The 53,666-nt window shown below is 63.3% G+C and carries 66 protein-coding genes and 1 other RNA gene (1 of these 67 only partly in view); 28 read left to right on the top strand and 39 right to left on the bottom strand.

The window, feature by feature from the left end:
- The first annotated feature begins 43 nt into the window (after positions 1–43).
- Positions 44–940, top strand: a complete 897-nt coding sequence (locus ACFE8X_RS14790) for a hypothetical protein (protein ID WP_375452254.1) — start codon at positions 44–46, stop codon at positions 938–940.
- Positions 941–965: 25 nt separating this feature from the next.
- Here the strand turns inward: ACFE8X_RS14790 and tolB are convergent, their stop codons facing one another.
- The 4 genes from tolB to tolQ are packed head-to-tail and all read right to left on the bottom strand — an operon-like array spanning position 966 to position 4,727.
- Positions 966–2,276: a Tol-Pal system beta propeller repeat protein TolB gene (gene tolB, locus ACFE8X_RS14785; protein WP_375452253.1), complete on the bottom strand. Its 1,311-nt coding sequence runs from the start codon at positions 2,274–2,276 to the stop codon at positions 966–968.
- 58 nt (positions 2,277–2,334) lie between these two features.
- On the bottom strand, positions 2,335–3,543 hold the full coding sequence (locus ACFE8X_RS14780) for a cell envelope integrity protein TolA (protein WP_375452252.1): 1,209 nt from the start codon (positions 3,541–3,543) through the stop codon (positions 2,335–2,337).
- 9 nt (positions 3,544–3,552) lie between these two features.
- Positions 3,553–4,020, bottom strand: coding sequence for a protein TolR (gene tolR, locus ACFE8X_RS14775; protein WP_375452263.1), 468 nt, complete (start codon positions 4,018–4,020; stop codon positions 3,553–3,555).
- Positions 4,017–4,727: a protein TolQ gene (tolQ, locus tag ACFE8X_RS14770; RefSeq protein WP_375452251.1), complete on the bottom strand. Its 711-nt coding sequence runs from the start codon at positions 4,725–4,727 to the stop codon at positions 4,017–4,019. Before tolQ ends, tolR begins: the two co-directional genes overlap by 4 nt.
- 270 nt (positions 4,728–4,997) lie before the next feature.
- Between tolQ and ACFE8X_RS14765 the strand changes: the two genes are divergently transcribed.
- Positions 4,998–5,438, top strand: coding sequence for a CHRD domain-containing protein (locus ACFE8X_RS14765; RefSeq protein WP_375452250.1), 441 nt, complete (start codon positions 4,998–5,000; stop codon positions 5,436–5,438).
- 36 nt (positions 5,439–5,474) lie between these two features.
- Here ACFE8X_RS14765 and ACFE8X_RS14760 read toward each other — a convergent pair whose 3' ends face one another.
- The 7 genes from ACFE8X_RS14760 to ACFE8X_RS14730 form a co-directional block, all read right to left on the bottom strand.
- Complete coding sequence (locus tag ACFE8X_RS14760) at positions 5,475–5,876, bottom strand: YbgC/FadM family acyl-CoA thioesterase (protein WP_375452249.1); 402 nt, start codon at positions 5,874–5,876, stop codon at positions 5,475–5,477.
- Positions 5,873–6,913 carry a Holliday junction branch migration DNA helicase RuvB gene (gene ruvB, locus ACFE8X_RS14755; RefSeq protein ID WP_375452248.1) on the bottom strand — a complete coding sequence of 347 codons (1,041 nt, stop codon included), beginning with the start codon at positions 6,911–6,913 and terminating at the stop codon, positions 5,873–5,875. The genes ACFE8X_RS14760 and ruvB overlap by 4 nt, the downstream gene beginning before the upstream one ends.
- Positions 6,910–7,308 carry a PIN domain-containing protein gene (locus tag ACFE8X_RS14750; protein ID WP_375452247.1) on the bottom strand — a complete coding sequence of 133 codons (399 nt, stop codon included), beginning with the start codon at positions 7,306–7,308 and terminating at the stop codon, positions 6,910–6,912. Before ACFE8X_RS14750 ends, ruvB begins: the two co-directional genes overlap by 4 nt.
- Complete coding sequence (locus tag ACFE8X_RS14745; RefSeq protein WP_375452246.1) at positions 7,305–7,592, bottom strand: AbrB/MazE/SpoVT family DNA-binding domain-containing protein; 288 nt, start codon at positions 7,590–7,592, stop codon at positions 7,305–7,307. The genes ACFE8X_RS14750 and ACFE8X_RS14745 overlap by 4 nt, the downstream gene beginning before the upstream one ends.
- A gap of 63 nt (positions 7,593–7,655) precedes the next feature.
- Entirely contained in the window at positions 7,656–8,273 is a 618-nt protein-coding gene (ruvA, locus tag ACFE8X_RS14740; protein ID WP_375452245.1) for a Holliday junction branch migration protein RuvA, read from the bottom strand.
- Positions 8,270–8,776 (bottom strand): crossover junction endodeoxyribonuclease RuvC, encoded by a 507-nt coding sequence (gene ruvC / locus ACFE8X_RS14735; RefSeq protein ID WP_375452244.1) that lies wholly within the window; start codon positions 8,774–8,776, stop codon positions 8,270–8,272. Before ruvC ends, ruvA begins: the two co-directional genes overlap by 4 nt.
- Positions 8,777–9,018: 242 nt before the next feature.
- The gene (locus ACFE8X_RS14730; protein WP_375452243.1) at positions 9,019–9,183 is read right to left on the bottom strand and encodes a hypothetical protein; all 165 of its coding nucleotides are present in this window, start codon (positions 9,181–9,183) and stop codon (positions 9,019–9,021) included.
- Between ACFE8X_RS14730 and ACFE8X_RS14725 the strand changes: the two genes are divergently transcribed.
- Positions 9,182–9,964: a GGDEF domain-containing protein gene (locus tag ACFE8X_RS14725; RefSeq protein WP_375452242.1), complete on the top strand. Its 783-nt coding sequence runs from the start codon at positions 9,182–9,184 to the stop codon at positions 9,962–9,964. The genes ACFE8X_RS14730 and ACFE8X_RS14725 overlap by 2 nt on opposite strands.
- Positions 9,965–9,970: 6 nt before the next feature.
- On the opposite strand, the gene ACFE8X_RS14720 is transcribed toward ACFE8X_RS14725, so the two are convergent.
- The 8 genes from ACFE8X_RS14720 to ACFE8X_RS14685 all read right to left on the bottom strand — a co-directional run bounded on the left by ACFE8X_RS14720 (position 9,971) and on the right by ACFE8X_RS14685 (position 13,767).
- On the bottom strand, positions 9,971–10,717 hold the full coding sequence (locus ACFE8X_RS14720) for a YebC/PmpR family DNA-binding transcriptional regulator (RefSeq protein ID WP_375452241.1): 747 nt from the start codon (positions 10,715–10,717) through the stop codon (positions 9,971–9,973).
- 87 nt (positions 10,718–10,804) lie between these two features.
- Positions 10,805–11,620, bottom strand: a complete 816-nt coding sequence (locus tag ACFE8X_RS14715; RefSeq protein ID WP_375452240.1) for a TIGR00282 family metallophosphoesterase — start codon at positions 11,618–11,620, stop codon at positions 10,805–10,807.
- A complete protein-coding gene (locus ACFE8X_RS14710; RefSeq protein ID WP_375452239.1) occupies positions 11,617–12,204 on the bottom strand; it encodes a 5-formyltetrahydrofolate cyclo-ligase in 588 nt (195 codons plus the stop codon). The genes ACFE8X_RS14715 and ACFE8X_RS14710 overlap by 4 nt, the downstream gene beginning before the upstream one ends.
- Before the next feature lie 28 nt (positions 12,205–12,232).
- Positions 12,233–12,391: non-coding RNA, 6S RNA (gene ssrS / locus ACFE8X_RS14705), on the bottom strand.
- A gap of 36 nt (positions 12,392–12,427) precedes the next feature.
- A complete protein-coding gene (locus ACFE8X_RS14700) occupies positions 12,428–12,703 on the bottom strand; it encodes a type II toxin-antitoxin system RelE/ParE family toxin (RefSeq protein WP_375452238.1) in 276 nt (91 codons plus the stop codon).
- Between the two features lie 14 nt (positions 12,704–12,717).
- Complete coding sequence (locus ACFE8X_RS14695; RefSeq protein ID WP_375452237.1) at positions 12,718–12,981, bottom strand: type II toxin-antitoxin system ParD family antitoxin; 264 nt, start codon at positions 12,979–12,981, stop codon at positions 12,718–12,720.
- A 51-nt stretch (positions 12,982–13,032) separates the two neighbouring features.
- Positions 13,033–13,407 (bottom strand): cell division protein ZapA, encoded by a 375-nt coding sequence (locus ACFE8X_RS14690; RefSeq protein ID WP_375452236.1) that lies wholly within the window; start codon positions 13,405–13,407, stop codon positions 13,033–13,035.
- A 75-nt stretch (positions 13,408–13,482) separates the two neighbouring features.
- On the bottom strand, positions 13,483–13,767 hold the full coding sequence (locus tag ACFE8X_RS14685) for a DUF4164 family protein (RefSeq protein ID WP_375452235.1): 285 nt from the start codon (positions 13,765–13,767) through the stop codon (positions 13,483–13,485).
- 178 nt (positions 13,768–13,945) lie between these two features.
- Here ACFE8X_RS14685 and tkt point away from each other — a divergent pair, with 178 nt between their 5' ends.
- The 12 genes from tkt to ACFE8X_RS14625 all read left to right on the top strand — a co-directional run bounded on the left by tkt (position 13,946) and on the right by ACFE8X_RS14625 (position 24,722).
- Entirely contained in the window at positions 13,946–15,919 is a 1,974-nt protein-coding gene (tkt, locus tag ACFE8X_RS14680; protein ID WP_375452234.1) for a transketolase, read from the top strand.
- Between the two features lie 44 nt (positions 15,920–15,963).
- Positions 15,964–16,971 carry a type I glyceraldehyde-3-phosphate dehydrogenase gene (gap, locus tag ACFE8X_RS14675; protein ID WP_375452233.1) on the top strand — a complete coding sequence of 336 codons (1,008 nt, stop codon included), beginning with the start codon at positions 15,964–15,966 and terminating at the stop codon, positions 16,969–16,971.
- A 338-nt stretch (positions 16,972–17,309) separates the two neighbouring features.
- A complete protein-coding gene (locus ACFE8X_RS14670; protein ID WP_375452232.1) occupies positions 17,310–17,843 on the top strand; it encodes a putative glycolipid-binding domain-containing protein in 534 nt (177 codons plus the stop codon).
- A gap of 71 nt (positions 17,844–17,914) precedes the next feature.
- The gene (locus ACFE8X_RS14665; protein WP_375452231.1) at positions 17,915–18,205 is read left to right on the top strand and encodes a hypothetical protein; all 291 of its coding nucleotides are present in this window, start codon (positions 17,915–17,917) and stop codon (positions 18,203–18,205) included.
- Positions 18,206–18,421: 216 nt separating this feature from the next.
- Positions 18,422–19,624, top strand: a complete 1,203-nt coding sequence (locus ACFE8X_RS14660; RefSeq protein WP_375452230.1) for a phosphoglycerate kinase — start codon at positions 18,422–18,424, stop codon at positions 19,622–19,624.
- Between the two features lie 52 nt (positions 19,625–19,676).
- Positions 19,677–19,979, top strand: coding sequence for a type II toxin-antitoxin system RelB/DinJ family antitoxin (locus tag ACFE8X_RS14655; protein ID WP_375452229.1), 303 nt, complete (start codon positions 19,677–19,679; stop codon positions 19,977–19,979).
- Entirely contained in the window at positions 19,976–20,263 is a 288-nt protein-coding gene (locus tag ACFE8X_RS14650) for a type II toxin-antitoxin system RelE/ParE family toxin (protein WP_375452228.1), read from the top strand. The genes ACFE8X_RS14655 and ACFE8X_RS14650 overlap by 4 nt, the downstream gene beginning before the upstream one ends.
- A 100-nt stretch (positions 20,264–20,363) precedes the next feature.
- Positions 20,364–21,386, top strand: coding sequence for a class I fructose-bisphosphate aldolase (locus ACFE8X_RS14645; protein WP_375452227.1), 1,023 nt, complete (start codon positions 20,364–20,366; stop codon positions 21,384–21,386).
- A gap of 184 nt (positions 21,387–21,570) precedes the next feature.
- Complete coding sequence (locus tag ACFE8X_RS14640) at positions 21,571–22,167, top strand: thiamine phosphate synthase (RefSeq protein WP_375452226.1); 597 nt, start codon at positions 21,571–21,573, stop codon at positions 22,165–22,167.
- Positions 22,167–23,240, top strand: a complete 1,074-nt coding sequence (locus ACFE8X_RS14635) for a tetratricopeptide repeat protein (RefSeq protein WP_375452225.1) — start codon at positions 22,167–22,169, stop codon at positions 23,238–23,240. The genes ACFE8X_RS14640 and ACFE8X_RS14635 overlap by 1 nt, the downstream gene beginning before the upstream one ends.
- 118 nt (positions 23,241–23,358) lie before the next feature.
- The gene (efp, locus tag ACFE8X_RS14630; protein WP_375452224.1) at positions 23,359–23,925 is read left to right on the top strand and encodes an elongation factor P; all 567 of its coding nucleotides are present in this window, start codon (positions 23,359–23,361) and stop codon (positions 23,923–23,925) included.
- Positions 23,926–23,927: 2 nt separating this feature from the next.
- Entirely contained in the window at positions 23,928–24,722 is a 795-nt protein-coding gene (locus ACFE8X_RS14625) for an inositol monophosphatase family protein (RefSeq protein WP_375452223.1), read from the top strand.
- Here the strand turns inward: ACFE8X_RS14625 and ACFE8X_RS14620 are convergent.
- Positions 24,706–25,440: a DUF1868 domain-containing protein gene (locus ACFE8X_RS14620; protein WP_375452222.1), complete on the bottom strand. Its 735-nt coding sequence runs from the start codon at positions 25,438–25,440 to the stop codon at positions 24,706–24,708. The genes ACFE8X_RS14625 and ACFE8X_RS14620 overlap by 17 nt on opposite strands.
- A gap of 326 nt (positions 25,441–25,766) precedes the next feature.
- Between ACFE8X_RS14620 and ACFE8X_RS14615 the strand changes: the two genes are divergently transcribed.
- Both ACFE8X_RS14615 and ACFE8X_RS14610 read left to right on the top strand, forming a co-directional pair.
- A complete protein-coding gene (locus tag ACFE8X_RS14615; protein WP_375452221.1) occupies positions 25,767–26,762 on the top strand; it encodes a flagellar motor protein MotA in 996 nt (331 codons plus the stop codon).
- A 2-nt stretch (positions 26,763–26,764) separates the two neighbouring features.
- Complete coding sequence (locus tag ACFE8X_RS14610) at positions 26,765–27,790, top strand: peptidoglycan -binding protein (RefSeq protein ID WP_375452220.1); 1,026 nt, start codon at positions 26,765–26,767, stop codon at positions 27,788–27,790.
- 205 nt (positions 27,791–27,995) lie between these two features.
- Here ACFE8X_RS14610 and ACFE8X_RS14605 read toward each other — a convergent pair whose 3' ends face one another.
- Complete coding sequence (locus ACFE8X_RS14605) at positions 27,996–29,813, bottom strand: ABC transporter ATP-binding protein (RefSeq protein WP_375452219.1); 1,818 nt, start codon at positions 29,811–29,813, stop codon at positions 27,996–27,998.
- 213 nt (positions 29,814–30,026) lie between these two features.
- Here ACFE8X_RS14605 and rpmE point away from each other — a divergent pair, with 213 nt between their 5' ends.
- Positions 30,027–30,248 (top strand): 50S ribosomal protein L31, encoded by a 222-nt coding sequence (gene rpmE, locus ACFE8X_RS14600; protein ID WP_375452218.1) that lies wholly within the window; start codon positions 30,027–30,029, stop codon positions 30,246–30,248.
- A gap of 230 nt (positions 30,249–30,478) precedes the next feature.
- Here the strand turns inward: rpmE and ACFE8X_RS14595 are convergent, their stop codons facing one another.
- Both ACFE8X_RS14595 and ACFE8X_RS14590 read right to left on the bottom strand, forming a co-directional pair.
- Positions 30,479–30,997 (bottom strand): DUF1465 family protein, encoded by a 519-nt coding sequence (locus ACFE8X_RS14595; protein WP_375452217.1) that lies wholly within the window; start codon positions 30,995–30,997, stop codon positions 30,479–30,481.
- Between the two features lie 299 nt (positions 30,998–31,296).
- On the bottom strand, positions 31,297–31,479 hold the full coding sequence (locus ACFE8X_RS14590) for a DUF1192 domain-containing protein (RefSeq protein WP_375452216.1): 183 nt from the start codon (positions 31,477–31,479) through the stop codon (positions 31,297–31,299).
- A 198-nt stretch (positions 31,480–31,677) separates the two neighbouring features.
- On the opposite strand from ACFE8X_RS14590, the gene ACFE8X_RS14585 reads away from it, so the two are divergent.
- From ACFE8X_RS14585 to ACFE8X_RS14575, 3 genes are all read left to right on the top strand, one after another.
- Positions 31,678–32,406: a DUF1013 domain-containing protein gene (locus ACFE8X_RS14585; RefSeq protein WP_375452215.1), complete on the top strand. Its 729-nt coding sequence runs from the start codon at positions 31,678–31,680 to the stop codon at positions 32,404–32,406.
- 64 nt (positions 32,407–32,470) lie between these two features.
- Positions 32,471–34,300, top strand: coding sequence for a monovalent cation:proton antiporter-2 (CPA2) family protein (locus tag ACFE8X_RS14580; protein ID WP_375452214.1), 1,830 nt, complete (start codon positions 32,471–32,473; stop codon positions 34,298–34,300).
- A gap of 25 nt (positions 34,301–34,325) precedes the next feature.
- Entirely contained in the window at positions 34,326–35,087 is a 762-nt protein-coding gene (locus tag ACFE8X_RS14575; protein WP_375452213.1) for a sulfite exporter TauE/SafE family protein, read from the top strand.
- A gap of 63 nt (positions 35,088–35,150) precedes the next feature.
- Here the strand turns inward: ACFE8X_RS14575 and ACFE8X_RS14570 are convergent, their stop codons facing one another.
- Positions 35,151–35,327: a YdcH family protein gene (locus tag ACFE8X_RS14570; RefSeq protein ID WP_375452212.1), complete on the bottom strand. Its 177-nt coding sequence runs from the start codon at positions 35,325–35,327 to the stop codon at positions 35,151–35,153.
- Positions 35,328–35,479: 152 nt separating this feature from the next.
- Here ACFE8X_RS14570 and ACFE8X_RS14565 point away from each other — a divergent pair, with 152 nt between their 5' ends.
- The 4 genes from ACFE8X_RS14565 to rpsU all read left to right on the top strand — a co-directional run bounded on the left by ACFE8X_RS14565 (position 35,480) and on the right by rpsU (position 37,824).
- Positions 35,480–35,695 (top strand): YdcH family protein, encoded by a 216-nt coding sequence (locus ACFE8X_RS14565; RefSeq protein WP_375452211.1) that lies wholly within the window; start codon positions 35,480–35,482, stop codon positions 35,693–35,695.
- Positions 35,696–35,771: 76 nt separating this feature from the next.
- Positions 35,772–36,266: a 5-(carboxyamino)imidazole ribonucleotide mutase gene (gene purE, locus ACFE8X_RS14560; protein ID WP_375452210.1), complete on the top strand. Its 495-nt coding sequence runs from the start codon at positions 35,772–35,774 to the stop codon at positions 36,264–36,266.
- A 4-nt stretch (positions 36,267–36,270) separates the two neighbouring features.
- Positions 36,271–37,359, top strand: a complete 1,089-nt coding sequence (locus ACFE8X_RS14555) for a 5-(carboxyamino)imidazole ribonucleotide synthase (protein ID WP_375452209.1) — start codon at positions 36,271–36,273, stop codon at positions 37,357–37,359.
- Positions 37,360–37,524: 165 nt separating this feature from the next.
- Positions 37,525–37,824: a 30S ribosomal protein S21 gene (gene rpsU, locus ACFE8X_RS14550; RefSeq protein WP_375452208.1), complete on the top strand. Its 300-nt coding sequence runs from the start codon at positions 37,525–37,527 to the stop codon at positions 37,822–37,824.
- 59 nt (positions 37,825–37,883) lie between these two features.
- On the opposite strand, the gene ACFE8X_RS14545 is transcribed toward rpsU, so the two are convergent.
- From ACFE8X_RS14545 to ACFE8X_RS14530, 4 genes are all read right to left on the bottom strand, one after another.
- A complete protein-coding gene (locus ACFE8X_RS14545; protein WP_375452207.1) occupies positions 37,884–38,255 on the bottom strand; it encodes a hypothetical protein in 372 nt (123 codons plus the stop codon).
- Between the two features lie 9 nt (positions 38,256–38,264).
- Positions 38,265–39,059, bottom strand: coding sequence for an alpha/beta hydrolase (locus ACFE8X_RS14540; RefSeq protein WP_375452206.1), 795 nt, complete (start codon positions 39,057–39,059; stop codon positions 38,265–38,267).
- A 24-nt stretch (positions 39,060–39,083) separates the two neighbouring features.
- The gene (locus ACFE8X_RS14535; protein WP_375452205.1) at positions 39,084–39,722 is read right to left on the bottom strand and encodes a DsbA family protein; all 639 of its coding nucleotides are present in this window, start codon (positions 39,720–39,722) and stop codon (positions 39,084–39,086) included.
- Between the two features lie 100 nt (positions 39,723–39,822).
- Positions 39,823–40,365, bottom strand: a complete 543-nt coding sequence (locus ACFE8X_RS14530) for a hypothetical protein (protein WP_375452204.1) — start codon at positions 40,363–40,365, stop codon at positions 39,823–39,825.
- A gap of 151 nt (positions 40,366–40,516) precedes the next feature.
- Between ACFE8X_RS14530 and ACFE8X_RS14525 the strand changes: the two genes are divergently transcribed.
- Positions 40,517–40,723, top strand: a complete 207-nt coding sequence (locus tag ACFE8X_RS14525; RefSeq protein WP_375452203.1) for a SlyX family protein — start codon at positions 40,517–40,519, stop codon at positions 40,721–40,723.
- 179 nt (positions 40,724–40,902) lie between these two features.
- Here ACFE8X_RS14525 and ACFE8X_RS14520 read toward each other — a convergent pair whose 3' ends face one another.
- The 5 genes from ACFE8X_RS14520 to ACFE8X_RS14500 form a co-directional block, all read right to left on the bottom strand.
- Entirely contained in the window at positions 40,903–42,309 is a 1,407-nt protein-coding gene (locus tag ACFE8X_RS14520) for an NAD(P)(+) transhydrogenase (Re/Si-specific) subunit beta (RefSeq protein ID WP_375452202.1), read from the bottom strand.
- A 5-nt stretch (positions 42,310–42,314) separates the two neighbouring features.
- Entirely contained in the window at positions 42,315–42,617 is a 303-nt protein-coding gene (locus ACFE8X_RS14515) for a proton-translocating transhydrogenase family protein (RefSeq protein WP_375452201.1), read from the bottom strand.
- Complete coding sequence (locus tag ACFE8X_RS14510; protein ID WP_375452200.1) at positions 42,617–44,068, bottom strand: Re/Si-specific NAD(P)(+) transhydrogenase subunit alpha; 1,452 nt, start codon at positions 44,066–44,068, stop codon at positions 42,617–42,619. The genes ACFE8X_RS14515 and ACFE8X_RS14510 overlap by 1 nt, the downstream gene beginning before the upstream one ends.
- A gap of 63 nt (positions 44,069–44,131) precedes the next feature.
- Positions 44,132–44,293, bottom strand: a complete 162-nt coding sequence (locus ACFE8X_RS14505; RefSeq protein ID WP_375452199.1) for an aa3-type cytochrome c oxidase subunit IV — start codon at positions 44,291–44,293, stop codon at positions 44,132–44,134.
- 43 nt (positions 44,294–44,336) lie between these two features.
- Positions 44,337–46,148 (bottom strand): M3 family oligoendopeptidase, encoded by a 1,812-nt coding sequence (locus ACFE8X_RS14500; protein WP_375452198.1) that lies wholly within the window; start codon positions 46,146–46,148, stop codon positions 44,337–44,339.
- A gap of 187 nt (positions 46,149–46,335) precedes the next feature.
- On the opposite strand from ACFE8X_RS14500, the gene ACFE8X_RS14495 reads away from it, so the two are divergent.
- The gene (locus tag ACFE8X_RS14495) at positions 46,336–47,820 is read left to right on the top strand and encodes a sigma-54-dependent transcriptional regulator (protein ID WP_375452197.1); all 1,485 of its coding nucleotides are present in this window, start codon (positions 46,336–46,338) and stop codon (positions 47,818–47,820) included.
- A 215-nt stretch (positions 47,821–48,035) separates the two neighbouring features.
- Positions 48,036–49,142, top strand: a complete 1,107-nt coding sequence (locus ACFE8X_RS14490) for an outer membrane protein transport protein (protein WP_375452196.1) — start codon at positions 48,036–48,038, stop codon at positions 49,140–49,142.
- A gap of 446 nt (positions 49,143–49,588) precedes the next feature.
- On the opposite strand, the gene ACFE8X_RS14485 is transcribed toward ACFE8X_RS14490, so the two are convergent.
- The 6 genes in view from ACFE8X_RS14485 to ACFE8X_RS14460 are tightly spaced (at most 44 nt apart) and all read right to left on the bottom strand, a layout consistent with a single transcriptional unit that may run on beyond the window.
- Positions 49,589–50,200, bottom strand: coding sequence for a hypothetical protein (locus ACFE8X_RS14485; protein WP_375452195.1), 612 nt, complete (start codon positions 50,198–50,200; stop codon positions 49,589–49,591).
- The gene (locus ACFE8X_RS14480; RefSeq protein ID WP_375452194.1) at positions 50,178–50,333 is read right to left on the bottom strand and encodes a hypothetical protein; all 156 of its coding nucleotides are present in this window, start codon (positions 50,331–50,333) and stop codon (positions 50,178–50,180) included. Before ACFE8X_RS14480 ends, ACFE8X_RS14485 begins: the two co-directional genes overlap by 23 nt.
- Positions 50,334–50,849 (bottom strand): hypothetical protein, encoded by a 516-nt coding sequence (locus ACFE8X_RS14475; RefSeq protein ID WP_375452193.1) that lies wholly within the window; start codon positions 50,847–50,849, stop codon positions 50,334–50,336. It abuts the gene before it with no gap.
- A gap of 44 nt (positions 50,850–50,893) precedes the next feature.
- Positions 50,894–51,874 (bottom strand): carbohydrate kinase family protein, encoded by a 981-nt coding sequence (locus ACFE8X_RS14470; RefSeq protein ID WP_375452192.1) that lies wholly within the window; start codon positions 51,872–51,874, stop codon positions 50,894–50,896.
- Positions 51,871–52,917, bottom strand: coding sequence for an ABC transporter ATP-binding protein (locus tag ACFE8X_RS14465; RefSeq protein WP_375452191.1), 1,047 nt, complete (start codon positions 52,915–52,917; stop codon positions 51,871–51,873). Before ACFE8X_RS14465 ends, ACFE8X_RS14470 begins: the two co-directional genes overlap by 4 nt.
- Positions 52,918–52,921: 4 nt before the next feature.
- Positions 52,922–53,666 carry the 3' portion of a carbohydrate ABC transporter permease gene (locus ACFE8X_RS14460; protein WP_375452190.1) on the bottom strand. It continues 101 nt past the right edge of the window, so the window shows 745 of its 846 coding nt (coding positions 102–846); its start codon lies off the right edge, out of view — the gene reads right to left on this strand; it ends in the stop codon at positions 52,922–52,924.

The raw sequence follows: 53,666 nt of genomic DNA, 5'->3' as shown, positions 1-53,666 counted from the left end.
TATTGATCGCCTCGCCGATCGTCTGCGTCCGCAAGGTGACTTCATGACCGACAGCCCGCTTGTCATCGCCCTCAACATGGGCACCCTGCTGGGCCTGCCTGCGTGGTCCGCCGCGCCAACCGGGGACGCCACCAGCCTGGCCAAGGGCCTTCGCGTGGCCGGTTATGCTGGCATTCAGGGCGCGACCAACCCCGTTTATCGCGCGTTCGGCTTCAAGACCTATGGCTCGGGCCGGGTTGTCGAGCGCAAGGATGCGCAGGATGTGCTGGCGCGGCAACAGGCGGATGGCCATCTGGCGACGACGCTGCATGTCGGCACCGGTCTTGAAAGCGACGCCCAGGCCATGGGCCTGATCGAAGCCATTCTCACCGCCAGCGATCACCTGGGCCATCCGGCCCATATCGAAACGCACCGCGCCACCATCACCCAGGACATCTGGCGTACGCTGCGCTGGATCGAGCACTTCCCCGAGATGACGTTCAATGCGGACCTGTCCCATTGGTACACCGGACTGGAAATGGCCTATGGCGATTTCGAGGGCAAGCTGACCTTGCTGGCGCCCTTCTTTCACCGGGTACGCTTCGTTCACGGCCGCATCGGCACGGGCGGGATCATGCAGGTCGCCATCAAGGCGGGCGGCCGCGACGAGCCGCATCTAGGCCGATTTTCACGCATGTGGGCGCTGTGCTTTTCCGGTTTTCTGCAAGCCGACACGGCGGGGCAATCCATCGTCTTCGCCCCCGAATTGCTGCCCGAGCAGGTCGAAACGCCCACCGGGCCTCTGCCGATCGACTATGCCGTCCCCAGCCGGTCCCAGACCGGCGACTGGGTCGAGACCACCGATCGCTGGGACCAGGCGCTCAAGCTGGTGGACGTCGCCAAGGCGAGTTTCCAGATAGCGCAAGCCATGGCCGCACCGGCCTTGGCGCAACGGGCATAGAACCTTCTAGCGCGCAGGGACGACTTCAGGCCCGCAACGGGCTCCAGGCCGGGTCCGACGCATAGCTGTCGGTGGGGATGGTCTGAACGTTCCGCCCCCAGATATCCACGCTCATCAGCTTGGGGCCGTCATTGCCGCCCGGATCCTGGAAGAACATGATGACGCGGCCATTGGGTGCCCAGCTCGGCCCTTCCGCATGGAAGCTGGAATAGAGCATCCGCTCGCCCGAGCCGTCGGCGTTCATGATGCCGATATTGAACTGCCCGCCCGACTGCCGGGTGAAGGCAATGAGATCGCCCTTTGGCGACCAGACCGGGGTCGAATAGCTGCCCTGGCCATAGCTGATGCGCTGGGCATTGCCGCCGCCCGCGCTCATCAGGTAGAGCTGCGGCGAACCCCCGCGGTCGCTCTCAAAGATGATCGTGCTGCCATCGGGCGAATAGGACGGGCCGGTATCGATAGCCGCCCCGGATGTCAGTTGGGTCGGCTGGCCACCCCCGACACCGACCGAATAGATATTGGTGGCGCCGGCATTTTCCACCGAGAACACGATGCGCCCGCCATCGGGCGAAAAGCGCGGCGCGAAAGTCATGGAGCCGAACGAGCCCAGCCGTTGCTGCTGCCCGCTCGAAAGTTGCAGGATATAGACCTGCGGATTGCCGTCCTCGAAGTTCATATAGGTGACGAGGTCGTTATTGGGCGAGAAGCGCGGCGTCAGCGCCAGCGTATTGCCCTCGGTCAGATACTGCACATTGGCGCCGTCCTGGTCCATGATCGCCAGCCGCTTGACCCGGTTGGCCTTGGGACCGCTTTCGGCGACATACACCACGCGCGTATCGAAGTAGCCGGTGCCCCCGGCCAGCGATTCATAGATGGCGTCCGAAATGATATGGGCGACCCGGCGCGAGCTGTTCGGATCGGTATTGTAGCTCTTGCCGACCACCTGGCTGGCCTGCTGGGTATCCCAGACGCGCACCGAGGAGGAAATCTGCCCGCCCCGTTCCACCGCGCCCATGACCAGGGCGTCCACATTGGCCGTGCGCCAGATGTTGAAATCGGGCGAGTTGTTGACGTCCCCCACCTGCACCGGCAGCGTCGCCGGATCGAATGGCAGGAACAGCCCGGAGCGGCGAAGATTGTTGCGCACGATATCGGCGATTTCCTGCCCGAAGGCCGGATCGGACGAGGCGAAATTGGGAATGGCGATCGGCAGCGGCTGGAAATTGGCGCCCTCCACCACGATCTGCAGCGCCGCCATCGCCGAATTGCCGGCGGCCAGGACCGCACTGCCTGCAAGGCCAAGCTTGAGCGCATTGCGCCGGGTCAAAAGGTTCATTTCGATATCTCCATCTCGGCGGCCCGGACCTTGTGTCCATCCCAGCCATAAGTGTTCATCAAGGCCGCAGCGTGATCTCGAGTTCACGCCACTCGTTATAGGAGTCAGGTGACAGCCTGTAGGGTCCGCAGGCGGTGACCGCCCGTTGTGCCGCCCGCGCCATGGCCTGCCCCGTGATCGAGGCATCCGCCACCAGCACTTGCGGGGACGCCGCCACGCTGCCGTCCTGGTTCAGGTTCACCCGCAATTGCACCGACAGGCCCGAACTCAACTCATCGGGCATCAGGTTGGTGATCCAGCATTGTTTGATCTGCGCCACCAGCCCGGCGATTTCCGACTGGCTCAGCGTCGCCGATGTGCCATCGGTATCGCCCAGGGTCGGCGAGCCGCCCTGCCCGGTCGTGGCGCCGGTTGAGTCATCCCTGTTGATTATGGCCGAAATATCGTCGGCCAGCGAAGCGTCCAGTTCCGATGTCGCCGCCTGCTCGCGCTCGGCCGCCTCGGCGGCAGCCGTCGCTACCCGCTCGGCCTCCTCCTCCTCGCGCTTCTTGCGCTCGGCTTCTCGCTGGCGCTCGGCCTCTTGCCTGGCGTCGGCTTCCGCCTGCCGAACAGCCTCCTGCTTGGCGGCGAACTCGGCGCGCTTCTGGGCCAGATTGGCCGGCCGCGCCGCCGGGGTTGGCGCCGCCGGCTGCGGTGGGGTTGGTTCGGGGGTCGGTTCAGGGACCGGCTCGGGCTCTGGTTCAGGCGCAGGCTCCGGCTCTGGTTCGGGTGCCGGCTCCGGCGTGGGTTCCGGTTCTGGAATGGGTTCGGGTTCCGGGGTCGGTTCAGGTACGGGTTCCGGCTCGGGCACGGGCGCCGGTTCAGGCACGGGCGCCGGTTCAGGCTCCGGAGCTGGTTCGGGCTCAGGGATGGGTTCGGGCTCCGGAGGCGGCTCGGGACGGGTCGCCGGCGTCGGCGCGGTATTGGTGACCGGCGCCGGGGTGGGAATATCGGCAGGCCGGTTCTGTTCCTGGTTTTCCTCGGTATTGCCGGTGGGCTGGGCCAGTTCGGCGGGCTGCTCGGTTTCCATCGCCGAGGGTGTCGGGGTCTCGACCACTTCGCTGTCGAGCGAGCCGACCCGGATATTGGTCAGATCCGAAATCGGCACCAGATCGACCGCGATCGCCTCGGCCACCGGCTCCAACGGCTGCGCCTGCCCAAGGTTGATCAAACCAATGGTCAGCAGAGCCAGATGAGCGATAGCCGATACGACGATCCCGGTGCGCATGGCGGGCGGCTACCCCGGCTCTTTCTCGGTGATCAGGCCGATCTTGGTGAAGCCGGCGCCCGACAGCAGGCCCATGACCCGCATCACCGAGCCATAATTGGCGCTGGTATCGCCGCGCAGGAAAATCCGGTCCTCGGTGCCGTTGGTAGCCAGCGCCGTGACCGTCGCGATCAGGTCCGCTTCGGCCACCGGGTCTTCGCCCACAAAGATCGCGCCTTCGGGCGTCACCGCTACGGTAACCGGCTGGGTCTGGCTATTGAGCTCGTTGGCCGCCGTCTTGGGCAGATCGATCGGCACGCCCGCCGTCATCATCGGGGCGGCCACCATGAACACGATCAGCAGCACCAGCATGACGTCGACCAGCGGCGTCACGTTGATCTCGCTCATCACGCCGCCGCCGCCCCGGCGCCGGCTGCGTCGGCTGCCGCGCCGTCCGCCACCGCCTCCGCCGCCTGCTCCACCCATGCCCATGGCTATTTGCCCCGCGCTTCGAGCTGGCGCGACAGGATGGTGGAAAATTCGTCGGCGAAGCCTTCGAGCCGGCCGATCATCTTGCCGGCGTCCGAGGACAGCTTGTTATAGGCGATCACCGCCGGAATGGCCGCCACCAGCCCGATGGCAGTGGCGAACAGCGCTTCGGCGATCGGCGCCGCGACCACCGCCAGATTGGTGCTGGACGACGCGGCAATGGCGGTGAACGCATTCATGATGCCCCAGACCGTGCCGAACAGCCCGATAAACGGGCCCGCCGAACCCACCGTGGCCAGAAAGCCCAGCCGCTTTTCCAGCGTTTCACTTTCGCGCGAGATGGCCACGTCCAGCACCTTGTCGAGCCGCTGCTGCATGCCCACGAACGAGGAGGCGTTCTGCTCGTGGCTGCGCTTCCATTCCTTCATGGCGGCAACGAACACCGAACCCAGCCCGCCGCTGACCTTTTCCGATTGCTGCTGGTAGAGCTCTTCCAGCGATTGCCCGGACCAGAACACGCGCTCGAAGCGGTTCATCTCGCTCTGGGCCCGCCGGTAATAGAGGGTTTTGTCGATGATGATGGCCCAGCACCAGATCGACGCGCCCAAAAGGCCCAGCATCACGGATTTGACGATCCAGTCGGCCGACCAGAACAGCCCCCAGATCGAAAAATCGATGTGTGGCGCCGTGGCTGCCACCGCTGTCGCTGCGTCCATGGAGTGATCCTTTTCGGCCGGCTACCAGGCCCGACCTTCCGGCACAGGCCATGCGGTCGGAATTTGTCAAATTTAAGAGAAATGCCCCGCACTCCGGCCTTTGTTGCGCGCAGTACCTCCGGGCTGTCCCTTTGCCGCAATTATGGTCAAGGATTGGTTAACAAAAGGCTGTCCGCGCGCCGGCTCGTCGAAGTTGTGAAGGAACGGGCCAGCCCCCCCGTCGTTGCACAATCCGCAACACCGATTGCGTCCAAAAAGGAGGAAATCGCCATGACCGTTCGCACAACCGCGCTAGCCGCACTGATCCTGGGTGGGGCAATGTTCGCCGCCGCGCCCGCTTACGCCGAAGTCATCAATATGAGTGCCGAATTGAACGGCGCTTCCGAAGTGCCCGCGAACGACTCTGCCGGCACCGGCATGCTGGAAGCCACCTACGATACGGACAGCAATGAATTTGCCTGGACCGTAACCTATGACGGCCTGACTGGCGAGGCTACCGCCGCACATTTCCACGGTCCGGCGGCGCCCGATGCCACCGCCAGCCCGGTCGTTCCGATCGAAGGTCCGATGGCCAGCCCCATCACGGGCACGGCGACCCTGACCGATGACCAGGCCACTGCCTTGCAGGACGGCATGTGGTATTTCAACGTCCACACCGCTGCCCATCCCGATGGTGAAATCCGTGGCCAGGTCATGGCTGCAGCGATGTAATGCGCGATCAGAGGGGGCGGCGATGCGGTCCCCTCACTATCTCCCCGCAGACAGTCGCGTCCGCAACGCCCTCGGCAACCGCGCGACCCCGCCCGCCGTGTTGATCGCCACCACCACCACTTCGGCCTGCGTCAAATGCATGCCGTCGCGTTCGATAGTCTGTTGCAGCGTCAGCCGGACGCCGGTGACCGACCGGACTGCGGTGCTGACCACCAGCAGATCATCGATATGCGCCGCGCCCAAAAACTGCAGCTCCATCGCCCGAACGGCAAAGGCGAGGCCATCCCGGGCCAGAACCGAATGGTGAATGCCGAAATCACGCAGCAATTCCGTCCGCCCCCGCTCGAAGAACTTGAGATAGGCGGCATGATAGACGTTGCCGGAAAAGTCTGTGTCTTCATAGTAGACGCGAATTGGGAAGTGGTGCGGACCGCTCACTCCTCCGCCTCCGGCCCCTCGAACAGGCTTGCCTGCATGCCGACAAAGCCTTGGGGCACGGCCCGGCCAAGATGCTGGAACGCCGCCCCGGTCAGCATCCGGCCGCGCGAGGTGCGCTGGATGAAGCCTTGCTGGAGCAGGTAAGGCTCGACGATCTCCTCGATCGCATCGCGCGGCTCGCTCAGCGCCGCGGCGATGGTTTCGATGCCGACCGGGCCGCCGCCATAGAACTCGGCGATGGTGGTGAGATACCGCCGGTCGAGCTGGTCCAGCCCGCGCGCATCGACATCGAGCCGCAGCAGCGCCTTGTCGGCGATGGCGCGGGTGATCTCGCCCGAACCGTCGACCAAGGCAAAATCGGTTACCCGCCGCAGCAGCCGGCCGGCAATGCGCGGCGTGCCGCGCGAGCGCCGGGCGATCTCCATGGCCCCGTCGGGCGCCATCGGCATGCCCAGGAGCCGCGCCCCGCGCGTCACGATCTGCACCAGCTCTTCGGGCGTGTAGAAATTGAGCCGCACGGGAATGCCGAAACGGTCGCGCAGCGGCGTGGTCAAAAGGCCCGCGCGCGTCGTTGCGCCGACCAGGGTGAACTTGGCCAGATCGATCCGCACCGAACGGGCGGCCGGCCCCTCCCCGATGATCAGGTCGAGCTGGTAATCCTCCATTGCCGGATAAAGGATTTCCTCGATCGCCGGATTGAGCCGGTGGATCTCGTCGATGAACAGCACATCGCGGTCTTCCAGATTGGTCAGCAGCGCCGCCAGATCCCCCGCCTTAGCGATTACCGGGCCGGACGTGGCGCGAAAGCCAACGCCCAGTTCGCGCGAAATGATCTGCGCCAGCGTGGTCTTGCCCAGCCCGGGCGGCCCCACGAACAACACGTGATCCAGCGCTGCGCCACGCCTTTTGGCCGCCTCGATGAATACTTCCAGATTGGCCCGCGCCGCCGCCTGCCCGACGAATTCGGAAAACCCGGTGGGGCGCAGGGAGACATCGAGCGGATCGTCGCGACCGGCAGCAGGGGAGGTAAGGGTCACGCGAGCAGATCCATTCCGGATATACGCTTGGCGGCATTTCGATCGAAGGTCACCGTTGCTTCGCACTCGGCCTGGCGATTGATCTCAGCAATGAGCAAATCGGCAAAATCGATCTTGGCATGATTGAACTGGTCCAGAGCCCATTTCACGATGTCGCTGCGTTCGACGACAATGTCTGATGTTTCAAGGAGCCGCTCTATAAAGGCCGCTACGCGGTCATAGCCAAATTTGTAAGTTTTGCCGAGTACCCACGCCAATTCGGCAATCACGATCAAGGATATATGCGCAGGGCTAGCCGGTGATCGTGCATCAAAAAAGCTTATCGCCAAGGCTGTTTGCTCAAAATTTTCTTCAACAACAAGTCGCACCAGAACGTTGGTGTCGACACCGATCATCGCTTCACAGCTCGCGCAAAGCGCTCCGCCACCGCCTCTGCGATACCCTCATTCATCTGCTCGATGCTTACCGGCCCTACAGGAGATGGCCCAAGAAAACCGGCCAGATCAACGGCGCGCAGTGTTCTAGGCTTTATCGTCGCCGTTCCGTCGGCCTGATTGACGACCCATTCGATTTGCACGCCCTCCGCCAAGCCGAGTGCGTCGCGAATTTCGCGCGGCACGGTCGTCTGGCCTTTGCTGGTCATCTTCGAACGTGCACATATTTGCAGATGCTCGTTCATTCCTTACCTCCAGAGAGTTCCTTACATATCACAGTAGTAAGGAATCGCGGGCTTTTCAAGGCGTCAACTGCTCAGCTCTCGCAGTCCCAGCCGGATCAGCTTTTCGGTCGGTGTCCCATCCCCTTCGCGCGCGACGATCCGCGCCAAGGCCGCCGAGGCCTGGGCGCTGGAATAGCCCAGATTGGTCAGGGCGGAGACGGCATCGGTGATATTGCTCGACGCCAAGCCCTCGCCCAGCGCCGATTGCAGCCCCAGCACGCCCGCGTCGATTGCCCCCGTCGTCGGCACCTTGCCCTTGAGTTCGGTCACCAGCCGCACTGCCAATTTGGGGCCCACACCATTGGCCCGCCCCATCATCGCCTTGTCCTGCAAGGCGATGGCGCTCGACAGCTCGGAAGGCGACAGCGCCGAAAGGATTGCCAGAGCCACGCGCGCGCCGACACCTTGCACGGTCATCAGCAGCGTGAACCAGGCCTTTTCGGCCTGGCTGGAAAACCCATAAAGCCGGATCATGTCTTCGCGCACCACGGTTTCGATGAACACCACGCTGGCCTCGCCCACGCGCGGCAGCGCCTGCAGCGTGCGCGAGGAGCAGAACACCTCGTAGCACACGCCGCCGACATCGATCAGCGCGCTGTCCTCGGCAAAGCTGTCGACGACGCCCTTGAGCTTGCCGATCATGCCGAGGCCTTGAGCCGTTGCGCCGCGACACGATGATGGGCATGGCAGATGGCGATAGCCAGCGCATCGGCTTCATCGGCGCCTTTGACATCGGCCGCGGGCAGCAGCAGCTTGACCATCAATCCAACCTGCCCCTTTTCGGCATGGCCGGTGCCCACCACCGATTTCTTGACCAGATTGGCGGCATATTCGGCCACCGGCAAGCCATGCGCCGCCGGCGTCATCAGCGCCACGCCGCGCGCCTGCCCCAGCAGCAGCGCCGACCGCGCACCGGCATTGACGAAGGTTTCCTCGACTGCCGCCTCGTCGGGCGCGTGTCGCTCCAGCACCTGCGTCAACGCCGAATACAGCACTGCCAGCCGATCCGCCAAAGACCCATCGACCGGCGGCGTTATCGTGCCGCAGGCGACAAAAGCCAGCCGGCTGCCCTCGGAGGCGATGATGCCCCAGCCGCAACGGCGCAGGCCTGGATCGATGCCGATGATTCGCACAGCCTTGTTCATGACCCACCTTTAGCTACCCCGCGTCACCCTACCAAGCCCAAAGTGAACAAAGCAGAAACACCGGCGGTGGAAAACCGGGGATCAATAAAATCGCGGCAATCTCGCCAATACCATCTTCAACACCCCTGCCTAGTGTCACGCTCGGGAATGCACGAAAGAACCGCGATGATCCAGAGCGCCAGCCGATTGCCTGCCTGCACGCTTCGCGGGCCCCCCGCTGCCAGCACACACGCCTCGTTGCGTTATTCCAGCCAGATGCAACCGCTGCATCGCAACTGGCGGCTGATCTCCTGACGGCCAAACGCCAGCGAAACGATCAGGCCAGCCCGCCGACACATCGATCGGCCGATTTGATTGGCCACCCATATCCGCACGCATTGATTGCGTTGAGCAGAAAGAGTGTCCATGGCCGCTTCCAGACTGGTCCGTGCCTTGCAGAGCTGGTCGAGCGTCGTGCGCTGGACCCTGCTCGGAACCCTGGGCTGCGTTGCGGTATCAGTGGCGTTCAACGCCGTGTTCTTTGATGGCCTGGGCCCCAGCGCCGTACATCGCTCCATCGTCAGCGCCACCGTGCTGCCGGTCCTTTTGGGCATGCCGCTGTTCTTTTACATGAGCATGCGGGTCCGGGGCCTGGCGATCAGCAATCTGCGTCTGGGCCTCGTGGCGCGCACCGATAGCCTGACGGCCTGCCTCAATCGCGGCGCCTTCACCGGCAAGGTCACGACACGGCTTGCCCGCACCGACCCCCCGCCTTACGGCGCCCTGCTGATGATCGACGCCGACAACTTCAAGGCCATCAACGATCTGTTCGGCCATGATGCGGGCGACGAGGCGCTGACCATCATCGCGCGCTCGATCCGCGCCGTGCTGAGACCTGGCGAACTGGTCGGCCGCATGGGCGGCGAGGAATTCGGCGTCTATCTGCCCAATGTCGACCAGCACGGCGCCCAAACCATTGCCGAGCGCATCCGCCGTTCGGTCAATCTGGCGGCATTCTCGCCTGACGGTCGTCCACGCCAGCTCTCGGTGAGCATTGGCGGTGCCGTGTTCGAGGGGACCGCCAGTTTCGCCGAACTGTTCCGCATTGCCGACCAGCGGCTCTACAATGCCAAGCAGGCTGGCCGCAACCGCGTCGCCATCATCCAGGCCACCGACGATCCACCGGTCGCCCTGAGCCAGGCCGGCTGACGGAACCTAGCCGTCGAGCTTGGCCATGTCCTCGTCGCTCATCTCGAAGTTGGAATAGACGTTCTGCACGTCATCGTCTTCCTCGAGCAGGCCGATCAGCTTCATCAGCGTCGCGCCCTTTTCCGCATCGATCGGCGTATTGGTCTGCGGCTTCCAGATCGCCTTGATCGACTCGGCCTCCCCAAGCACTTTTTCGAGCGCCGCCGATACCTCGATCATGGCTTCGAACGAGGTATAGATCCAATGGCCGTCCTCGTCGCTTTCCACATCGTCGGCGCCCGCCTCGATCGCCGCTTCCATGATCTTGTCGGCCGAGCCGGCCTTGCCCGCATATTCGATCTCCCCGATCTTGTCGAACATGAAGCCGACCGAATTGGTTTCGCCCATGGCGCCGCCATTCTTGGAGAAGGTCGAGCGCACGTTGGACGCAGTGCGGTTGCGGTTGTCAGTCAGGGTCTCGACGATAATGGCCACGCCACCGGGGCCATAGCCTTCGTAGCGGATTTCCTCGTAATTTTCGCCGTCATTGCCGATCGCCTTCTTGATGGCGCGCTCGATATTGTCGCGCGGCATCGACAGGGCACGCGCATTGTTGACGGCCAGGCGCAGACGCGAATTGAAGGCCGGATCGGGCATGCCCAGCTTGGCGGCAACGGTGATTTCGCGCGCCAGCTTGGAAAAGACCTTGGAGCGCACGGCGTCGCTCTTGCCCTTGCGGTGCATGATGTTCTTGGCATGTGAATGGCCGGCCATTCGGTCCCCCGGGATGCATTTTGAAATTTTGCCCGCTTATAGGGGCACAAAACCCGATTGTGAAGGTGGGACTACCCCACGCCGGCGCTAGAACTCCGGCAGTGCCTGGGCCAGCACGCCGCCGACGCGCACCGGCACGACCTTGAGCGCCAGCCCGCTGCGCGGATCGGTTTCGACCGCCACGCCCGACAGCGTCGCCGCCCCTTCGGCCGGCGAAAACCGGCCGCCCATGATACCGGTGAGAAACCGGTTGATCGGCTCCTCCGGTTCCACCCCGATCACCGAATCATAGTCCCCGCACATGCCGGCATCGGCCATCAGCGCCGTGCCGCCGCGCAGGATCCGTTGATCGGCGGTGGGAATATGGGTGTGGGTGCCCACGACCAGGCTTACTCGTCCGTCCAGGAAATGCCCCATGCCCTGGATTTCCGACGTCGCCTCGGTGTGAAAATCCACGATGATGGCATCGGCCTGTTCGCCCAGCGGGCATGCCGCGACCGCCGCCTCGATGGCCCGGAACGGATCGTCGATCGGGGGCATGAACACCCGTCCCAGGGCGTTGATCACCAATACCCGGTGGCCATTGCGGCCCTCGACGAACATCGCGCCACGCCCCGGCGTGCCCGCCGGCATGTTGATCGGCCGGATCAACGTGGGCTCGCGCTCGATGAAGCTGAGCGTATCGCGCTGGTCGAACGCATGGTCGCCCAAGGTCACGATATCGGCGCCGGCATCCTTGATGGCTTGGAAATGCGGACCGGTCAGGCCGCGCCCATGGCTGGCATTTTCGCCATTGACCACGACGAAATCGAACCCGTATTGCTCGATGATCCCCGGCAGGCGATCGGCAATGGCATCGCGCCCGGCGCGGCCCACGACATCGCCCAAAAACAAAAACTTCATCGGGCCGATCCAAACTGGCGCACACCGGTTTCGGTGACGATGGCATCAAGGGCAATGTCATGGGCTTGCCGCGGAATGGTATCGACCTCCTGGGCGGCGAAAGCCAGCCCGATCACCCGCGGCTTTTTGCTCATCCCGGCCAGGGTGCGATCGTAATAGCCGCCGCCATAGCCCAGGCGCGTACCCGCCTTGTCGAACCCCAGGAGCGGTACCAGCACCACATCGGGCTGCGCCTGGGGCGCCAGCTCTGCGGGCGCCAGCGTGCCGAACCCGGCGGGATAAAGCGCGGCGCCCTGCTCCCAAAGCCGCATCTGCAACGGTTCATCCGGACCCAGCACGGCGGGCAGCACCACCGGCTGCAAGCTGTCCATCAGCCGTACCAGGATCGGCCGGCAATCCAGCTCGTCCCGGATGCGCCAATAGGCAGCCACCACCTCGCCCCGCGACAGATCGATATGCTTGAAAAAATACTCGGCGACGGCGAGCGCCGCGTCATCGCGGCTCGTCTGCGACAAGGCCGCCCGCGTGGCATGCGCCCGGACCCGCAATGCCGCCTTGGCGTTTTCAATCGTGTCGTCAGCCATGCCGCGCCGCGTATCCGTCCGCCGGAAATGAGGTGCCGCCCTGGCCGTGGGATACACGATCCCGGGAACCTACTTTACGTAGGTGGGCGCCGTATGTCTGAGCCCAGGAGCCCAGTCAGGGACAGCTCCCTTAGGATCGTTAAGGCCCCGGGGATAAAAGGTATCCACACGCACCGGGCAGCAGCCTTGATATAATGCGTTCGCACCGCGAGTGCAAAGGGAGTTACAGCAAATCGAACCAGTTCTGCAGCCCATGCAGAACGCGCAGGATGAGCACGTCCTCGCTTTCGATCACGTAAAGGATGTTGTGCGCACCGCATGGCATGAGCCTGGCGGTTCCGCTCGATGTCTGGCGTTCCGGACCCAGATAGGGATTAGCCGCCAGATTGTCCAACGCTTCGCCAAGCCTGATTTCATAGACCTCGGATTGGCGATACCCAAATTGCCTAGCCCCCTCCGCAGCAATCTGGTCCAAATCGGACAAAGCGTCTACAGTCAATATCCAGGCCAAGCTTAAGCACTTTTCTTCTGATCGATCGCCGCTTTCGCCTTTTCCCGCATCCGCTCCATCAACTGCTCGCGCGTCATGGACGTAATGCCGCTCGCCAAGGCATCATCGACCATCTGCTGCAATTTCTCGCGCGCATCTGCCCGCTCCTGGTCCCGTCGCACCAGGTCACGCACGTAGTCGCTGGAATTTCCGTACTTGCCGGTCTGCACTTGCGCCTCGATCCACGCCTTCATCTGGCTCGGAAGCGATACGTTCATCGTTGCCATAGCACTCTCCTTTACCCCGATCTTAGCAAGTTTTGCCAATCTTTGCCATGCCTAGCTCGGCAGCGTTGCGGTATCGTCCAGCGCCGTCGCCACGGCCTCGAGCTTGCGCGCCGCCTCGCCCAGCCGCGTGGCGAACCGCTCCTCCAGGGTATCGTATTCCGCCGCCACCTCTTGCCCGGCCCGGGTCAGGATCGTCACCTCCATCTGCAGCGCCTCGATCCGGCGCTCCGCTTCAGCCAATTCGTCCACCACCGCGATCCCGGCCATGACCGTCAGCCGGTTGTCGCCGATTTCGCCCACTGCGCCCTTGAGCCCTTCGACCTGCGCATTAAAGCGCGCCGCCAATCCCAGAAGATGCTGCTGCTGACCCTCTTCGCAAGCCATGCGATATTTGCGGCCATTGATTTCCACATTGACTTCAGGCATCCGCGAACTCCTACCGAGCGTTGCAGGAAGCGGCCCCGTTTCCTGCCAACACTTTGCAACAACAATAAGCCAAGGCTAGGCCTTGGCCAACACTTCGCGCACGGTCTCCATTGCCTCGACCAGGCGGCGCGACACGTCATGAGCGCTGTCGTCCAGCCGCTTGGCGCGCGCCGCGGCCTTGTCCAGCTCGGTGGCCAGTCGCGCGCGCTCCGTCACCAGGCGCTGGGTGTCCACCTCGATGCGATTGAGCTGGCGCATGCGGCTGTTGAGGCTTTTGACACTGCTGTCGAGCCGCACCATGGCCCGCTCGAACCGTGCCGTTGCCGCTTCGATGCCGTCCTGGGGATCGCTTTCGCTCATCGTCTGCCCTCGACACGTGCCGCCACCAGTTAGACCCGCCGGTGATAACCATGCAACCGGCAAACCCTGCTGTCATTGACAGGCAATCGGAACCTGTTATGCCTCGAACCGCCTTGCGGAGAGGGCTGGCACAACCGCTTCTCCACAGTTTTTCTGATCCAACAGAGCGGAACGCACAATGACGAACACAGCCCAGCAGAACGATTTGGCCAACGCGATCCGCTCCCTCGCCATGGATGCGGTGGAAAAAGCCAATTCGGGCCATCCCGGCCTGCCCATGGGCTGCGCCGATATCGCCACCGTCCTGTTCACCAAGGTGATGAAGTTCGATCCCGCCGACAGCAAATGGCCCGATCGCGACCGCTTCGTGCTATCGGCCGGCCATGGCTCGATGCTGCTCTATTCGAGCCTCTACCTCCTCGGCTACGAGGACATGACGATCGATCAAATCAAGAACTTCCGCCAGCTCAATTCCAAGACCGCCGGGCACCCCGAATATCACTTCGCCCAAGGCATCGAGACCACGACCGGGCCGCTTGGCCAGGGCATCGGCAATGCCGTGGGCATGGCTATCGCCGAAGCCAGGCTCGCCGCCGAGTTCGGCAATGACCTGGTCGATCACCATACCTGGTGCCTGGCCGGCGACGGCTGCCTGATGGAGGGCATTTCCCAGGAAGTCATCGCCCTGGCGGGGCACCTGAAGCTTAACAAGCTGACCCTGATCTGGGACAACAATTCGATCACCATCGACGGCGCCGTCTCCAATTCGGACTCCACCGACCAGATCGCCCGCTTCAAGGCAATGCATTGGAACACCATCGAAATCGACGGCCACGACCAGGCTGCCATCGAGGCGGCCCTGCTCGAAGCCCGCACGTCCGACCGCCCCACCCTGATCGCGGCCAAGACCACTATCGGCTTCGGTGCGCCTAAAAAGGCCGGCACTAAGGACGCGCATGGCTCGCCCCTGGGCGCCGAGGAAATCGCCGGCGCCAAGGCGGCGCTCGGCATCACCTACCCGGCCTTTGAAGTGCCCCCCGAAATCCTCTCCACCTGGCGTGCTGCCGGCACCCGCTCGCAGAACATTCGCGGCGAATGGCAGTCACGCATCGCCGCATCCGCCCACAAGGACGAGTTCGAGCGTCGCGCCAATGGCACGCTGCCGGTTGGCTTTCTCGAGGCGATGGACGCCTATAAAAAGAAGCTCAGCGCCGAGCAGCCCAAGGTGGCAACGCGCAAGTCCGGCCAGATGGCGCTCGAAATCATCAATGCCGCCATACCCGAGACCCTTGGCGGTTCGGCCGACCTGACCGGCTCGAACCTGACCAATACCAAGGAAACCCTGCCCTTCACCGCCAATGACCGCACCGGCCGCTATATGATGTACGGCATTCGCGAGCACGGCATGGCCGCGACCATGAACGGCATCGCGCTCCATGGCGGGCTGATCCCCTATGGTGGCACCTTCATGGTGTTTACCGACTACGCCCGCCCGGCCATCCGCCTTTCGGCCCTGATGGGCCAGCGCGTTGTCTATGTGATGACCCATGACAGCATCGGCCTGGGCGAAGACGGTCCGACCCACCAGCCGGTCGAGCACCTGTCGGCGCTGCGCGCGATCCCCAACCTGCAGGTATTCCGCCCGGCAGACGCGGTGGAAACCGCCGAATGCTGGCAGCTGGCGCTGCAAACCACCACGGCGCCGTCCATTCTGGCGCTGTCGCGCCAGAACCTGCCGACCGTGCGCACCCAGTACACGATGGAAAACAAGTCGGCCAAGGGCGCCTATAATTTGATCGGCGACCTGGATGCGGAAGCCGTGATCTTCGCTACCGGCTCAGAAGTGGCCATCGCCATCGACGGCATGAAGGCCTTGGCCGAAAAGGGCATCTCCGCCCGCGTCGTGTCGGTGCCCTCCATGGAACTGTTCGCCAACCAGTCCGACGCCTATCGCACCGAGATCATCGGCAAGGCCAAGGCCCGCGTCGCCGTGGAAGCCGGCGTCTCGATGAGCTGGGACAAGCTTTTGGGCGACAAGGGCCGTTTTGTCGGCATGAATTCCTTCGGCGCTTCCGGGCCGATCGACGAGCTCTACCAGTTCTTTGGTATTACGCCCCAGGCCATTGTTGAAGCCGTCACCGCACAGTTGTAACAAAGCCTCTCCTCCTCCCTGACCATCCTTCGAAGGAATCTCCCATGGCAGTTCGCGTCGCCATCAATGGTTTTGGCCGTATCGGCCGCAATGTCCTCCGCGCCATCATCGAAGCGGGCCGCACCGATATCGAAGTGGTGGCGATCAACGATCTGGGCCCGGTCGAAACCAATGCGCATCTGTTCCGCTTCGACAGCGTGCATGGCCGCTTCAAGGGCGACGTCGTGGTCGATGGCGACACCATCGATGTCGGCCGTGGCCCCATCAAGGTGACCGCCGTCCGCAATCCTGAAGAATTGCCGCACGCCGCCATGGGCATCGATATCGCGCTGGAATGCACCGGCATCTTCACCAGCCGCGACAAGGCCGCACTCCATCTCCAGGCCGGCGCCAAGAAGGTCATCGTTTCGGCCCCTTCCGAAGGCGCCGACCTCACCGTGGTCTATGGCATCAACCACCAGCAGTTGACCAAGGATCACGTCGTGATCTCCAACGCGTCCTGCACCACCAATTGCCTGGCCCCCCTGGCCTATGTGCTCAACGAAACGGTCGGCATCGAAAAAGGAATGATGACCACCATCCATTCCTACACCGGCGACCAGCCCACGCTCGACACCATGCACAAGGATCTTTATCGCGGTCGCGCCGCAGCGCTCAGCCAGATCCCCACCTCGACCGGCGCCGCCAAGGCCATCGGTCTGGTGCTGCCCGAACTCAAAGGCAAGCTGGACGGCGTCTCCATCCGCGTGCCGACGCCCAACGTGTCGCTGGTGGATTTCAAGTTCATCGCCAAGCGCTCGACCACCGCCGACGAGATCAACCAGATCATCAAGGGCTATGCCGACGGCGCCCTCAAGGGCATTCTGGGCTATACGCTGCATCCCAATGTCTCGATCGATTTCAACCACGACAGCCATTCCTCGACCGTCGCGTTCGACCAGACCAAGGTGATGGACGGCAATTTCGTCGCGGTCCTGTCCTGGTACGACAACGAATGGGGCTTCTCCAACCGCATGGCCGACACCGCCGTGGCCCTGGGCAAGACGCTTTAAGGCACTGAACTGCCAGTAGTCGACACCTCGCCTCAGGGCGGGCTATCGCCCATGGCTTGGCACGATCCTGCCCCGGCCACGGGACGGCTGCTCCCCCTGTCAGGGGGAGGTTGGGTGGGGGTACGAGAGCCTCGATATCGCGGCTGGTAAACCCCCACTTTGATCCTCCCCCCGCAGGGGGAGGGGTCGACTGCCGGATTTGCCAAGAGACTTGGTCATCTGCGATAGCCTTCCTCTACCAGTAGGAAGATCAAGCGCGGATCAGTTGACGCTGCATTATGGCTTCCATTACCCCTTTGACTAACTTTTCCCCGAGAGAAGCGGTTACTCGGTGCGCCATGGTCCTGAACAAATCCATTCGCTGGCGTGGCTTCGATCCCGTCACGGCCGAGCACTGTCATATCATCGCCACCGAGCGCGACACCCGCATGCGCGGCGCCATCATCACGCCCACCTACGGCCTCTTCTACCGCATCAAGCTTGACGAGGCCGGCCAAACCCGCACGCTCAAGCTCGATCGCACCGACGGCAAAACCCTCGAACTATTCGCCGACGGCGCCGGCAATTGGTCCGACGATCGCGCCGAGCCGCTGTCGGCCCTGCATGGCTGCATCGATATCGACATCTGGCCGACGCCGCTGACCAATTCCCTGCCGGTCTGGCGCAGCCAGTGGACCCTGGACATGCCGCAACGCTTTGCGATGGCCTGGATCGATGGCGACGACATGAGCGTCCGGCGCAACGAGCAGATTTATACCAAATTGGACGCTACCCACTTCCGCTTCCAATCGGCAGATTTCGAACGCGTGCTCGAAATAGACGCGGACGGTCTTGTGCTCGCCTATCCGGGCCTGTTTGAACGCACCATCTAGCCTGTAGGCCTGTCGTCTCAGAGTCATCGACTCGCGCTACTTGTGCGCCATACAGCGTTTCGGGAGCTATCATGTTTCACGTCATGCGCAGAGTCCTGCCGGCAATTCCGGCCACGGCCGTCATCACCGGCTGGACCGGCCAGCCCCTGGCCATGCTCCTGCCACCGGCCGCCGCAACCGGCTTCCTGCTCTGGCGCGATCGCGCCATCCGCCGCCATGTCGGACTCGCCGCCTGGCCCAGCGACGGCTTTGCCCGCCACGTGCTGATCGACGATCTGGGAACGCTCGCTACGGTAACCCTCGCCAGCGCGCCGCTGTTCTTCCTCGGCCAATTGGCCCACGCCGTCGTCGCCGTCGCCTAGATTGGCCGCGCGTCATGGTTCGTGGATCGGCTTCGTTTGCCGCCTCCCCACGAGGACTGCTGATAAACCGGTCGCCGCAGTACCCCTCATGGTGAGGCGCGAGTTCTTGAGCGCCTCCAACCGCAAGGGCGTGGCACGAACCGCGCCACCCGCCCTCTTCCCCCTCCCGGCGCACTCTGCTACGCACGGACACATTTCGGCACGGCGGGGACCAGCATGAGCGCGACCTTCAAGACCCTCGATGAACTCGATCTCACCGGCAAGCGCGTCCTGCTGCGCGCCGACCTCAACGTGCCGGTCGCCGATGGCAAAGTCAGCGACGCCACCCGCATCGAGCGGCTGATCCCCACCATCCGCGACATCGTGCGTCATGACGGCAAGGCGATCCTGCTCAGCCATTTCGGCCGCCCCAAGGGCAAGGTCGACCCCAATTACTCCCTCGAAGTCGTCGCTTCCACCGTGGCCGACCTGACCGGCCACAAGGTCGGTTTCATTCCTACCGACTGGCTCGATGTTTCCGGCGCCAGGAAGGCCATCGACGATGCCCCCGCCGGCAGCGTCTTCATTTTGGAAAATACCCGTTTCCATCCCGGCGAGGAAAGGAACGATCCGGAGCTCGCCAAACGCATAGCCAGCCTTGGCGACGTTTATGTCAACGATGCCTTTTCCGCCGCCCACCGCGCCCATGCCTCTACCGAAGCCCTGGCCCATCTGCTGCCCGCTGCGGCCGGCCTGGCCATGCAGGCCGAACTCGAGGCGCTGGAAACCGGTCTCGGCAAGCCGAAAAAACCCGTCGTCGCCATTGTCGGGGGCGCCAAGGTGTCCTCCAAGATCGACCTGCTCGAAAATCTCGTCACCAAGGTCGATGGCCTCGTCATCGGCGGCGGCATGGCCAATACGTTTCTGCATGCCCAGGGCTTCGGCGTCGGCAAGTCGCTGGCCGAAAAGGACCTGGCCGAGACTGCCCTGCGCATCATGGACAAAGCCATCGACAGCGGGTGTGCCATCATCCTGCCGATCGACGCCGTCGTCTCCTGGCACTTCAAGGCCAATTCGCCAACCCGCCTCTACAGCGCCGAAGCCATCGATCCCGAAGGCATGATCCTGGACATCGGCCCCTCCTCGATCGAGCGCATCATGGGCGCCATCGATGACGCCCATACCGTGGTCTGGAACGGCCCGATGGGCGCCTTCGAAATGACCCCGTTCGATGCCGGCACCGTCGCTATCGCCAAGCATGTCGCCGCCCGCACCAAAGCCGGCCTGCTGGTCTCCGTCGCAGGTGGCGGCGACACCGTCTCCGCCCTCGCCCATGCCGGCGTCAAGGACCAGTTCACCTACGTCTCCACCGCCGGCGGCGCTTTTCTCGAATGGATGGAAGGCAAGCCCTTGCCGGGGGTCGATGCGCTGAAGAAGTGATTGGCTTGATTTGTAATGCAATCGCATTACATTGCTGGGTGAGGAGACAACCATGCCCGCAAATGCATTGATCCAGACCCGTATCGATCGCGACGTTAAGGAACGCGCCAGCGAAGTGCTGGCCATGATGGGATTGTCGGTGTCTGACGCGGTGCGCATTCTTCTGACGAAGGTGGCAAACGAAGGTGCATTGCCCTTCAACCTTACAAGCGATCCCCAAGAATATGACCGTTGGTTTCGCGCGAAGGTACAGGAAGCCCTTGATGATCCGCATCCAGGTTACTCATCCGAGGAAGTCGAAACTTTCTTCGCTGAGAAACGCGCGGCGACACGGCGAGCACTCAGTGCGAAATGAAGCTGCGCTGGACGAGCGTCGCACGCAAAGACCGCGATCTCATCTATGAATATGTCGAGGCGGATAATCCAAACGCGGCTCTGCGGCTCGACGAACGCTTTGAAGACCGCGCCAACCAGCTAACGCGATTGCCCTATCTGGGCAGGGAAGGCCGCGTCACCGCAACGCGTGAACTCTCGGTGCCAGGAAGTAGCTATATATTGGTCTACCGGGTAGAGACCGATCTTGTCTGGATCCTCAGGGTAATCCATACAGCTCGAGCTTGGCCGGACGAACCGCGATGAGCGTTCCATCCACCCTTCGTCTAATAACCCTAGGTCTAATCGCTCGCTCCGAAACGAAAGTCTAATCTGGCGCATCCAAGCCAAGAGGAGGACCGACCCGATGTCGTTGAACTCGATCGCCCAGAAACTGATGGAACCGGGCAAGGGCATCCTGGCCGCCGACGAATCCGAAGGCACCATCGCCAAGCGCTTCGCCAAGATCAACCTGCCCAACACGCTCGATCTGCGCCGCGATTATCGCGAGATGCTGTTTCGCTCCACCGATGCAATGAAGACCTACATCTCGGGCGTCATCCTGACCGAAGAAACGCTCGAGCAGTCGGCCGCCGACGGGACTTCGTTCCGCGCCATGATGGCCGATGCCGACGTCATCCCGGGCATCAAGGTCGATCGCGGCACCTTCCCCATGCCGGGCGATAACGGCGAAAAAATCACCGAAGGCCTCGATGGCCTGCGCCAGCGCCTGCAGCGTTACGCGACCCTGGGCGCGGGGTTCGCCAAATGGCGCGGCGTTATCACCATCAACGACGTCGCCCCCACCCGCAACAATATCCGCGCCAACGCCCATGCTTTGGCCCGCTACGCGATCCTCTGCCAGGAAGCGGGGATCGTGCCGGTGGTGGAGCCCGAGGTCGTCGGCGATGGCGATCCGGGCAATCACTCGATGGAACGCTGCGCCCAGGTCACCAGCGAAGTGCTCGAAAACGTCTTCAAGGAATTGCGGCTCGCCGGCGTCGATCTCGGTGGCATGCTGCTCAAGCCCAATATGGTGCTGCCCGGCGTCAACTCGCGCGACCGGCCAAGCGTCATGGACGTGGCCAAGCGCACCATCGAGGTGCTGCGCGAACACGTACCCGCTGCCGTTCCGGGCATTGCTTTCCTGTCCGGCGGGCAGACCGACGAGGAAGCCACCGCCCACCTGTCCGCCATCAACCAGATCAAGGGCCTGCCCTGGCCGTTGACATTCTCCTATGGCCGCGCGCTGCAGAACGTCGCCTTGCGCACTTGGGCCGGCCGCCGTGAAAATTTCCCCGCGGCGCAAGCCGCCTTCACTCATCGCGCCCGCATGAACTCCCTCGCTGCCCTGGGCAAGTGGGAGCCTGCGGTCGATCAGGCGGCCTGATCTTTTCCAACCGGCGTCCCAACGCCTCACTGCAGCGCGCCCTTCGGGGCGCGCTTTTTTGTGCTGCCAAGGTGCCATTGTGCCCGATTGCGTCCGCACCCCCTTTTGCCTATTGGAGTGATCGTCCCTTTTGTCGCCAAAATGGCGCGTCATAGAGCGCCATGCGTCAACGCTCCGGAAGTCCATGGCCGCTCAACTGTTCATCGTCACGCCTGCATCCGCCGACCCGGACGGCTTCCCCAAAACGCTGATGGCTGTTTTGGGTGCAGCCTCGGTCGCGGCCATCCTGGTGCAGCGCGGCGAGCGCAGCGAAGCCGATTACACGCGCCTTGCCCAAGCGATCGTCAATGTGGGCCAGGGCGCCGGCTGCGCCGTGCTGGTCGAGGACGACGCGGCACTGGCCAAGCGCCTGGGCGCCGATGGCGTTCACGTCAGTGGCGATGCAATGGCCATCAAGGCTGCGGTGAAGGCCCTCAAGCCCTCTCTCATCGTCGGGGCCGGCAATATCGGCAGCCGTCACGACGCCATGACGGCCGGCGAGCTGGACGTGGACTACCTGTTTTTCGGGCCAGTGGCGGGTCCTTTCGACGCCGCCGCCGAGGACCTGGCGCTCTGGTGGAGCGAGACCTTCGAAATCCCGGCGGTACTGAGCGATCCGGCCGCCACGCCCCAAACCGCCCAGACCGCCGCGGTGGAGTTTATCGCGCTGTCGGACAGTTTGTGGACCGCCCAGCCTGCCGCGACTGCCGCCGGCTTTGCCCAAGCGATGGAGCCCGTCTGATGCGCGCGCCGATCGCGCGGTTCGTCCTGGCCTGGGCTCTGCTGGTCTCGAGCGTGCAGGCACAGGACAATCCCGCCGAAACCATCAGCAAGGAAATCTTCGGCCCCCGCCAAAAGGTCGACGAGGCCTTTGGCGCCTTTCAGCGCGGCTATTTCCTGACGGCGCTTGAACTGGCTTTGCCCCGTGCCGGCCAAGGCGATGCGGCCGCCCAGACCCTGATCGCCGAAATTTACTGCAAGGGCCTCGGCGTCGCCGAAAACCCGCAGCGTGCCGCCGGCTGGTATCAACTTGCCAGCGACAATGGCGACATGCTGGCCAGTTTCGAGCTGGCTTTGCTGTATCAACAGGGCCAGGGCGTGCCGATCAATCGCCGGCGCGCCGCCGATCTGTTCAGCAAGGCCGCCGATGCCGGCTATATGCCCGCCAAATACAACATGGCGCTGCTCCATGTCGAAGGCACCTATGCCTCGCCCAGCCTGACGCTGGCCGCCGAACTGCTCAAGCAGGCCGCCGATGCCAAATTGCCCGAAGCGCAATATGACTACGGCACCATGCTGATCCAGGGCGCGGGCGCGCTGCCCGATCCGGTGGCCGGCGCCCGCTATATCGGCCTGGCCGCTGAAGCCGGCCTTGTGGATGCCCAGATCGATTATGCTACCCTGCTCTATATGGGCCAAGGCATTGACAAGGATACGCAAGGCGCCGCCAGCTGGTATGAGCGCGCCGCCGAGGCCGGCAGCCCCGTGGCGCAGAACCGCTATGCCAAGCTCCTGGCTGCGGGCGAAGGCACCACGCTGAACCTGGAGCAAGCCGCCATGTGGCGCGCCTTGGCCCGCCGCCAGGGCCTGAGCGATCCCGCGCTCGATCGTCTCCTGGTCTCCATCCCGGCCGATCAGTTGACCAGCGCCGAGGAGCGTGCCCGGTTCTGGCCCTCCCAATTGCCCGATGCCACGGCGCCCGCCGCCGCCGCTCCCGAACCTGCGGGCCAGACGCTGCCGGCCCCCACCGATGCCAACGAAGCACCGGCTGCCAGCACTGCACCGGCGGCCGATGCGCCGGCGCAAAACCCTTGAATCGGCGCCCGTTCTGGGCAATAAGCGCGCACCCCTTCAGCGGCGCCGCTCGGAGCCATCCGCAATAGGGCTGGCCGCGCAGCGGCACCCGACACTCATCACCTGAAAAAACGAGACAATGGCTAAAATCAACGGCAACGAAGTCCGCCCCGGCATGGCGATCATGCATCAGGATCGCCTCTGGGTCGCCGTCAAGGTCGATCATGTCAAGCCGGGCAAGGGCGGTGCCTATGCCCAGGTCGAACTCAAGGCCATTTTGGGCGGCACCAAGCTCAACGAGCGGTTTCGCTCGGCCGAAACCGTCGAGCAGGTCGACCTCGAGTTTCGCGATTTTACCTATCTCTACGAGCAGGGCGACGCCCTGGTATTCATGGACCAGGACAGCTACGAGCAGATCGAATTGCTCAAGGAATTCGTTGGCGACCGCGCCGCGTTTCTGCAGGACGGGATGAAGATCACTGTCGAAATGCACGAGGAAACCCCGCTCGGCGTGCGCTTTCCACCCAATGTCGTTTTGGAAGTCGTGGAGGCCGATCCGGCGGTCAAGGGCCAGACCGCCGCCAATTCGTTTAAGCCGGCCAAGCTCTCCAATGGCCTCAAGGTCATGGTGCCCCAGTTCGTCAATACCGGCGAGCGCATCGTGGTCGACACCACCGAAGTCACCTATATGCGCCGGGCCGACTAGCCATGGCACGTTCGGCCATTCTTCATGTCATGGTCCAGGCCGCCGTCAAGGCCGGCAAGTCGCTGACCAAGGATTTCGGCGAAGTCGAGAACCTGCAGGTCAGCCGCAAGGGCCCCGCCGATTTCGTCTCCAATGCCGACCGGCGCGCCGAGCAAATTTGTTTCGACGAGCTCAAGAAGGCGCGGCCAACCTATGCCTTCCTGATGGAGGAAGGCGGCGAGGTCGCCGGCACCGACGGCCAGCATCGCTGGATCATCGACCCGCTCGACGGCACCACCAATTTCCTGCATGGCCTGCCGATGTTCGCGGTCGCCATCGCGCTGGAACGCGCCAACGACATCGTCGCTTCGGTGATCTACAATCCGGTGATGGACGAACTGTACACCGCCGAAAAAGGTGGTGGCGCCTGGATGAACGACCGCAAGCGCCTGCGCGTCGCCGGCCGCAAGCAACTCGCCGATGCGGTACTGTGCACCGGCATCAAGACCCAGGGCACCGCCAACGACGCCATGCAATTGCGCCAGCTCGCCCACATCAACCCCGCTGTCGCCGGCATCCGTCGCACCGGCTCCATTTCGGTGGACATGGCCTGGCTCGCCTCGGGCCGCTTCGACGGCGTCTGGGAAGCGGGCCTGGCGCCGTGGGATGTCGCCCCGGGCCTGTTGATGGTCAGGGAAGCCGGCGGCTTCGTTTCCGACTACGCCGGCGCCCCCGGCTCGGTCTGGAACGGCCAGGTCGTTGCCGGCAACGAAGCCATCCAGGCGGCCCTTCTCAAGCAGATCAGGGCTGTGCAATAGCCGGCCCAGGTTCGAACACGCGCAGTTCCTCGAACCAGTTCATATCGGCAAAGCTGCAGAACGCCGGCGCCCGCAGCTCCAACCGCGGCGCGCGCCGGGCGATCTCGGTGCATACCTGGTCCAGCATAGCCTGCCAGGCGGGCAGCGCCGCATCGTCGATCCAGTCGATCATATACGCCGTGGTGATGTGAAACGCGTACTGCTCGTGATCGGCGTGGCGGTAGCCGAACACCTCGGCAAAGCTGTTGCGCCATTGCGCCATCGCATGGCGGTCCCCCGCCGTGGCACCGTCCACCAACAGGCCCGTCGGCAGCGCCGTTGACACCTCGACCGCGAACGGAGGCAGCTTCGGCAACCGCTCGAGCCGCTTGGCCAAGAGCTGCGTCATCACCTCGATCGGCGTGTCGCTCGCCACATCGGCCGGCCAGAACGGATAGCTTCGCCGGCCCTCGATGATGCCCTGGAACAGCGTCATGTGGTAACTTTCGACCGGCGTGAACGCGAGCCCGGCAGCATCGGGCATAGCCTCGTAGCGCGTTTTGGCATCGGTCAGTGCCGCTTCCGTTGCCGAACCGGCAACCAGATGGCAGACCACGGTATTGCCCGGCTCGGGCAGGAACCGGCCCGCACGGTCATAACGCGTTCCCAGATGAAGGGGCGGCTCCCGATGTTGGCTGCGCGCATAGTAGGCGGCGAATTTGTCGATAGCGATCGGCATGGGCGGAGCATCCGGCTGGCACTGATGGCCCCGGCTTAGCGACCCCGTGCGAAACTTCCGTGACGCCCCAGACAAGGCAAATTGACGGCCGCACCAGCATCTGAACGGGCATCATCCATCCTGATTTTCGCGTCCTCCAACCCGGGTCGGACCACGTCTCGCTGCCGTCCGCCAATTGCCGGTGCTGGACGACGCAAGCGCCGCCGCGCCTGCGCCGAAAGCCGATCACAGGTCCGCAGGCGTTAACCTTTCCGATTGTCACACCCATCTGCTCTGACTACTCTGCGCGCTGATGATTTGCCGCGCAGGACCAGGGCCACACACCGATGACGCAAGGCTACGATCCCTACCATCTTGCCAGCCCCACCGTTTATCTCATCAAGATTGTGATCTTCCTGATCATCGTGGCTTTGGTCGGCGCCATTCTGGGCACCACGATCTATACCTTCTTCTGGGCCAATCCGTTCATCAACTCGCTGATCGCCTTTACCCTTGCCGTCGGCATTTTCCTCAGCTTCCGCCAGATTTACCGCCTGTTTCCCGAGGTCAAATGGGTCAATTCGCTGCAGGACGGCTCCGCCAGCACGGTGCGTCCGCCTATTCTTTTAGCACCGGTGGCGGGCCTGTTGCGCGAGCGGATCGGGGAAGCGATCATCACCCCGTCCTCGATGCGCTCAATTTTGGACAGCGTCGGCAACCGGCTCGATGAAGCGAAGGATACCTCGCGCTATCTCACCGGCCTGCTGGTTTTCCTGGGCCTGATGGGCACCTTCTATGGTCTGCTCGAAACGGTGACCTCGGTCGCCGGCGTCATCAATGCGCTTGATGTCACCGCCGGCGATACCGCGTCCCTGTTTGGCAATCTCAAGTCGGGATTGACCGCCCCGCTGGCTGGCATGGGCACGGCGTTCTCCTCCTCGCTATTCGGCCTTGCCGGTTCGCTGGTGCTGGGCTTTCTCGATCTGCAGACCAGCCAGGCGCAGAACGCCTTTTACACCGATCTCGAGGACTGGATGACCTCGATGACCGAACTGGACCATCCGGTGACCGCCATGCAGGCCAATGGCCTGGGCATGCAGGGCGCCGACATGCAGGCCATGATCGACAGCCTCGGCAACACCATGCAGAACCAGAATTCCTCGCAGAACGCCATCCGCGCCATGGCCGAACTGGCGCGCGGCATCGACGGACTGGTCAAGCATATCCGCACCGAGCAGGACGATCTGCGCACCCACATCGTCGAGCAGGGCGAAACCAACAAGAAGCTGCGCGATCTGATCCAGGCCATGCTGGACCAGGACGACACCGATCGGCGCGCCTGACCATGCCCGGAGCCCGCTCCCGCCGCAGGATCGAGGCCAATTACTGGCCCGGCTTCGTCGACGCCCTGTCGAGCCTGCTGCTCGTCATCATTTTCATGCTGTCGCTGTTCATGCTGACGCAGTTCTTCCTGGGCAGCGAGATCCAGGGCAAGGACACCGCTTTGTCGCGCCTCAATTCGCAGATCGCCGAGCTGACCGACCTGCTGCAGCTTGAGCGCTCAAACTCCGACGACCTAACCTCCCAGCTCGCCAATCTGCAAGCCACGTTGTCCAGCGCCAATGCGGAAAATGCCGAGCTGAGCGGGCAATTGGCCGGTATCGGCACCGGCCTGTCCAGCAAGGACGAAACCATCGCCGGCCTGACCGATGAGTTGTCCGATGCGCAGGACCTGTCCGACGAGGCCAATGCCCAGGTCAGCCTGCTCAACCAGCAGCTGGCGGCCTTGCGCACCCAGATCGGCGCGCTGGAAGCCGCCCTCAATGCTTCGGAAACTCGCGATACCGAATCTCGCACCCAGATCGCCGATCTGGGCAAGCGCCTCAACCTGGCACTGGCCCAGCGCGTGCAGGATCTATCGCGCTACCGCTCCGATTTCTTCGGCCGGCTGCGCCAGATCCTGGAAGGCCGCGCCGATGTGCGCATTGTCGGCGATCGCTTCGTGTTCCAGTCCGAAGTGCTGTTCGATCCCGGCCAGGCCACCGTCCAGGCCGCCGGCACGCCCGACCTCGACGCTTTGGCGGCCGCCATCCTGCAGCTGGAAACCGAGATCCCGTCCGACATCAACTGGGTCCTGCGTATCGATGGCCACACCGACAAGCGCCCGATCTCCAACGTCCAGTTCCCTTCAAACTGGGAACTCTCGGCCTCGCGCGCTATTTCGGTAGCCAAGTACCTCGTTACCAAAGGCGTCTCCCCCAACCGCCTGATCGCCGCCGGCTTCGGCGAATTCACCCCCCTCGACCCCGGCGACACCGAAGAAGCCTACCGCCGCAACCGCCGCATCGAGTTCAAGCTGACGGAGGGGTGAGGGCATTGAGTTACCAGTCGTCACCCCTCGCCCCTTGTGGGAGAGGGACAGACATTGACGCGTTCAGCGGAAATGTCAGGGTGAGGGGTTCTGCGCGCGCCCATACTTCAATGCACAAGCAAGAGACCCCTCATCCGCCCTTCGGGCACCTTCTCCCTCAAGGGGAGAAGGGTGATGACTGAAAATTACGCGAGGAGCAGGAGGACTACCCCTCCGCCTCATCCAGCCGAAACTGCAACTTCGCCAGCTCGGCATAACGCCCGCCTTTGGCTACAAGCTGGTCATGCGTACCCTGGTCGATGATCCGCCCACCATCGAGCACCAGAATCGTATCGGCATCGCGGATCGTTGCGAGCCGGTGGGCAATCACCAGCGTCGTGCGCCCCGCCATCAGATGCTCCAGGGCCGTTTGCACCAGCCGCTCGCTTTGTGCGTCAAGCGCGCTGGTCGCTTCGTCCAGCAACAGGATCGGCGCGTTCTTGAGTATGGCGCGGGCGATCGCCAGGCGCTGCTTCTGCCCGCCAGACAGCATTACCCCCCGCTCGCCCACGATGGCGCCATAGCCCTGCGGCAAATCCATGACGAAATCATGCACCAGCGCCGCCTTGGCCGCCGCTTCGACCTCGGCATCGCTCGCATCGGGCTTGCCGAAGCGGATATTTTCGGCGACAGTGCCGGCAAAGATCGTCGGCTCCTGCTCGACATAGGCAAACCGCCGGCGCAGCTCGAGCGGCGACACGTCGCGCACGTCCAGCCCATCCACCTTGATCGCGCCGCCGGTGACATCGTAAAATCGCTGCAACAGCGACAGGGTCGTCGACTTGCCCGAACCCGAGGCGCCCACCAGCGCCACCGTCTGCCCCTTGGCTACGGCAAAGCTCAGGTCGTGCAGCACCAGATCGCGCCCGGCGCCCTCGTAACTGAAATCGACATGCTCGAACACCACGGTCCCCAGCGGCGGCACCGGCATGGGCCTGGGATTCGCCGCCACCTCGATCTGCGGCTCGGTATCGAGGATTTCCACCAGCCGTTCGGTCGCGCCGGCCACCGATTGCAGCGTGCCCAGCACCTCGCTGACATTGGTCAAGGCGCCCGACGCCATCAGCGCGTAGATCAGGAACTGCGCCAATTGCCCGGCGCTCACCGTGCCCTCGAACACCGAACGGGCACCCCACCAGACCAGGAAAACGATCGCCGAGGTCCCCAGGAATATCACCAGCGCCACCAGCGCCGAGCGCGCGAACAGCCGCTTGACCTCGGCCTGGTAGCTCGCCTCGCTGCGCTCGTTATAGACCCCGGACTGCACCTGCTCCTGGGTGAACGACTTGACCGTGCGCGTCGCGCCCAGCATTTCGGTCGCCATCGCGGACAGATCCGCCAGGGCATCCTGCGTGCGCCGCGACATGCCGCGCAATCGTCGCGAGTAAGCGATTAGCGGCAACAAGATCGCCGGTGCCGCAATCACCACGGCCAGCGTCAGCACCGGGCTGGTCAGCAGCATCATGATCAGCGCGCCGATAATGGTGACCACCGAGCGCAGAGCCAGCGAGCCGCTCGAGCCCACGGCGCTGCGGATCACCGCCACGTCGCCATTGAGCCGGCTGGTCAGTTCCCCCACCCGGTGGGTGTCGAAATAACGGGCATCGAGGCCCAGCAGGTGCACGAACACGGCCTGGCGCAAATCCGCCAGTACGCGCTCCCCGATCACCGAAATGAAGTAGAACCGTGCCCCGCTGGCCAGGCCCATGATCGCGGCGATGCCCACGATCAGGTAGCCGTAACTGGCCACGTTGGACAGGTTCTGCTCGACAAAGCCCTGGTCCACCACGCCGCCCAGCGCCGCCGGGATCGCCAGCGAGGCGATGGTGGAGATCAACAGAAAGGTAACGGTCAGCGCCAGCCGCCACGGATAGGCCAGGACGAACGGCAACAAGCGCCGCAGCGGCTGCAGCTTGCGCGGCGTCGGCAGGGGCGCGGCAAGGGCTTCGGCATTGGCGGGCAGCGGGACGGCCTGGTCGGTCATGGCAGGGGCTTGTCATCCACAAAAAGCGGCGCGCCTCGGCGCGTCCGGCATTCCAGCTACATAAGGACTGCCCAAACACCCCGCAACCGCTTTGTCCGAGACATATTAGCTCACGGGCAGCCCTTGCAGATTTGCCGGGATTTCGCTATGAAGCCGCCAACACCTGTTTCCTGTTCTCCGGGCGCCACGGCGCCCGTTTGATTTGAGGCTATCATGAAGAGCGATATCCATCCGGACTACCACCTGATCAACGTGGTGATGACCGACGGCACCAAGTACCAGACCAAGTCGACCTACGGCAAGGAAGGCGACACCCTTCAGCTCGATATCGACTCCAAGACCCACCCGGCCTGGACCGGCGGCACCGGCCAGCTGCTCGACCGCGGCGGCCGCGTCTCGCGCTTCAAGGAACGCTTCAAGGGCCTCGGTATTTAAGGCCAGTTCCCAGCGAATTCAAAAGCCCGGCCATTGCGCCGGGCTTTTTGTTTGGGCGAGACAACTATCCTTGCGTATCATTGTGGCACGCCCTCGTGGTTCGAGGGTCGCTACGCTCCCACCTCACCATGAGGGCTACTCAGGCAGCACGATTTTCCAGTAGCCCTCATGGAGAGGTGCAAGCCTTCACGAGCCTCGAACCACGAGGGCGTGGCGCGATGACCCAGTAGCTACGCTCGCCCGAACGCCGCCTTGAGCCGCGCCAACTGATCCACGATACCGTTGGCCGTCCCCGCATCCGCAAGGCTTACCTTGCCGCGCTCCAGAACGTCGAACTGCATGACCTTGTCGAACAGGCGGTCGCCCTTGTCGATATAGGCGCGCAGCACGGCGGGCAGATGTTCGTAGCCCGGTCCGCCGCGCTCCGAGGGGGTGGCGGAAAACTTGACCTTTTCCTTTTCGGAGCGGGCATTTTCGGCGGTGATTTCGCCTTCGTTGACCGCCCGCTGCAGCAATAGCCACGAGGCCAGCTGCATCAGCCGCGTCGTCAGGCGCATGGACTCGGTGGCGTACAGAAACGATGACTCGCGCGGCAACAGCCGGCTATCGGCGCGCCCGTCGCTATCGAGATAGGACGCGACCTCCTCGATCAGCGTCATGCCCTCGCGATACAACAGGTCGAACCCGCCCGACGCCACGATGCGCGGGCCGATGGCGATCGCCTGTCCCTTGTCGCTGATCTCGGCCACGCATCCTCCACAGGCTTTGCGCGCCAGTCTAGCGGCAAACCGCGCCCCCGTCATCCCCGGACTGCCAACAGCCTGAAAAGAGCTTTAAGATCAAGCACCTGCCCAAAACAGCAAACAAAAAAAGAGCCGTAAGAACGGCTCTCGAAGTTAACAGGGAGGCGTCAAACAGAGGGAGAAATCGCTCTGAACATCCAGAAAAGCCTGAACAAGGCGAGGTTACCGCCCACTCGTTAATTGCACGTTAACAGCAGCCAATTTCTTAACCTTACCCCTTGCCTGACCGCCGAACCCAAGCCCGGTTAAAACTTGAACAGGGCATCGGCATCGGTGCGGGTCTTGTTGCGCGCCGCGATGGCCCCGTTCAGCCGTGCGATCTCGGCCTCGAGCATGGCGATCCGCTCCTGCAATTCTTCCACCGACATGGCATCGAGCACCATGCCGACTTGGTGCCCCAAGGGTTTGCCGATCCCGTCCTCGTCCATCCCCGCCTCCATCGGTCCAATCCAAGCTTAACCCGCTTCCGGCTATGTGCAACACGGCTTTGCCGCGATGGTTGCAGCGACATTGTCGTTGCAGTTTAACGACCAAACCCATATATTGTGTGTGTTCCCCCTCAGCATCACGCAAAGAGGCGGAGCGGCCCGGAGGAAGACCGGCCGCGCCACGAGGAGAGTATTATCATGACCCAGCCCTTGCTGATGCCCAAGGCGACCGCCGTTTGGCTGGTCGACAACACGGCGCTGTCGTTCGAACAGATCGCCGCGTTCTGTACCTTGCATCCGCTTGAAGTTCAGGGCATCGCCGATGGTGACGTCGCTGGCGGCATCATGGGCGCCAATCCGATCCAGAATGGGCAGTTGACGCGCGAGGAAATCGAGAAGGCCGAAGCCAATCCCAATTATCGCCTGACGCTGCTGGAACCCAAGGTGCGCGTCGCCGCCGCCAAGCGCAAGGGCCCGCGCTATACCCCCATTTCGCGTCGCAACGAGCGCCCCAATGCCATCAAGTGGCTGGTCCGCAACCATCCCGAGCTCAAGGATGCCCAGATCATGCGCCTGGTTGGCACCACCAAGTCGACCATCGATTCGGTGCGCGAATCCACCCATTGGAATGCCGCCAACCTGGCGGCAATGGACCCGGTGACGCTGGGCCTGTGCAGCCAGATCGATCTCGATCTCGAGGTCAAGCGCGCCTCCAAGGGTGTCGTCGGCCCCGACGAGGCCGAGGAAGGCACGACGCTGATGACCGCCGAAGAGGCGATGGCCCGTTCCGGGGCGCGCGGCCACAGCGATCCCGATGCCCCCGATTTCGGCACCGGTGCCAACCACGCGCCCGAGCAGCAGGACGAATTCGACGCGGACTCGGTCTTTGCCCGCCTCAAATCGCTCAAGAGCGACACCGACAACTAGCATGTTCACCCCATAGCGCCGGCAGGAGACTCATCTGGAAAACAATCTCCTGCTGGCCATTTTCGTGCTTCTGGCCGCCAGTGTCGCGCTGGTGCCGCTGTTCAAGGCCATGGGGCTGGGCACCGTACTCGGCTATCTCGCGGCAGGCGTGCTGATCGGCCCCTACGGGCTGCGCCTCGTCTCCGATACCGAAACGATCCGCCACGCCTCCGAATTCGGCATCGTCATGATGCTGTTCCTGATCGGACTGGAGCTGCAACCCTCCGAAATCTGGCGCATGCGCCACAAGGTCGTCGGCCTCGGGCTGACCCAATTGCTGCTGACCGCCGCTTTGCTCACCGTGATCATCCAGGCGGCCGGCCTGAGCTGGAATGCCGCCGTCGTTATCGGGCTGGCGCTCGCCATGTCCTCGACTGCCATTGCCATGCAGACGGTCGAGCAGCGCGACATCACCAAGACCGATACCGGCCGGGCTGGCCTCGCGATCCTTCTGGTCCAGGATGTCGCGGTTATTCCTATCCTCGCCGCCATTCCCATCCTGGCCACTTCCGGTATCAACCAGGCCGTCGGCGTCGATATCGCCGATGCCGTCGAAGCGCTGGACAATCCCACCGATTGGATTACCCCGCTCACCCTGATCGGGCTCTTCATTGCCGCAATTATTGCCGGGCGTTATCTGGTGCGCCCCCTGCTCGGCTACGTGGCCCGCACCGGCGTGCGTGAAGCGTTCACCGCCCTGGGGCTGGCACTGGTCATCGGCGCCGCGCTCCTGACCCAGTATGTCGGCCTGTCGCCGGCCCTCGGCGCCTTTATTGGCGGCGTGCTCCTGGCCGACAGCGAATATCGCCACGAGCTGCAAAGCAATCTTGAGCCGTTCAAGGGCTTGTTGCTGGGGCTGTTCTTCATCTCTGTGGGCATGTCGATCGCGTTTTCGATCATGCTGACCGAGCCCTTGCGCCTTTTGGCCCTGGTGGTGGGGTTTGTCGGTGTCAAGTTCGCCGTGCTGTTCGCGCTGGCCACCATTTTCCGCATGCACCTGGCCGATCGCCTCCTGCTGGCGATCCTGCTCAGCCAGGCCGGCGAGTTCGCCTTCGTCATCCTGCAGTTCGCGCAAAGCTCCAATGCCTTCGAGGGCGTCGAATACGATCTGCTGTCGGTTTCCATCGCCGCCTCGATGGCGCTGACGCCGCTGCTGCTGCTCGCCTTCGACCGGCTGGTAGCGCCCCAGCTCGACGCCCGCCGCGACGCCCGCGACAGCGACGACATCGATGACCGCCACAAGATCGTCGTGCTCGGCTATGGCCGCTTCGGGCAGATCGTCACCCGCCTGCTGCGCGCGCAGGGCTATGAAATGACCCTGATCGACGACGATCCGGCCCAGATCGACCTGGTGCGCAAGTTCGGCGTCAAGGTGTTTTACGGTGACGCTTCCCGGCTTGACCTGTTGCACGCCGCCGGCGTCGCCAGCGCTGAACTGGTGGTCATCACCGTGGGCGGGCGCGACCGCATCTCGACCATCGCTCGCAATCTGCATCAGCATTTTCCCGACGTCACCATCGCCGCCCGTGCCATCGATCGCGGCCATGCCCACGAATTGATGGAGCTGGGCGTGGAGGTGTTCGAGCGAGAAACCTTCCTCTCGGCCATCAGCCTGGGCGCCAAAGTGCTGGCGAGGCTGGGCTATAAACCCGAAGCGGCGCTGGCCCTCGCCAAGGCGTTCGAGGAGCACGACAACAAGCTGTTGCACGACAGCTTCGCCGTGCGCAACGACGAGGACGCCTATGTGGGCCTGGTCCGCCAGTCCATCGGCCTTCTCAACGACGCCATGGCCGCAGACCGCCTGCCCGGGCCCCGGCGCCCCGTTGACGAATCGCCGTCCCCGCAGTCTGACTGACCCCTGTTTCCCGCCGAGTTTGCCCATGCCTGATCCCTATTTCGTCGCGGTCGCCGTGATCGCGGTGCTGATCGTCGGCCTGTCCAAGGCCGGCCTCCTGGGCAGCCTGGGCGTTGTCGGCGTGCCGCTGCTGGCCCTGGTCATGCCCGCCCGTGATGCCGCAGGCATGATGTTGCCAGTGCTGATCGCCATGGACGTCATCGCCGTCTATGCCTATCGCAAGGAATTCTCCTGGCAGATTCTCAAGATCATGCTGCCCGGCGCCGCTATCGGCACCCTGATCGGCTGGGTGCTGTGGTCCTTCGTCTCGGACGCCGTGGTGCTGCTATTTGTCGGTATCGTAACCTTGCTGTTCGTGCTCGACGCCGTATTGCCGCTGCGCAAGAAGCTCGAGGGCCTGCCGCCATCAACCCCTTGGGGTGTGTTCTGGGGCGGCTTTGCCGGCTTCACCAGCTTCGTTTCACACACGGGCGGGCCGCCGTTCCAGATCTACGTGCTGCCCCAGCGCCTGTCGCCAGCGCTCTATTCAGGCACGTCGGCGGTGTTTTTCGGCATCGTCAACACCGCCAAGCTGGTGCCATACTTCTTTCTGGGCCAGCTCTCGGTCCAGAATCTCGAGCTGTCCGCGGCCCTGATCCCGGTCGGCATCGTCGGCGTGCTGCTGGGCATTTACCTGGTGCGCCGCATCTCGGCCAAGTACTTCTACCAGATCGCCTATGTCCTGGTGTTTTTCCTCGCCCTCAAGCTGATCTGGGACGGCGCCCAGGGCGTATTCTTCGGCGCATAAAAAAGAGCCGCGGCGTATGGCCGTGACCCTTATTTCCCGACTGGGGAAAAACTTTTGCCGCACTTAATAGGCGTTGGCGCCCGTGAACTTCGTCAACTCGTCCTTGACTTCGAGTTTTTTGCGCTTGAGCGCGCTAACCGTCAGATCGTCGTAGCGGGTATTCTGCAATTCGGTCTGGATCTGGCGATCCAACTCCTGATGCCGCCTTTCGAGCGCCGCGATGTGGCCTTCAGTCGTCATAACAACTCCTTTAAGCTTGGTTGACGCGCCTATCGTCACAAAAAATTCACGTCTTGTCGACCGTCTTCATGTGCAAACGAATAGAAGGTGCAAAACCGCACACAATCGGCTAACCAGATGTTGGCGTTCTGCGCTTCGGGGCCCCTCCAACCATGCTTGAGCTGACCAGAGAACAGGAAGCCGGATTTGGGCTGGAACTGGCCACCAAACGCCAGGAACACGCCGACCTGGACGCCGCCATCCACACCCTGACCAATTCCCAAGTCGCCGACCGGATGCTGATTCAGCGCCTCAAGAAGCGCAAGCTGGCGCTCAAGGACCGCATCGCCCAGCTCGAGAATATTCTCATTCCCGATATCATCGCCTGAGCGCGCCGCGCCTTGAGTTGTGGCGACATTTAGGCTAATGCCGCGCTTTGCGGGAGCGATGAGGGGATCAAGCTCTATGCTCACCAAGCCGAGCGTCGCCATCGTCATGGGCAGCCAGTCCGACTGGCCCACCATGCGGCTGGCCGCCGAAACCCTGGAAACGCTCGAAATCGAATACGAGGCGCGGATCGTCTCGGCCCACCGCACGCCCGAACGATTGGTCGAGTTCGCCGGCAGTGCGCGTGACGAGGGGTTCAAGATCATCATTGCCGGGGCCGGCGGCGCCGCCCATTTGCCGGGCATGATCGCCGCCATGACGCCGCTGCCGGTGCTTGGCGTTCCGGTTCAATCCAAGGCGCTCTCCGGCCAGGACAGCCTTCTCTCCATCGTGCAGATGCCCGCCGGCATTCCAGTGGGCACCCTGGCCATAGGCCATCCCGGCGCAGTCAATGCCGCTTTGCTGGCGGCCGCAGTGCTTGCGCTCGGCGACGACGAACTGGCCGATCGGCTCGATGCCTACCGCGCTCGCCAGTCCGCCCTGGTTCCCCTTTTTCCCACCGATACCGAGTAGCCGCGTGCCCCAGACCACTCCGCTGCCGCCCGGCACCATGATCGGCATCCTGGGGGGCGGCCAGCTTGGCCGCATGCTGTCCCTGGCAGCCAGCCGGCTGGGCATGCGCACGCATATCTACTGCCCCGATCCGCACAGCCCCGCGTTCGAGGTGACCGCCCACAGGACAGTCGCCGCCTATGATGACGAGGCCGCACTCGCCGCCTTCGCCGCTGCCGTCGATGTCGTCACCTATGAATTCGAGAACGTCCCCGCCGCGACCGCCGAGTTCCTCGCCGCCCGCAAGCCTTTGCGTCCGGGTGCCAACGCTCTGGCGATCTCGCAGGACCGGCTGGCCGAAAAAGCCTTCCTCGCCAGCAAGAACATCCCCGTCGCTCCCCACTACCCCGTTGCAACCCTCGCCGACCTGGACGCTGCCATCGCTGCTTTAGGCCTGCCCGCCGTGCTCAAGACCACGCGCCTGGGCTATGACGGCAAGGGCCAGCGTGTGCTGCACCATCTCGACGACGCCGCGCAGGCCTTTGCGGCGCTCGACCCCAAGCCTCTGGTGCTGGAGGCCTTCGTGCCGTTCGAGCGGGAAATTTCCGTCGTCGTCGCCCGCAACCTTGCCGGCGAGGTCAAGAGTTTCGATCCCGCCGAAAACGTCCACCGCGACCACATTCTGTTCACCAGTACCGTGCCGGCCGCTATCCCCGCAGCGCTGGAAAAACATGCCGGCATGATCGCCAAGGCCATCGTCATCGCCCTCGACTATGTCGGCGTGCTCGGCGTCGAATTCTTCGTCGTCCCTGGGGATCAGCGCCCAACCCTGCTGGTCAACGAAATCGCGCCCCGCGTGCACAATTCCGGCCACTGGACCGAGGCCGTGTGTCTCACCAACCAGTTCGAGCAGCACATCCGCGCCATCCTCGGCTGGCCCCTGGGCGATCCGGCCCGCCTGGCCGATGTTGTCATGCAGAATCTGATCGGCGACGAGGTTCTGGCAATTCCCGCCGCATTGACTGGCCACGCCCAACCCCATCTCTATGGCAAGACCGAAGGACGAGCGGGGCGCAAGATGGGGCATGTCAACCGGCTGCAGCCGAAGCTTTGAACGACGCCAAATAGTTGTTTTTCACGCGGCCGACAGTGGACAAGCATGCGCCCTTGGGCTATAGAGCGGCCCACGGTGACCGGCTCTGCTGGTCGGCGCAGGTTTTATTTGACCTTGTGCTATCATCCAACACATTGTTTCAAGCTTCGAAAGGGCGGTTGACCTTTGCAAGTAGTCGTTCGCGATAATAACGTTGATCAGGCGCTGCGCGCGCTCAAGAAAAAGCTGCAGCGCGAAGGCGTCTTCCGCGAAATGAAGCTGCGCAACTACTACGAAAAGCCCTCCGAAAAGAAGGCGCGGCAGAAGGCCGAAGCCGTGCGTCGTGCCCGCAAGCTGGCTCGCAAGCGCGCCCAGCGCGAAAGCGGCCTGCCCGCACCGACCCCCGCGCCGCGTCCCGGCCAGAGCGCTCGTCCCGGTGCACCCGGCGCCGGTGCGCCGCGCCCCGAGCGTCCCGCATCGTTCTAAGTTTTGCTGTAGAGAATTTGAAAACGCCGTCCCTCGGGGCGGCGTTTTTGCTTGTCCGATCAGGGCGTCGCCAGGTCGACCGCGACGAGGGCCTCGCCAGCCGAAATCCGCCGCGCCAGCGCGGCCGCTTCGCTGGCGGTAAAGCTGCCGCTGATCACCACAGATCCCTCGACAATCGGCGTCTGGATACGCGGCGACGACACCACGGCGCCGTCGATCAGCAGATCGAGGATTGCCCCCACATGCCGCGTCGTCAGCTTGGCGAAGGCCTGCCGGGTGCTGGGCTCCAGTTCCACCACGATGGTTGGCTCGCCGCCAAACGTTGAGGGCTGGACCGACGCGCTTTTGATCGCCAGAGGCAGCGGCGCGGCGATAGCGCTCGTGCCCATCAGCGCCATCATTCCAACGATCAGCATCCTGCGCATTGCCATTTTCCTCGCCTAATGTCCCGCTGCCGCTTCCGAGCGCTCGAAAAACGGCTCCGCTTGGCCCCATAGCCCGCGATCCCACAGATCGCCATGGGTGCCGTCCGGCACGATCCAGAGCTTGTCCTTACGCGGCACGAGTTCGTAGAGCCGCTGGCCATTGGACACATCGATCGTCGTGTCCGCCGTCCCGTGGGCGATCAGCACCGGCTCGGCGACATCGGCGATCCACTGGTTGACCGGGAACTGGTCCAGCATCACCAGTCCCACAGGCAGCAACGGATAGCGCTCGCCTGCCACCGATACCGCCGACAGGAACGGCGTTTCCAGCAGCAGCGCGTCGGCGTCGCGCACGCTGGCCACATAGGTGGACGGCCCCGACCCCAGCGAGCGGCCCCAGATCACCATGGGAAAGCCCTTGCTCGCGGCCCAGTCGAAAGCAGCCACGGCATCGTCGAGAATGCTCTGCTGGCTGACGCTGCCGCGTGACGCGGGAAAGCCGCGATAATCGAACGCCAGGAACCCGTAGCCAGCCTGCATCCAGGTGGCGTAGCGCTTGTGCTCGGCCGTGAAGCTGCCCGAATTGCCCTTGTAATACAGGATCAGCGGCTTGCCCGACCGCGGCGCCGCGTACCAGCCGTTGACCACGCTGCCATCCACGGGAATGGCGACATCGGCCGCCCCGACGATCGCCGTGTCGGCCAGCGGCGTGATCGCGCCCTTGGTGTCATATTGCAGGTCGCGCTGCATCGCATACATGGCGCCGACCACGGCACCATAACCCAAGACCAGAATGATCAGCAGTCCCAAGACAAGAGGTCGAACGATACGCACTCAGGCCTCTTCCAGTGTCTTGGCAATAGCTTTTTCGAACACGTCCTGCGGCTGCGCGCCGCTCAGCGCATAGGTTTCGTTGAACACGAAAAACGGCACGCCGCGAATGCCCTGGTCGGACGCCTGCGCCGCCAACTGCTCGGTGATGGCCAGTTCATTAGCGTCGTTCATCGCATCGATCGCATCGCCCCGATCGAACCCGAACTCGACCGCGATATCGGCCAGCACATTGTCGTCGTTGATCTGGCGGTGCTGCAGAAAATAGGCCTCGGCAATGGCATTGGCCAATTCATGCTGCACGCCGAGCGGCTTGGCCAGCCTGGTAATGGTATGCGCCTTGGCGGTGGGAAACATCCGCGGTTGTTGCGACAGATCGAGGCTAATCCCGGCCGTCATGGCCTCGCTTTCGACGCGATCCCACATTTCCTTAGGGTCCTTGCCGTACTTTTCACGCAGCATGTCCGCCACGACGACGCCTTCGGTCGGTGTTGCGGCATCCAGATAGAATGGATGGTTGTCGATGATCACCTCGACATCCTCGGGCAAGTCGGCAAGCGCCTTGTCCAGCCGTGCCGAGCCTATCAGGCACCATGGGCAAACGACGTCGGTGAATACGTCGATCTTGAGAATTCGGGACAATCGCACATCCTTCGCGCCGGCGAACACGTCTCGCCTTCACATGGCGCGAAAGGGTGGGCGTCGCAAGGACGCATGTCGAGGTAACTGCAAAGATCGCGGATCAGTGCTTGTTGTGATCGACCAGGGCAAACGGCGGAGACCAGCCCCCCGCCAAGGTGGTGAAGCCGATCAGCGAACCCAGGCCGAACCAGACCAGGCCCGGCGCCAGCAGCAGCGCTGCCGCGCCGGACAGGGCCGATACCCGCATGACGGCAACGATCCCGCTCAGCAGCACCAGCATGGACAGCAGGCTACTCACGAACGGATTGGCGAGGGCCAGAGCGAACTGCAACACGATCACTCCGGCGATCAGCGCCGCTACCCAACGCCCAGCCGCTTGCCCTGCATCGCCCTGCTGCCGCATCAAAAAATGGGCCATGCCCCACATTGCCAGCATCACGGCGATGGCCGCAATGCCAATCCAGGCCGGCAATCCGAATGGCGCCGCTGCCAACGGTGCCACGCCCATGGCGTCCATGGTTGCCCCAACCGCAAAATAGGCCAGTGGCGGCACTGCCACGCTGACGCCAAGGCCGAACGCATTGCCGAAGCCGTCCGGGGCGATCGCGTGTTGATGCTCGCCAATACTGCTGATGATCGACATGATCGGATCCTGCCGCCGGTCTATTCGACTGCATCAATGGCCAATGCGTCCGATAAGTTCCCCTTAGGTCAAGTAAGTGCCGCAATCGTCGCAATTGCACCATGTCCCTGCGCACCTTAAAGCTTCGTGCGTTCACCCATGGAGCCCGCCAATGAGCACCCCAGCCGACCGGCTCGACGCCCTGGAAACCCGCATCGCTTATCAGGATGAAACCATAGAGGAGCTGAACGCCACCATCACGGCGCAATGGGCGGTGATCGACGCGCTGAGCCGCAAGGTGAACTTGCTCGACGAACAAGCACGCGCCGTCAGCATCATCGCCGACCCAAGCACAGAGCCGCCGCCTCCGCATTATTGAAACCGGGCCGTCGCATTGTCTTGCCAATCACGGCGTCATTCCCGCGGACGCGGGAACCCATTCTGTTCTGAGTACTCCGCGGCTAAAAAATGGATCCCCGCTTGCGCGCGGATGACGGTGCAATCCCTAGCCAGCACAAGCTGCGAATGGCCGTTCTCGCCGGCCACTGAACGCGTTTGTCAATGCCCCAGCGCTTTGACGATGTCCTCGGTCATCTTCTTGGCGTCGCCGAACAGCATCATGGTGTTGTCGCGGTAGAACAACTCGTTCTGCACCCCCGCATAGCCCGCAGCCATGCCGCGCTTGATGAACAGCACCGTACCGGCGTCCTCGACGTTCAAAACGGGCATACCGTAAATGGGCGACGTCTTGTCGGTCTTGGCCGCCGGATTGGTGACGTCATTGGCCCCGATCACGAAGGCCACGTCCGATTGCGCAAATTCGGAATTGATGTCCTCGAGCTCGAACACTTCGTCATAGGGCACATTGGCTTCCGCCAGCAGCACGTTCATATGTCCCGGCATGCGGCCCGCCACTGGATGGATGGCGTACTTGACCGTGACACCCTCCTTTTTGAGCAGGTCGGCCATTTCGCGCAGCGCATGCTGCGCCTGCGCCACCGCCATGCCATAGCCCGGCACGATGATGACCTTGCCCGCATTCTTCATCAGGAACGCCGCATCGTCCGCCGCGCCCTGCTTGACCGGGCGATTGTCTTCGGTGGCGTCTGCCGCGGCCCCGCTGTCGCCGCCGAACCCGCCCAGGATCACCGAGATGAAACTGCGGTTCATCGCCTTGCACATGATGTAGGAAAGAATCGCGCCCGACGAGCCGACCAGTGCCCCGGTGATGATCAGCGCCGTATTGCCCAGCGTGAAGCCGATGCCCGCCGCCGCCCATCCCGAATAGGAATTGAGCATGGATACCACGACCGGCATGTCGGCGCCCCCGATCGGAATGATCATCAGCCCGCCCAGCACCAGGGCCAGGATGGTGATCAGCCAGAAATAGGCCGGGTTGCCGGTCGTGGTCAGCAGATAGATTAGCCCCAGCAGCACCACGCCGATCGCGATATGGATCGCGTGGCGCGCCGGCAGGATGATCGGCTTGCCGCTCATATTGCCGTTGAGCTTGGCAAAAGCGATGATCGAACCGGTAAAGGTGAAGGCGCCGATCGCCACCCCGATGCTCATTTCCACCAGCGCCTGCGCATGGATAGCTCCGACCACGCCGATACCGAACGCCTCGGGCGCATAAAGCGCCGCCGCCGCTACGAACACCGCCGCCAGGCCCACCAGCGAGTGGAATGCCGCCACCAATTGGGGCATGTCGGTCATCTTGACCGTGCGCGCCATATAGGCGCCGATGCCCCCGCCCAGCGCCAGCCCGCCAATGATCAAGACCCAGCTGATCCCATCGACCGGCGCCGCCAGCGCCAGCGTCGTCACGATGGCGATGCCCATGCCGATCATGCCGAAGCGGTTGCCCTGCTGGGCCGAGCGTGGGTTGGATAGCCCGCGCAGCGCCAGGATGAACAGCACGCCCGAAAGCAGGTAGAACAGGGCCGCGATATCCGCAGAAATCATGGCGATCAACTCTTTTTCTTGTACATGGCCAGCATGCGCTGGGTGACGAGGAAACCGCCAAAAATATTGATGCTGGCAAACACCAGCGCAATAAATCCGAAGGCCTTGGACACCCAATTGCCGTCCGTCGCCAATTGCACGCCCACGGCGAGCAAGGCGCCCACCACGATCACCGAGGAGATGGCATTGGTCACGCTCATCAGCGGGGTATGCAGCGCCGGAGTGACCGACCAGACCACGAAATATCCCACGAAGATCGCCAGCACGAAAATGGCAAGCCGGAAGGTGAAGGGATCGATGGCTTCCATCACGGAACATCCTTGGCTGGGGGAACGGGCTTTTTGGGTGCGGCTGGTTTTTTCACCGCGGGCTTTTTGGCCACGCTCACTGGCGCTGCTGCATCGGCGAGAGCGGCAAGCTTCTTGGCCGCCGGCCGCGCCTTGGGTGACACTGGAGCGACCGCCTCGGCCGCAGCAGGGATCGATTGCTGCGCGTCCGGCGCCGCCTTCTTGGGCACGTCCGCCATGGCCGCCACCACCGCCGGCTTGGCCAGCGCCGGCTTGGCAGGCGGCTTCCTTGCCGCAATTGCCGGCAACTCGGCCGCAGGTTTAGGCGCCGCCACCAGCGCCGCCGCCGCAAACTGCGGATGCACCACTGCGCCATCGCGCGTCAAGACCGTCGCCTTGACCAACTCATCGTCCCAGTTGACCGCCAGCGTCTTGCTCTTGGCATCGATCAGCGTCGTGACGAATGCCAGGAGGTTGCGCGCATAAAGCTGACTCGCCGTGGTCGGGATGCGGCCCTGCATATTGCTGTAACCGATGATCTTGATGCCGTTGTGCTCCACGATCCGGTCCGGCACCGTCAATTCCACATTGCCGCCTCGCTCGGCCGCCAGGTCGACGATGACCGAGCCCGGCGCCATCGCCTCCACCATCGCCCTGGTGATCAGTCTCGGCGCCGGACGCCCCGGAATCAGTGCCGTGGTGACCACGATATCCTGCTTGGCGATGTGCGACGCGGTCAGTTCGGCCTGCTTGGCCTGGTAGGCCTCGCTCATCTGCTTGGCATAGCCGCCCGCGGTTTCGGCCTGCTTGAATTCTTCGTCCTCGACCGCGATGAACTTGCCGCCCAGGGATTCCACCTGCTCCTTGGCTGCCGGCCGCACATCGGTGGCCGATACCACGGCACCCAGCCGCTTGGCCGTGGCGATCGCCTGCAGCCCCGCCACGCCGGCCCCCATTACGAACACCTTGGCCGGCCGCACCGTACCGGCCGCCGTCATCATCATGGGAAACGCCCGCTCGAACGCGGCGGCCGCCTCGATCACGCCCTGATAACCGGCCAGATTAGCCTGCGACGACAAGATGTCCATCACTTGCGCGCGCGTGATGCGCGGCATGAACTCCATGGCCACGGCGGTAACGCCTGCTTGCGCCAATGCGGCGATCTCGCCGTCATTGCCATGGGGATCGAGCGCCCCGATCACCAGTGCGCCGCGGGCGACGCCGGCAAGGCTGGCCGCAGCCGGGCGGCGCACCGTCAAGACGATCGCGGCATCCTTGAGCGCCGCCTGGGCGCTTGCCGCAATGCTGGCTCCGGCCGCCGCATAATCGGCATCCGCAATTCGCGAGCCGGCACCGGCCTGGGTTTCGATGCTGACGCTGGCACCCAGCGCGATCAGCTTGCCTACGGTCTCCGGCGTCGCGGCGACACGATTTTCGCCAGCGAGGGGCTCGCGCACAATAGCGATTTTCATAGAAAGCTCCTGCCCGCCCGCCCGGGGGCAGGCTCGCTGCAATGCCCGGGGTCGGTGAAAACCTTAGGGACGGATCGCGAAATAAAGAATGATCACCAACACGGCAGTGGCCAGAACGCCGTATTTGACTGCGGTCACGAAGCCCGAATAGGTCTGTTCGTGCTGCGCGTAATCCATCGCGCTTTCTTTTTCCAAGGGGGGCAGTGGTTCGTGCTTGCTAGCCATGTCATCCTCAAAATACAGCGGGCCCGATCATCGTCGCCCAGGATCAATTCGGGCTGGTTGCGTCCAGTTCGTCGATCAAGCCTTCGATCATCGACAAACCCAGCGACCAGAACTGCGGGTCCTTCGCATCAAGCCCGAACGGCGCCAGCAGTTCGGAATGGTGCTTGGAGCCGCCGGCTTTGAGCAGTTCGAAATAGCGATCCGCAAAGCCGTCTTCGGCCTTCTCATACTGCGCGTAGAGCGAGTTCACAAGGCAATCGCCGAACGCATAGGCATAGACGTAGAACGGGGAATGGATGAAGTGCGGGATATAGCTCCAGAAGATCTCGTAGCCCTCGTTGAGCGCGATGCCCTCGCCCAGCGATTCCGCCTGCACGTCCAGCCAGATGGCATTGATTTCCTCGGCTCGTAGCTCGCCCTGCCGGCGCGCCGTATGCACCTTGCGCTCGAAGCTGTAGAAGGCGATCTGCCGCACCACCGTGTTGAGCATGTCCTCGACCTTGGAGCTCAGCAGTGCAAAGCGCTGCTTGGGATCGGTGGTCTTGGCCAGAAGCGAGCGGAACGTCAGCATCTCGCCGAACACCGAGGCCGTCTCGGCCAGCGTCAGCGGCGTGTTGCTCAGCAGCGGCCCCTGTGCCGCCGCCAGGCGCTGATGCACACCATGGCCCAATTCATGGGCCAGCGTCATGATATCGCGCGAGCGGCCCATATAGTTGAGCATCAGATAGGGATGAGCGCTGGGCACGGTCGGGTGTGCAAAGGCGCCCGAAAGCTTGCCCTCCCCCACCGGCGCATCGATCCAGCCCGAATTGAAGAACGGCGCCGCCACTTCCGCCAGCTTGGGCGAAAATTTGCCATAGGCCTCCAGCACCGTCGAGACCGCGCTGTCCCAGTCCCAAGTCCGCTCGTCGCTGGTGGGCAGCGGCGCATTGCGGTCCCAGGCATTGAGCTTGTCCTTGCCGAACCAGCGTGCCTTCATCTTGTAGTAGCGATGGCTGAGCCGCGGATAGGCCTCGCGCACCGCGCTTTGCAGCGCATCGACCACCTCGCGCTCCACCGAATTGGCCATGTGCCGGCTGTCGGCGATGTCCTCGTAACCGCGCCAGCGATCGGAGATTTCCTTGTCCTTGGCCAACACATTGGTGATGTGGGTGAACAGCCGCGCGTTTTCACCCAGCGTCTTGCTGATGGCATGATAGGCGCTTTCGCGCTTGGCCCCGTCACGCTCGGACAACAGGTGCAACGCCGCTTCCAACGTCAGCGTCTCCCCGTCGACCTCCAGCCGCAGGCTCGCCAGCGTCTCGTCGTAAAGCCGGTTCCACGCCGAATAGGCAGTCACCGACTTGTCGCGGAACAGCTCTTCGAGCTTGTCGTCGAGCTGGTACGGCTTGGCCTTGCGCAGTTCGGCGAACCAGGTGCGATAGCGCGCCAGCTCCGGGCTCTGTGCGAAGGCCGCCTCCAACACATCGTCATCGATCCGGTTCAGCTCCAGCTCGAAAAACAATACTTTGGTGGACAGGTTCGTCAGCGCCTCGTTGGTATCGCCCATGAACTTGGCACGATCGGGATCGATGGTGTTCTGCGCATACTGCAAAAACGAGAACGAGCCGATCTTGCCGGTCAAATCGCCCAGCGCCTCCGTCCGCGTGATGGCCTCGATCAGCCGACCGGCCTTGGTCAGCTCCGTCAGCTTGCCCTTGTAGTCGGCTTCGAACGCCGCTGCGTCCGCTTTGGCCCGCTCCAGGTCAGCCTTGAACTCGGCGCTGTCCCGGCCCGGATACAAATCCGCCAGATCCCAGACCGGCAGGGCCCCCAGCTGATTGTGCCCCTTCTGGCTTGCGGCTTGATCGGTCATGGCATGCTCTCCGGCTGGTCCGAAATGAGCGCGGACCATAGCCAGCGGAACTGCGGATGTGAAGAGCGGCACCGATAACCCCGGTCGATCAGGCAAATTCCCATGATTAATCCCCTCTTAAGTCCGCTCCCGCAAACTTCTCCCAAAACGGCACACCGCGATTCGAGCGGGAAACGACCGAGGGTTCATGACGCGGGTTCTGATTGTTGACGATGATCCGGTGCAGTTGCGCCTGACCGCCGAAGTGGCCAATCGCGCCGGCTTCAAGCCTTTGCTCGCCACCGGCGGCGAACAGGCGCTGGCCATCCTGCGCGAGGATCGCAATATCGGCGCCATGATCCTTGATCTGGTCATGCCCGACCTCGACGGCATGGGCGTTATGGAAGTGATGACCCGCGAAGGGCTCGCCACGCCCGTCATCATCCAGACTGCCAATGCATCGCTCGAAACCGTCGTCACCGCCATGCGTCAGGGCGCGGCCGACTATTTCGTCAAGCCGGTTGCCCCCGAGCGTCTGGTCATTTCGCTGCGCAACGCCATGAAGCTGGATGCTCTGGAAACCGCCATTCGCTCCGAACGCGCGCGCCGCTCCGGCACCTTCACCGCCGCCGACATGATCGCTAAGGCACCCGCCATGGCCCGCGTGCTCTCGCTGTGTGCCAAGGCCGCCAAAAGCCCCATCCCGGTACTCATCGAAGGGGAGACCGGCGCCGGCAAGGAACTGATTGCCCGCATCATCCAGGGCACGGGCGATCGCGCCGGCAAGCCGTTCATCACCGTCAACTGCGGCGCCATTCCCCCCAATCTGGTGGAATCCATCCTGTTCGGCCACAAGAAGGGCAGCTTCACCGGTGCCATCGCCGACCAGGCAGGCAAGTTCGCCGAAGCCCACAACGGCACGCTGTTTCTCGATGAAGTGGGCGAACTCCCCCAGGCGGTCCAGGTCAAGCTGCTGCGCGCCCTGCAGGAGGGCGAAATCGAGCCGCTCGGCGCTACCCGGCCCGAACGGGTCAATGTCCGGCTCATCTCCGCCACCAACCGGCGCCTGCTCAACCTGGCCAAGTCCGGCGAATTTCGCGAGGACCTGTACTATCGGCTCAACGTCTATCCCATCTACGTGCCGCCATTGCGCGAGCGCATCGAGGATGTGCCGGCATTGGTCACCCATTTTGTCGCCCGCTTCGCCGCCGAAGCCGGCAAGCGCGTCCTCGGCATTTCGCCCGCCGCGCTCGACCTGCTGACCGGCTACAGCTGGCCCGGCAATATCCGCCAGTTGGAAAACGCAGTCTATCGCGCTATCGTCCTGACCGATGGAGCCTTCCTCGAAACCGTCGATTTTCCCCAGATCGTCGCCCAGACCGGCGGCCGCGAACTGGCCGCGCGGGCCATCGAGGCAGCGCCCGTGCAACAAAGTCCGATCCACATCGACAATGCCCTGGGCCGCCAACGCTATGCCCCCGACACCATTGCCCCGATCGATCGTTTCGTCACCCCCACGGGCGAAGTCACCGCCTTGGCCGAAATCGAACGCGCGGCCATCGTTTTTGCCATCGAGCATTATGGCGGCCGCATGTCTCAAGTTGCTCGTGCCCTCAAGATCGGCCGCTCGACGCTCTATCGCAAGCTGCACGAATATGGCCTCGCGCAAACCCTCGTCAGCGACGCGGCCTAGGCGGTCATAATTTATCCGGCGTGCCATATGCAGCTCGTTGGCCGGCATGACAGCTCGCTCCCAGTCGGAGCCGTACAGCATCGGTACATCAGTCTTGCAACACGCACTGACTGACTTGGATGCACGTGCGCAGCCCATTTTGACGTTCGGCTAACTTATTGCAGCTATGTTTTCGAACGGGCTGTAACAAAATTTGCTGAGCGAGAAGAATCCGCATGAATATGAAGCGTCTGTTCGGCGCAATGGCTGGCTTGGCAGCAAGTCTCCCTTTTATTGCGGGAGCCTGTGCTGGAGGACTTGAAGCCAACGGTTACGACTGGGATCTTCTGTTTGACCCGGCACCCTATGCGACCAAGGCCACCGCGACCTATGTCCATATTGAAAAGAACGTGACCAATCCTGGCGTCATGCCCGGAACGGTGTCAACCACCCCTGCGCGCATGCATTACAATGTCGGCTTCAAGGCCGACGTCCTCGACATGGCCAGTTGCCTGGTTACGGTCCAGAACCCGTATGGGTCGAATTCCGCGCGCACCAACGCTTACGCCGCCTTGACCCAACAGGCCGTCAGCGAATCCGTTCGCTCCACCGATACCGGCTTGACCTGTGCTGTCGGCATAGAGGCCGGCCCAGGCGTTCTCAGCGTGATCGGCGGTATCTCCGCCCAGAACCTGAGCTATCAGGCATCCATTCCCACCGGCCTGATCACCAGTAGGCCTCTGTCCATCGATGGCTGGTCCACCGGCTGGCGCGCGGGCCTTGCCTATGAAATCCCCGAATACGCCCTGCGGGTCAGCGCCGTCTACAATGCGCCGGTGCATTATACCCTCGAGGGTACCGCCTTTGGCGGCACAGCCTCGGCCGACGTCACCACCCCCCAATCTTTCGAGCTGCGCGGACAAACCGGCATTGCACCCGGTTGGCTGGCCCTTGGCTCGGTCAAGTGGGTGGACTGGTCCACCCTGCAGCGCCTGAGGGTGACAACAATCGGTGCGCCGCTGGTGTCCAGCTTTGGCTACCGGGACGGCTTGACCGTTACCGCTGGTATTGGCCACGCCATCAGCGAGCAGCTAAGCCTTGTCGGCACCGCAAGCTGGGATCGCGGTACCTCGGTGCCCGGCGCCAGTGGCGTGCTGACTGCCGGCAGCCAGACCGACCGTTACGGTCTCGCCCTGGGCGCAATCTACACCATCTCGCCCAGTGTTCAGCTCACTGGCGGCGTGTCGGCGAGCACGCTGGCCGCCGGCTCCAACGCCAAGGGTGAAAGCTGGGACACCGGCTATGTTTATACCGTCAGCGGCGGGATCAAGGCTTCCTTTTAGCCGCTGCGCGTTCGCTATCCGATACGTCTGCATGGACCGCTGCCTTCGATCGCGTTTGTGACCACAAGTGCGGCCAAATGCCCGGAGCCGGAATCGAGGTCGGTACGGCAAGTGCAACACCAAGCATGTGCCTGTTCGACACACGAATCACACGCGTTCAACAGCAAGAGCAAATATTTGGCTTTGCCGATCGAGGGCCTCTGACAATCGCTAGCCGCGAGGCGCTGAGGACGAACGCAACAACCAACACGATCGCCATAGCATTGGGCAAGATCGGCAAATTGACCGGTACCCTAACGGGCGCTGGAGATCTGAGGCTGGCAGGTGACGGCACCTTGACGTTGACCGGAGCCGATGCAGGTTTTTATGGCGCCCTGTCCCATCGCATCGACCTTGTGCCGACCCGTAAGATCGACCAATTGAGGCAATGGCCGACGTCAGTACACTCAGTGGCTGAATGCAGGATTGAGCGAGCGCAGGTGCCGATAATGGCTCGGCGCGTTCCAATCCGGCTGATACCCCAGAAGGCTCTGGAAGAACGCGGCCGACAAGCGATAGTCTTCCGTCGCATTTTCGCGATAGGTCCACCAGAAACCGGCTTGATCGATCTTGGGGCTGACCGTCGCGTTCTCGCTGTATTCCTGAGCAATGACGGCGTCGTGGACCAGCAGGCAGAAATGGGTCAGCACGAAGCCTTCCGGCCAGAACATCGCGCCGGCGTCGGACCGTACTCCCACTGCGCCACTCAATCTGATCGGCATGGTCTTGATCAATTCCTGCAACATGAGGCTGGCGGCAAAGTCGAGGAACTCCCGACGACCCTCGCCGGTGCGTGGTCGCTCCCGCTCAAGCGCGCGCAGCCAAGAAACGAATGCCGTGCCCAGCCGCGTATGGTCGATCTCGAACGCGCCGCCCAGCTCCTCGCCCGACTGCCGGACATAGCTTGCGAACGCGGCTCGAAACCAGCGCATCTGGCGCGCTGCCAGGCGCAATGGCGCATTGGTTTGCGGCAGTCTTGCGAACCGGCGCGCCGCCTCAGATGTGAGCTGCGAATTCATGGTACAGCCTGGTGAAATTCTCGCGATTTCCGGCCTTCGAGGCGTCGACTATGTCCGTGCGCAGCGCCACCGCCACATCCTGGGCGGCCAGCAGCGCCTGCTCGTTCTCCTCGTCCGACCGCTCCGATTGCAACTACAGCATTGCGGAAAACACCGCGACCGGGCGAAGGTCGTCGCTGGCCATGATACCGGTGTCCCCAGGCACAGGACCCCGGATTACGCCGTCGGCAAGCAGTTGCAGTGTCAGGTCGGCCGCCAGTCCGTTGGTTTCGCCCGCGAGTGCAAGCGTTTTTTCATAGGCCGCGCGGGCCGCAAGCTCGCTGACGAACTGGTCTGGTACCTCGAACCGCTGGAAGAAATGCTGCAGCGCCCAATAGAGTGCGCCGGCAAAGGCCGCGCTGTCCACGTCCTCGGGCAGCTGGATTGCGCTGGTTTGCGTGCCGCCCAGAACCTTGCGGGCCAGGTTCGAGGCCGCGGCATCAAGGCCAGTCGCGAACACGCTCACTTCCCGTACGGCCCTGCCGGCCATTTCGCCCGCAGGACCCGGCAATGGCGGGGCTGGCATATCGCGCAACGATGCCTTTACCCGCCGCAGCACATGCCGCACGCCGCGCAGCGCTTCGCGGATCGGTGCAGGATCGGGCCGCATGGAAACTTCCTTGAACACATCGCCTCCAGACGCCCGATATTAGCCTAGCCCAACGCCCGCACCAAGTGCATCTTGTTGTGCGCAACGTGCCGCTGGATAAATTCAAGCGTGTTTTGATAGGTGCTCACGCCGGCCTGGCTGCCCAGCCCGGTCGCATTCTGGGCCGATGAGGCCTGGGCGAGCCGCATGCTGTCTTCATCGGGCAGCCCGTAATGCAATCCGGTGGCAAAGCCGCCGTTGAAGCAGTCGCCGCAGCCGCAGGTGCAGACCACCTCGACCTTGTAGGCGTCCTGCGTGAAGCTCGTACCGTTGCGATGCTGGTAATAGGCCCCGTCCGCGCCCAGCGTGAGAATGACGCAGGCTGCGCCCCTGTCGATCAAGAATTGCGCCAGGTTGCGATGGCCGGTCAGGCCCGACAGCGCCTGGGCCTCCTCCTCCGATGGCAGGAAATAGTCGGTATGGGGCAGCAGGCGCTCGACTTTCAACAGGTCGGCTGGCGTTGAGGCATAGATGTCGAGGGTGGTGATCACGCCGCGGCGCTTGGCCTCGCGCATCAATTCCTCGGTGCGCCCGCTATCGTCCATCCGGTTCATCAGGCCGACGCCCCCGACATGCAGGATCTTGGTGTCCAGCACGTCGTCGATCTGTGAGTCGGCGACGAAGAAGCCATCGGTCGCCCCACGCTTGTGCAAGGCGGGACGCGCCCCGTCGGGTCTGGTGGTGACCAATGACGACGATGTGGTGAAGCCGGGGCAGCGCTGCATATGGGTGGTGTCCACCCCATAATGGGCCAGCTTCTGCAGCACCCAGTCGCCCATATCGTCATTGCCGACGCCGCCGACGGCGCGCGACCGCAAGCCATGCTTTGCCGCCACGATCACCGCACTGCCGGCGGCTCCCGACACGGCCAGCGTCAGTTCGTCGACAAAGTAGGTGCCGCCAGCCGGCGCGATATCGGTCACCGGCCGGCAGAGCGCATCGAAGGTGATGAAGCCGACGGCGGTATAGTCGAAGCGCGGGCTCATTCGGCACGCTCGATTCTGCGCCCGTCAAGCCCGAAGAAGTGCAGGTGGCCCGGATCGACCGCCACGCCGACGGCAGCGTCGATCGGCGATCGGAACGTGCGCGGCGCCTTGATCTCGATATGCCTGCCCCCCACGTCCAGCGTCAGGTAGGTCATGTCGCCCGTCGGTTCGACGCCAAAGACCGTACCCACGACGTCCGTGCCCGGAATCTGGCAGTCCTCCGGCCGGAAACCCGCGGTGACCTTGCCCCGGACGTGCGGCGGACACGGCACCGTGACGCCGGGCGCGGTAAACACCCCGCCCTCGGCCTGCCCCTCGACCAGGTTCATCGGCGGGCCGCCGATGAAGCCGGCGACGAACACATTGGCCGGGTTGGAATAGATCTGGTCGGGCGTGCCGATCTGCTGGATGATGCCCTTGTCCATGATGACGATACGGTCGGCCAGCGTCATCGCCTCGATCTGGTCGTGCGTCACATAGATCGTGGTGATCTTGAGCTGGCGCTGCAGGTGCTTGATCTGGACACGCATGCTCGCGCGCAGCTTGGCATCGAGGTTGGACAGCGGCTCGTCCATCAAAAAGACCTGTGGCTTGCGCACCACGGCCCTGGCCAGCGCGGCACGCTGGCGCTGGCCGCCCGATAGTGCGCCCGGCTTGCGCTCGAGCAGATGTTCGAGTTCCACCATGCTGGCGGCGCGCCGGATCAACCCGTCCTGATCCTTGGCCGGCACACCCCGCATGCGCAGCGGAAAGCGGATATTTTCGTAAACGCTCATATTGGGGTAGAGCGCATAGCTCTGGAACACCATGGCCACGTCGCGGTCGCGCGCATCCACGTCGTCCACGATCTCGTCGCCGATGACGATACTGCCTTCCGTCGGCGTATCGAGCCCGGCAATCATGCGCATGGTCGTGGTCTTGCCGCAGCCCGAGGGCCCCAGCAGCACTAGGAATTCCTCGTCTTCGATGTCGAGCGACATCTTCTCGACGCCGGTAAAGACGCCATAGCGCTTGACGATGTTGTTCAGCCTGATCGACGCCATGCGTTTACCCTTTCACAGCGCCCATGGTCAGCCCGCGCGACAGATGCCCCTGGATGAGGATGACCAGACCCAGGATCGGCACGAACGCGATGAACGAGACCAGAGCGATAGCATTGTAGATGACCCCGTCCGACCCGCCGGTGAAATTGGCCAGCGCCACCGACATGGTATAGGCGTCCGACGTGGAGGCGATCAGCAGCGTGAACAGGAATTCGTTGATGGCAAAGATTGCCGCGATCACTGCTGCGGTGATGATGCCCGGCAGGCACGCCGGCACCACGATTTCCCACATGATGCGCAGATCGCCCGCCCCATTGGTGCGCGCCGCGTCCTCCAGGTCCTTGGGAATATCGAGCATATAGGAGCGGATGATCCAGGTGACCAGCGACAGGTTGACCGCCGCATAGATGATCATCAGCGCCCAGACCGTGTCGAGCAGCCCCAGCCAGCGGAACAGGAAAAAGATCGGCACCGCCACGATGGCAGGCGCCATCATGCGGGTAGAAAGGATATAGAAACCGATATCGTCCCGCCCCTTGAATTCGTAGCGGCTGAGCGCGAAGGCGGCGGGGATGGCGAGGGCGAGGTCGATGATCACCGATCCCGTCACCGCCACGATCGAGTTGCGCAGATAGTCCCCGATCGGCCAGTCGTTGATCAACAGCGTCCACGCATCGAGTGAGAAGGTGGGCCAATAGATCGGCGAGGGGGTGATGATCTCGGTGCGGGGTCGGAAGGCGATGGTAAGA

Origin of the sequence: uncultured Devosia sp. (assembly GCF_964244875.1) — a bacterium.
Taxonomy (GTDB): domain Bacteria; phylum Pseudomonadota; class Alphaproteobacteria; order Rhizobiales; family Devosiaceae; genus Devosia.
This window is presented reverse-complemented; position numbering and strand designations above follow the sequence as displayed.

Bases quoted from the DNA above. Each gene is read 5' to 3' on its own strand.
- ACFE8X_RS14575 (WP_375452213.1), top strand. From the start codon at position 34,326: ATGCCTGATCCCTATTTCGTCGCGGTCGCCGTGATCGCGGTGCTGATC.
- ACFE8X_RS14640 (WP_375452226.1), top strand. From the start codon at position 21,571: ATGGCCGCTCAACTGTTCATCGTCACGCCTGCATCCGCCGACCCGGAC.
- ACFE8X_RS14515 (WP_375452201.1), bottom strand. From the start codon at position 42,617: ATGGAAGCCATCGATCCCTTCACCTTCCGGCTTGCCATTTTCGTGCTG.
- ACFE8X_RS14530 (WP_375452204.1), bottom strand. From the start codon at position 40,365: ATGTCGATCATCAGCAGTATTGGCGAGCATCAACACGCGATCGCCCCG.
- ACFE8X_RS14710 (WP_375452239.1), bottom strand. From the start codon at position 12,204: ATGGCTGACGACACGATTGAAAACGCCAAGGCGGCATTGCGGGTCCGG.
- ACFE8X_RS14485 (WP_375452195.1), bottom strand. From the start codon at position 50,200: ATGAATTCGCAGCTCACATCTGAGGCGGCGCGCCGGTTCGCAAGACTG.
- ACFE8X_RS14635 (WP_375452225.1), top strand. From the start codon at position 22,167: ATGCGCGCGCCGATCGCGCGGTTCGTCCTGGCCTGGGCTCTGCTGGTC.
- gap (WP_375452233.1), top strand. From the start codon at position 15,964: ATGGCAGTTCGCGTCGCCATCAATGGTTTTGGCCGTATCGGCCGCAAT.
- ACFE8X_RS14690 (WP_375452236.1), bottom strand. From the start codon at position 13,407: ATGCCTGAAGTCAATGTGGAAATCAATGGCCGCAAATATCGCATGGCT.
- ACFE8X_RS14745 (WP_375452246.1), bottom strand. From the start codon at position 7,592: ATGAACGAGCATCTGCAAATATGTGCACGTTCGAAGATGACCAGCAAA.
- ACFE8X_RS14655 (WP_375452229.1), top strand. From the start codon at position 19,677: ATGCCCGCAAATGCATTGATCCAGACCCGTATCGATCGCGACGTTAAG.
- ACFE8X_RS14750 (WP_375452247.1), bottom strand. From the start codon at position 7,308: ATGATCGGTGTCGACACCAACGTTCTGGTGCGACTTGTTGTTGAAGAA.
- ruvA (WP_375452245.1), bottom strand. From the start codon at position 8,273: ATGATCGGCAAGCTCAAGGGCGTCGTCGACAGCTTTGCCGAGGACAGC.
- ACFE8X_RS14495 (WP_375452197.1), top strand. From the start codon at position 46,336: ATGACGCGGGTTCTGATTGTTGACGATGATCCGGTGCAGTTGCGCCTG.
- ACFE8X_RS14720 (WP_375452241.1), bottom strand. From the start codon at position 10,717: ATGGCCGGCCATTCACATGCCAAGAACATCATGCACCGCAAGGGCAAG.
- ACFE8X_RS14475 (WP_375452193.1), bottom strand. From the start codon at position 50,849: ATGCGGCCCGATCCTGCACCGATCCGCGAAGCGCTGCGCGGCGTGCGG.
- ACFE8X_RS14500 (WP_375452198.1), bottom strand. From the start codon at position 46,148: ATGACCGATCAAGCCGCAAGCCAGAAGGGGCACAATCAGCTGGGGGCC.
- ACFE8X_RS14715 (WP_375452240.1), bottom strand. From the start codon at position 11,620: ATGAAGTTTTTGTTTTTGGGCGATGTCGTGGGCCGCGCCGGGCGCGAT.
- ACFE8X_RS14545 (WP_375452207.1), bottom strand. From the start codon at position 38,255: ATGGCAATGCGCAGGATGCTGATCGTTGGAATGATGGCGCTGATGGGC.
- ACFE8X_RS14780 (WP_375452252.1), bottom strand. From the start codon at position 3,543: ATGCGCACCGGGATCGTCGTATCGGCTATCGCTCATCTGGCTCTGCTG.
- ACFE8X_RS14645 (WP_375452227.1), top strand. From the start codon at position 20,364: ATGTCGTTGAACTCGATCGCCCAGAAACTGATGGAACCGGGCAAGGGC.
- ACFE8X_RS14620 (WP_375452222.1), bottom strand. From the start codon at position 25,440: ATGCCGATCGCTATCGACAAATTCGCCGCCTACTATGCGCGCAGCCAA.
- ACFE8X_RS14765 (WP_375452250.1), top strand. From the start codon at position 4,998: ATGACCGTTCGCACAACCGCGCTAGCCGCACTGATCCTGGGTGGGGCA.
- ACFE8X_RS14685 (WP_375452235.1), bottom strand. From the start codon at position 13,767: ATGAGCGAAAGCGATCCCCAGGACGGCATCGAAGCGGCAACGGCACGG.
- ACFE8X_RS14625 (WP_375452223.1), top strand. From the start codon at position 23,928: ATGGCACGTTCGGCCATTCTTCATGTCATGGTCCAGGCCGCCGTCAAG.
- ACFE8X_RS14610 (WP_375452220.1), top strand. From the start codon at position 26,765: ATGCCCGGAGCCCGCTCCCGCCGCAGGATCGAGGCCAATTACTGGCCC.
- ACFE8X_RS14670 (WP_375452232.1), top strand. From the start codon at position 17,310: ATGGTCCTGAACAAATCCATTCGCTGGCGTGGCTTCGATCCCGTCACG.
- ACFE8X_RS14615 (WP_375452221.1), top strand. From the start codon at position 25,767: ATGACGCAAGGCTACGATCCCTACCATCTTGCCAGCCCCACCGTTTAT.
- ACFE8X_RS14790 (WP_375452254.1), top strand. From the start codon at position 44: ATGACCGACAGCCCGCTTGTCATCGCCCTCAACATGGGCACCCTGCTG.
- ACFE8X_RS14525 (WP_375452203.1), top strand. From the start codon at position 40,517: ATGAGCACCCCAGCCGACCGGCTCGACGCCCTGGAAACCCGCATCGCT.
- ACFE8X_RS14505 (WP_375452199.1), bottom strand. From the start codon at position 44,293: ATGGCTAGCAAGCACGAACCACTGCCCCCCTTGGAAAAAGAAAGCGCG.
- tolB (WP_375452253.1), bottom strand. From the start codon at position 2,276: ATGAACCTTTTGACCCGGCGCAATGCGCTCAAGCTTGGCCTTGCAGGC.
- ruvC (WP_375452244.1), bottom strand. From the start codon at position 8,776: ATGAACAAGGCTGTGCGAATCATCGGCATCGATCCAGGCCTGCGCCGT.
- tolQ (WP_375452251.1), bottom strand. From the start codon at position 4,727: ATGGACGCAGCGACAGCGGTGGCAGCCACGGCGCCACACATCGATTTT.
- ACFE8X_RS14605 (WP_375452219.1), bottom strand. From the start codon at position 29,813: ATGACCGACCAGGCCGTCCCGCTGCCCGCCAATGCCGAAGCCCTTGCC.
- efp (WP_375452224.1), top strand. From the start codon at position 23,359: ATGGCTAAAATCAACGGCAACGAAGTCCGCCCCGGCATGGCGATCATG.
- ACFE8X_RS14570 (WP_375452212.1), bottom strand. From the start codon at position 35,327: ATGACGACTGAAGGCCACATCGCGGCGCTCGAAAGGCGGCATCAGGAG.
- ACFE8X_RS14695 (WP_375452237.1), bottom strand. From the start codon at position 12,981: ATGGCAACGATGAACGTATCGCTTCCGAGCCAGATGAAGGCGTGGATC.
- ACFE8X_RS14465 (WP_375452191.1), bottom strand. From the start codon at position 52,917: ATGGCGTCGATCAGGCTGAACAACATCGTCAAGCGCTATGGCGTCTTT.
- ACFE8X_RS14585 (WP_375452215.1), top strand. From the start codon at position 31,678: ATGACCCAGCCCTTGCTGATGCCCAAGGCGACCGCCGTTTGGCTGGTC.
- ACFE8X_RS14510 (WP_375452200.1), bottom strand. From the start codon at position 44,068: ATGAAAATCGCTATTGTGCGCGAGCCCCTCGCTGGCGAAAATCGTGTC.
- ACFE8X_RS14470 (WP_375452192.1), bottom strand. From the start codon at position 51,874: ATGAGCCCGCGCTTCGACTATACCGCCGTCGGCTTCATCACCTTCGAT.
- ACFE8X_RS14590 (WP_375452216.1), bottom strand. From the start codon at position 31,479: ATGGACGAGGACGGGATCGGCAAACCCTTGGGGCACCAAGTCGGCATG.
- purE (WP_375452210.1), top strand. From the start codon at position 35,772: ATGCTCACCAAGCCGAGCGTCGCCATCGTCATGGGCAGCCAGTCCGAC.
- ACFE8X_RS14565 (WP_375452211.1), top strand. From the start codon at position 35,480: ATGCTTGAGCTGACCAGAGAACAGGAAGCCGGATTTGGGCTGGAACTG.
- ACFE8X_RS14650 (WP_375452228.1), top strand. From the start codon at position 19,976: ATGAAGCTGCGCTGGACGAGCGTCGCACGCAAAGACCGCGATCTCATC.
- rpmE (WP_375452218.1), top strand. From the start codon at position 30,027: ATGAAGAGCGATATCCATCCGGACTACCACCTGATCAACGTGGTGATG.
- ACFE8X_RS14520 (WP_375452202.1), bottom strand. From the start codon at position 42,309: ATGATTTCTGCGGATATCGCGGCCCTGTTCTACCTGCTTTCGGGCGTG.
- tkt (WP_375452234.1), top strand. From the start codon at position 13,946: ATGACGAACACAGCCCAGCAGAACGATTTGGCCAACGCGATCCGCTCC.
- ACFE8X_RS14490 (WP_375452196.1), top strand. From the start codon at position 48,036: ATGAATATGAAGCGTCTGTTCGGCGCAATGGCTGGCTTGGCAGCAAGT.
- ACFE8X_RS14725 (WP_375452242.1), top strand. From the start codon at position 9,182: ATGGCCGCTTCCAGACTGGTCCGTGCCTTGCAGAGCTGGTCGAGCGTC.
- ACFE8X_RS14660 (WP_375452230.1), top strand. From the start codon at position 18,422: ATGAGCGCGACCTTCAAGACCCTCGATGAACTCGATCTCACCGGCAAG.
- ACFE8X_RS14665 (WP_375452231.1), top strand. From the start codon at position 17,915: ATGTTTCACGTCATGCGCAGAGTCCTGCCGGCAATTCCGGCCACGGCC.
- ACFE8X_RS14730 (WP_375452243.1), bottom strand. From the start codon at position 9,183: ATGGACACTCTTTCTGCTCAACGCAATCAATGCGTGCGGATATGGGTG.